This is a genomic window from Acinetobacter sp. Tr-809 (genome assembly GCF_011753255.1).
Classification (GTDB): Bacteria; Pseudomonadota; Gammaproteobacteria; order Pseudomonadales; family Moraxellaceae; genus Acinetobacter.
This window is the reverse complement of the sequence record NZ_VWVZ01000001.1, coordinates 691391-748836: the sequence shown is the minus strand read 5'-3', so window position 1 is coordinate 748836 and position 57446 is coordinate 691391. Positions and strand designations below refer to the sequence as shown.

Annotated in this window: 63 protein-coding genes, 1 tRNA gene and 1 pseudogene; 53 read left to right on the top strand and 12 right to left on the bottom strand. The window is 38.0% G+C overall.

Annotation, left to right across the window (positions count from 1 at the left end; all coding sequences use genetic code 11):
• The first annotated feature begins 116 nt into the window (after positions 1–116).
• The 44 genes and pseudogenes from F3J02_RS03815 to F3J02_RS03600 form a co-directional block, all read left to right on the top strand.
• Positions 117–563, top strand: a complete 447-nt coding sequence (locus F3J02_RS03815; RefSeq protein WP_167247772.1) for a hypothetical protein — start codon at positions 117–119, stop codon at positions 561–563.
• A gap of 161 nt (positions 564–724) precedes the next feature.
• A complete protein-coding gene (locus F3J02_RS03810) occupies positions 725–940 on the top strand; it encodes a hypothetical protein (protein WP_167247770.1) in 216 nt (71 codons plus the stop codon).
• Between the two features lie 125 nt (positions 941–1065).
• The gene (locus F3J02_RS03805; RefSeq protein WP_167247768.1) at positions 1066–1383 is read left to right on the top strand and encodes a hypothetical protein; all 318 of its coding nucleotides are present in this window, start codon (positions 1066–1068) and stop codon (positions 1381–1383) included.
• Between the two features lie 103 nt (positions 1384–1486).
• The gene (locus tag F3J02_RS03800) at positions 1487–1729 is read left to right on the top strand and encodes a hypothetical protein (protein ID WP_167247766.1); all 243 of its coding nucleotides are present in this window, start codon (positions 1487–1489) and stop codon (positions 1727–1729) included.
• 516 nt (positions 1730–2245) lie between these two features.
• On the top strand, positions 2246–3007 hold the full coding sequence (locus F3J02_RS03795; RefSeq protein WP_167247764.1) for a hypothetical protein: 762 nt from the start codon (positions 2246–2248) through the stop codon (positions 3005–3007).
• 34 nt (positions 3008–3041) lie between these two features.
• Positions 3042–3491 carry an NUDIX hydrolase gene (locus tag F3J02_RS03790; RefSeq protein ID WP_167247762.1) on the top strand — a complete coding sequence of 150 codons (450 nt, stop codon included), beginning with the start codon at positions 3042–3044 and terminating at the stop codon, positions 3489–3491.
• A 407-nt stretch (positions 3492–3898) separates the two neighbouring features.
• Entirely contained in the window at positions 3899–4120 is a 222-nt protein-coding gene (locus F3J02_RS03785) for a hypothetical protein (protein ID WP_167247760.1), read from the top strand.
• A 42-nt stretch (positions 4121–4162) separates the two neighbouring features.
• Positions 4163–4597, top strand: coding sequence for a hypothetical protein (locus tag F3J02_RS03780; RefSeq protein ID WP_167247758.1), 435 nt, complete (start codon positions 4163–4165; stop codon positions 4595–4597).
• Positions 4566–5210 (top strand): putative metallopeptidase, encoded by a 645-nt coding sequence (locus tag F3J02_RS03775; protein WP_167247756.1) that lies wholly within the window; start codon positions 4566–4568, stop codon positions 5208–5210. Before F3J02_RS03780 ends, F3J02_RS03775 begins: the two co-directional genes overlap by 32 nt.
• A gap of 59 nt (positions 5211–5269) precedes the next feature.
• A complete protein-coding gene (locus F3J02_RS03770) occupies positions 5270–5827 on the top strand; it encodes a DUF2280 domain-containing protein (RefSeq protein WP_167247754.1) in 558 nt (185 codons plus the stop codon).
• Positions 5811–7127, top strand: coding sequence for a terminase (locus tag F3J02_RS03765; RefSeq protein WP_167247752.1), 1317 nt, complete (start codon positions 5811–5813; stop codon positions 7125–7127). Before F3J02_RS03770 ends, F3J02_RS03765 begins: the two co-directional genes overlap by 17 nt.
• Before the next feature lie 39 nt (positions 7128–7166).
• Positions 7167–8507, top strand: coding sequence for a DUF4055 domain-containing protein (locus tag F3J02_RS03760; protein WP_167247750.1), 1341 nt, complete (start codon positions 7167–7169; stop codon positions 8505–8507).
• Between the two features lie 9 nt (positions 8508–8516).
• Positions 8517–9623 (top strand): minor capsid protein, encoded by a 1107-nt coding sequence (locus F3J02_RS03755; RefSeq protein ID WP_167247748.1) that lies wholly within the window; start codon positions 8517–8519, stop codon positions 9621–9623.
• Positions 9624–9643: 20 nt separating this feature from the next.
• Positions 9644–9859, top strand: a complete 216-nt coding sequence (locus F3J02_RS18725; RefSeq protein ID WP_167247746.1) for a hypothetical protein — start codon at positions 9644–9646, stop codon at positions 9857–9859.
• 357 nt (positions 9860–10216) lie between these two features.
• The gene (locus F3J02_RS03745; protein WP_167247744.1) at positions 10217–10384 is read left to right on the top strand and encodes a hypothetical protein; all 168 of its coding nucleotides are present in this window, start codon (positions 10217–10219) and stop codon (positions 10382–10384) included.
• Between the two features lie 256 nt (positions 10385–10640).
• On the top strand, positions 10641–10982 hold the full coding sequence (locus F3J02_RS03740; RefSeq protein WP_228284318.1) for a hypothetical protein: 342 nt from the start codon (positions 10641–10643) through the stop codon (positions 10980–10982).
• 436 nt (positions 10983–11418) lie between these two features.
• Positions 11419–11568 (top strand): hypothetical protein, encoded by a 150-nt coding sequence (locus F3J02_RS03735; RefSeq protein WP_167247743.1) that lies wholly within the window; start codon positions 11419–11421, stop codon positions 11566–11568.
• A gap of 83 nt (positions 11569–11651) precedes the next feature.
• Complete coding sequence (locus F3J02_RS03730) at positions 11652–12443, top strand: hypothetical protein (protein ID WP_167247742.1); 792 nt, start codon at positions 11652–11654, stop codon at positions 12441–12443.
• Between the two features lie 12 nt (positions 12444–12455).
• Positions 12456–13406: a major capsid protein gene (locus F3J02_RS03725; protein ID WP_167247740.1), complete on the top strand. Its 951-nt coding sequence runs from the start codon at positions 12456–12458 to the stop codon at positions 13404–13406.
• A 47-nt stretch (positions 13407–13453) separates the two neighbouring features.
• Positions 13454–13774, top strand: a complete 321-nt coding sequence (locus tag F3J02_RS03720) for a HeH/LEM domain-containing protein (protein ID WP_167247738.1) — start codon at positions 13454–13456, stop codon at positions 13772–13774.
• 3 nt (positions 13775–13777) lie between these two features.
• Positions 13778–14158: a hypothetical protein gene (locus F3J02_RS03715; protein ID WP_167247736.1), complete on the top strand. Its 381-nt coding sequence runs from the start codon at positions 13778–13780 to the stop codon at positions 14156–14158.
• Positions 14158–14526 carry a glutamate 5-kinase gene (locus tag F3J02_RS03710; protein ID WP_167247734.1) on the top strand — a complete coding sequence of 123 codons (369 nt, stop codon included), beginning with the start codon at positions 14158–14160 and terminating at the stop codon, positions 14524–14526. Before F3J02_RS03715 ends, F3J02_RS03710 begins: the two co-directional genes overlap by 1 nt.
• Positions 14527–14566: 40 nt before the next feature.
• Positions 14567–15274: a hypothetical protein gene (locus tag F3J02_RS03705; protein WP_167247732.1), complete on the top strand. Its 708-nt coding sequence runs from the start codon at positions 14567–14569 to the stop codon at positions 15272–15274.
• A 42-nt stretch (positions 15275–15316) separates the two neighbouring features.
• On the top strand, positions 15317–15700 hold the full coding sequence (locus F3J02_RS03700) for a hypothetical protein (protein ID WP_167247730.1): 384 nt from the start codon (positions 15317–15319) through the stop codon (positions 15698–15700).
• Between the two features lies 1 nt (position 15701).
• Positions 15702–16100, top strand: coding sequence for a phage tail terminator-like protein (locus F3J02_RS03695; RefSeq protein ID WP_167247729.1), 399 nt, complete (start codon positions 15702–15704; stop codon positions 16098–16100).
• Positions 16101–16168: 68 nt separating this feature from the next.
• Positions 16169–16522, top strand: coding sequence for a hypothetical protein (locus F3J02_RS03690; RefSeq protein WP_167247726.1), 354 nt, complete (start codon positions 16169–16171; stop codon positions 16520–16522).
• Positions 16522–17679, top strand: a complete 1158-nt coding sequence (locus tag F3J02_RS03685) for a phage tail protein (RefSeq protein ID WP_167247724.1) — start codon at positions 16522–16524, stop codon at positions 17677–17679. The genes F3J02_RS03690 and F3J02_RS03685 overlap by 1 nt, the downstream gene beginning before the upstream one ends.
• Positions 17680–17731: 52 nt before the next feature.
• Complete coding sequence (locus F3J02_RS03680; protein WP_167247722.1) at positions 17732–18649, top strand: phage tail tube protein; 918 nt, start codon at positions 17732–17734, stop codon at positions 18647–18649.
• 72 nt (positions 18650–18721) lie between these two features.
• Positions 18722–19237: a hypothetical protein gene (locus F3J02_RS03675; protein WP_167247720.1), complete on the top strand. Its 516-nt coding sequence runs from the start codon at positions 18722–18724 to the stop codon at positions 19235–19237.
• A 98-nt stretch (positions 19238–19335) separates the two neighbouring features.
• Positions 19336–19503, top strand: a complete 168-nt coding sequence (locus F3J02_RS03670; RefSeq protein ID WP_167247718.1) for a hypothetical protein — start codon at positions 19336–19338, stop codon at positions 19501–19503.
• A gap of 357 nt (positions 19504–19860) precedes the next feature.
• Positions 19861–20679, top strand: a complete 819-nt coding sequence (locus F3J02_RS03665; RefSeq protein WP_167247716.1) for a DUF4882 family protein — start codon at positions 19861–19863, stop codon at positions 20677–20679.
• A 174-nt stretch (positions 20680–20853) separates the two neighbouring features.
• Entirely contained in the window at positions 20854–25380 is a 4527-nt protein-coding gene (locus F3J02_RS03660; RefSeq protein WP_167247714.1) for a tape measure protein, read from the top strand.
• A 123-nt stretch (positions 25381–25503) separates the two neighbouring features.
• Entirely contained in the window at positions 25504–26523 is a 1020-nt protein-coding gene (locus F3J02_RS03655; protein ID WP_167247712.1) for a lipase family protein, read from the top strand.
• Between the two features lie 67 nt (positions 26524–26590).
• Positions 26591–26989 carry a hypothetical protein gene (locus F3J02_RS03650; RefSeq protein ID WP_167247710.1) on the top strand — a complete coding sequence of 133 codons (399 nt, stop codon included), beginning with the start codon at positions 26591–26593 and terminating at the stop codon, positions 26987–26989.
• Complete coding sequence (locus tag F3J02_RS03645) at positions 26989–27495, top strand: DUF1833 family protein (RefSeq protein WP_167247708.1); 507 nt, start codon at positions 26989–26991, stop codon at positions 27493–27495. Before F3J02_RS03650 ends, F3J02_RS03645 begins: the two co-directional genes overlap by 1 nt.
• Positions 27492–27854, top strand: coding sequence for a hypothetical protein (locus tag F3J02_RS03640; RefSeq protein WP_167247706.1), 363 nt, complete (start codon positions 27492–27494; stop codon positions 27852–27854). The genes F3J02_RS03645 and F3J02_RS03640 overlap by 4 nt, the downstream gene beginning before the upstream one ends.
• Entirely contained in the window at positions 27847–31278 is a 3432-nt protein-coding gene (locus F3J02_RS03635; RefSeq protein WP_167247704.1) for a host specificity factor TipJ family phage tail protein, read from the top strand. Before F3J02_RS03640 ends, F3J02_RS03635 begins: the two co-directional genes overlap by 8 nt.
• Before the next feature lie 63 nt (positions 31279–31341).
• Entirely contained in the window at positions 31342–31623 is a 282-nt protein-coding gene (locus F3J02_RS03630) for a holin (RefSeq protein WP_167247702.1), read from the top strand.
• The gene (locus tag F3J02_RS03625) at positions 31613–31819 is read left to right on the top strand and encodes a hypothetical protein (protein ID WP_167247700.1); all 207 of its coding nucleotides are present in this window, start codon (positions 31613–31615) and stop codon (positions 31817–31819) included. The genes F3J02_RS03630 and F3J02_RS03625 overlap by 11 nt, the downstream gene beginning before the upstream one ends.
• Positions 31820–32041: 222 nt before the next feature.
• On the top strand, positions 32042–32749 hold the full coding sequence (locus F3J02_RS03620) for a hypothetical protein (RefSeq protein ID WP_167247698.1): 708 nt from the start codon (positions 32042–32044) through the stop codon (positions 32747–32749).
• A 258-nt stretch (positions 32750–33007) separates the two neighbouring features.
• On the top strand, positions 33008–34099 hold the full coding sequence (locus tag F3J02_RS03615) for a DUF6670 family protein (RefSeq protein ID WP_167247696.1): 1092 nt from the start codon (positions 33008–33010) through the stop codon (positions 34097–34099).
• A gap of 85 nt (positions 34100–34184) precedes the next feature.
• Positions 34185–34742 carry a lysozyme gene (locus F3J02_RS03610; RefSeq protein WP_167247694.1) on the top strand — a complete coding sequence of 186 codons (558 nt, stop codon included), beginning with the start codon at positions 34185–34187 and terminating at the stop codon, positions 34740–34742.
• Positions 34743–35067: 325 nt separating this feature from the next.
• Positions 35068–37266, top strand: a complete 2199-nt coding sequence (locus F3J02_RS03605) for a TonB-dependent siderophore receptor (protein WP_171525995.1) — start codon at positions 35068–35070, stop codon at positions 37264–37266.
• Positions 37267–37576: 310 nt separating this feature from the next.
• Positions 37577–37738, top strand: a pseudogene (locus F3J02_RS03600) (glycoside hydrolase family protein); the annotation flags it as partial.
• Positions 37739–37903: 165 nt separating this feature from the next.
• Here F3J02_RS03600 and F3J02_RS03595 read toward each other — a convergent pair.
• The 3 genes from F3J02_RS03595 to F3J02_RS03585 all read right to left on the bottom strand — a co-directional run bounded on the left by F3J02_RS03595 (position 37904) and on the right by F3J02_RS03585 (position 39711).
• Positions 37904–38842 carry a hypothetical protein gene (locus F3J02_RS03595; RefSeq protein WP_167247692.1) on the bottom strand — a complete coding sequence of 313 codons (939 nt, stop codon included), beginning with the start codon at positions 38840–38842 and terminating at the stop codon, positions 37904–37906.
• A gap of 36 nt (positions 38843–38878) precedes the next feature.
• Positions 38879–39298 (bottom strand): hypothetical protein, encoded by a 420-nt coding sequence (locus F3J02_RS03590; RefSeq protein ID WP_167247690.1) that lies wholly within the window; start codon positions 39296–39298, stop codon positions 38879–38881.
• A 164-nt stretch (positions 39299–39462) separates the two neighbouring features.
• On the bottom strand, positions 39463–39711 hold the full coding sequence (locus F3J02_RS03585; protein ID WP_005230630.1) for a CPCC family cysteine-rich protein: 249 nt from the start codon (positions 39709–39711) through the stop codon (positions 39463–39465).
• Between the two features lie 210 nt (positions 39712–39921).
• On the opposite strand from F3J02_RS03585, the gene F3J02_RS03580 reads away from it, so the two are divergent.
• The 5 genes from F3J02_RS03580 to F3J02_RS03560 all read left to right on the top strand — a co-directional run bounded on the left by F3J02_RS03580 (position 39922) and on the right by F3J02_RS03560 (position 42364).
• The gene (locus F3J02_RS03580; protein WP_167247688.1) at positions 39922–40272 is read left to right on the top strand and encodes a helix-turn-helix domain-containing protein; all 351 of its coding nucleotides are present in this window, start codon (positions 39922–39924) and stop codon (positions 40270–40272) included.
• 48 nt (positions 40273–40320) lie between these two features.
• Positions 40321–40815 (top strand): ImmA/IrrE family metallo-endopeptidase, encoded by a 495-nt coding sequence (locus tag F3J02_RS03575; protein WP_159725854.1) that lies wholly within the window; start codon positions 40321–40323, stop codon positions 40813–40815.
• A gap of 375 nt (positions 40816–41190) precedes the next feature.
• The gene (locus tag F3J02_RS03570; RefSeq protein ID WP_159725853.1) at positions 41191–41697 is read left to right on the top strand and encodes a hypothetical protein; all 507 of its coding nucleotides are present in this window, start codon (positions 41191–41193) and stop codon (positions 41695–41697) included.
• A 245-nt stretch (positions 41698–41942) separates the two neighbouring features.
• Positions 41943–42164: a hypothetical protein gene (locus F3J02_RS03565; protein ID WP_167247686.1), complete on the top strand. Its 222-nt coding sequence runs from the start codon at positions 41943–41945 to the stop codon at positions 42162–42164.
• Between the two features lie 11 nt (positions 42165–42175).
• Entirely contained in the window at positions 42176–42364 is a 189-nt protein-coding gene (locus F3J02_RS03560; RefSeq protein ID WP_167247684.1) for a YodC family protein, read from the top strand.
• 76 nt (positions 42365–42440) lie between these two features.
• On the opposite strand, the gene F3J02_RS03555 is transcribed toward F3J02_RS03560, so the two are convergent.
• The 3 genes from F3J02_RS03555 to F3J02_RS03545 form a co-directional block, all read right to left on the bottom strand.
• Positions 42441–43553, bottom strand: a complete 1113-nt coding sequence (locus tag F3J02_RS03555; RefSeq protein ID WP_167247682.1) for a macro domain-containing protein — start codon at positions 43551–43553, stop codon at positions 42441–42443.
• A complete protein-coding gene (locus F3J02_RS03550) occupies positions 43540–44931 on the bottom strand; it encodes a DarT ssDNA thymidine ADP-ribosyltransferase family protein (protein ID WP_167247680.1) in 1392 nt (463 codons plus the stop codon). Before F3J02_RS03550 ends, F3J02_RS03555 begins: the two co-directional genes overlap by 14 nt.
• A 238-nt stretch (positions 44932–45169) precedes the next feature.
• Positions 45170–45562 carry a hypothetical protein gene (locus tag F3J02_RS03545; protein ID WP_167247678.1) on the bottom strand — a complete coding sequence of 131 codons (393 nt, stop codon included), beginning with the start codon at positions 45560–45562 and terminating at the stop codon, positions 45170–45172.
• A gap of 162 nt (positions 45563–45724) precedes the next feature.
• Here F3J02_RS03545 and F3J02_RS03540 point away from each other — a divergent pair, with 162 nt between their 5' ends.
• Entirely contained in the window at positions 45725–46531 is an 807-nt protein-coding gene (locus F3J02_RS03540; RefSeq protein ID WP_167247676.1) for a Bro-N domain-containing protein, read from the top strand.
• Between the two features lie 110 nt (positions 46532–46641).
• Here the strand turns inward: F3J02_RS03540 and F3J02_RS03535 are convergent, their stop codons facing one another.
• Complete coding sequence (locus tag F3J02_RS03535; RefSeq protein WP_167247674.1) at positions 46642–47883, bottom strand: site-specific integrase; 1242 nt, start codon at positions 47881–47883, stop codon at positions 46642–46644.
• 160 nt (positions 47884–48043) lie between these two features.
• Between F3J02_RS03535 and F3J02_RS03530 the strand changes: the two genes are divergently transcribed.
• From F3J02_RS03530 to F3J02_RS03520, 3 genes are all read left to right on the top strand, one after another.
• A tRNA-Ile gene (locus F3J02_RS03530) sits at positions 48044–48120 on the top strand.
• 99 nt (positions 48121–48219) lie between these two features.
• Entirely contained in the window at positions 48220–49107 is an 888-nt protein-coding gene (locus F3J02_RS03525) for a hypothetical protein (protein WP_167247672.1), read from the top strand.
• 469 nt (positions 49108–49576) lie between these two features.
• Complete coding sequence (locus tag F3J02_RS03520) at positions 49577–49975, top strand: hypothetical protein (protein ID WP_167247670.1); 399 nt, start codon at positions 49577–49579, stop codon at positions 49973–49975.
• Between the two features lie 26 nt (positions 49976–50001).
• Here the strand turns inward: F3J02_RS03520 and F3J02_RS03515 are convergent, their stop codons facing one another.
• The 5 genes from F3J02_RS03515 to F3J02_RS03495 form a co-directional block, all read right to left on the bottom strand.
• Positions 50002–51153, bottom strand: a complete 1152-nt coding sequence (locus F3J02_RS03515) for a catalase family protein (protein WP_167247668.1) — start codon at positions 51151–51153, stop codon at positions 50002–50004.
• 100 nt (positions 51154–51253) lie between these two features.
• On the bottom strand, positions 51254–52378 hold the full coding sequence (locus tag F3J02_RS03510) for an FAD-dependent monooxygenase (RefSeq protein ID WP_167247666.1): 1125 nt from the start codon (positions 52376–52378) through the stop codon (positions 51254–51256).
• Positions 52379–55405, bottom strand: a complete 3027-nt coding sequence (locus F3J02_RS03505) for a LodA/GoxA family CTQ-dependent oxidase (protein ID WP_167247664.1) — start codon at positions 55403–55405, stop codon at positions 52379–52381.
• A 294-nt stretch (positions 55406–55699) separates the two neighbouring features.
• Positions 55700–55993, bottom strand: a complete 294-nt coding sequence (locus tag F3J02_RS03500; protein WP_167247662.1) for a type 1 fimbrial protein — start codon at positions 55991–55993, stop codon at positions 55700–55702.
• Between the two features lie 358 nt (positions 55994–56351).
• Entirely contained in the window at positions 56352–57332 is a 981-nt protein-coding gene (locus F3J02_RS03495) for a DUF4882 family protein (protein WP_167247660.1), read from the bottom strand.
• Between the last annotated feature and the right edge of the window lie 114 nt (positions 57333–57446).

The window sequence follows — 57446 nt, the reverse complement described above, 5'->3', positions numbered from 1 at the left end:
TAATAAAATTTGACGTAATTAAAGATTAAAATGTTTACAAAGAGTTAAACAATTCTTACTTTAAGTTAATAATTTTATTAGAGATACTTTTTTCACTATAAAACGGAGCTTGAGTAATGCCACAATATTTATGTATTGCAGACAATATCTATAAGCGTTTTGATCGTGAGAATAAATTTAGCGCGCCACTTCAAGAATGCTTAAGTTCAATTGTCGAAGTACTGCGGGAAGAATTAAAAGATACTGATCTAAGGTTGATGTATAGCCGCATTAACTTTGTAAGAGGGTTGCAAGAAGAACCACCAAGCGATCATTTAAATGTTTTTTTGAGTCTTGTTCCCAACCCTGAAAAAAAAGATCAATTCGTAATGTGGTTGTCCAATCTCATTGAAAAAGTTACAGAAGGCGGGGTCAAGAGAGTGCCACCTAAACTTGAAGATATTCCACATGATGTAAATTTTGATTCAGAAATATTGAAATCATTACAACATCGCTCTAAGCCAAAATCTTCTATGGATATTGCAGCATATTTTAAAAGCCAGGAATTCCAGAGTTATAGTTGAGAAATTGAGAGTTAAGTTTTGCAATGGGTATAGGAACCTCCGAATCCTACCTATATCTAGCATTTGCTGAGATTAAGCAAACCGCCACTGCTGGCGGTTTTTTTTGAAGTTTGGTAAAAATCGGTCATAATCTAAATTAATAATAATTAGAGGATATAGATATGACTAAGGATAATCCGATCAATCAAACACATTTGATCATAGCTTCGATCACGGCCAGTTTCGCAAAAGCGTTAGACAAAACGAATCCAGGATTCAAAGAAGAATTTTTAAAAGAACTTGGTGAGCGTTACCATGAGATAAAAGATTACTCACATCCACATACCGAGGCTCTAGAGACCTTAACGTGGACAAGAGACTTCTTAAATAAGGAATGAATAGAAGTCAGGATTTGATTTTCTAAATAACAAAGCCTATCGAATGATGGGCTTTTTGTTGACGAATTTGATTTAACAATTTATAAAATCACGCATCATTACGATATTGAATTTTTAAAACAACTATGAAAAAACTTAAATTAATTTTACTCATCACAGCTACAACATTTTCGCTGTCTGGCTGCTTGCAAATGCTTTCACCCACTGTGGGTGATTTTGGATCTGGGGTCTTTCAGATCAATACTCAAAGCAATATATTTGGTTCAAATAACGCGATGAGAGCAAAGCTTGTTAAAAAAGCAGATGAACTTTGCAAGGGTAAAGGATTTAATGAGTTGGATGGCAATGACAATATTATCAGCGATTCAAAAGTTTACACTAATGGTATGATGCTTCCGGTGAGTACAAAAGCTTCATATATGAAAATTAAGTGTAAAGAATAAATTTTTTCTGTCATATTGAAGCGAATTTAACTAAAAAGCTCATCGAAAGGTGGGCTTTTTTGCACTCTGTGGTATAAGTTTGTCTCCAATATTGGGGGGAGTAATGACAATAATTACTTTAAAAAATATTAATGATGGCTCAGTGTTAGAGGTATCACTTGAAATACCTTACCCGGATCCTTTAATCAGCGTAAGAGAAGAGAATCCAAGAATATTCATCAATGATAAGTGGGTATTTCGTGATTCTAAGAAGCTTGTGCCAGATGAATTTAATGATTATTTAAACTTGGCTGAAATTGGAATGAAAATTGAGGATCAATTTGAAGTAATCAATATTGAAAAGTAAAGACCCACTTTGAGGTGGGTCTTTGGGGGTGGCGTCCTTCGTTCTTTCGGCTGCCCACTGGCTGGTTACAGGTTGTGGCAACAGGTTAGCTAAGCTATTAAACCCAACGGCAGGAACCCTGTGAAGTATAAATACAACCATCGGGAAGTCCTCGCTCCTGCACATTAATTTTAATTAAAGAAAAACTTAAAAGCAATTTTATTATTAATAGTAAATTAATATTTAGGAGTGTAAAATAAAATGTATAAATAATATTAACTATTAGTTGTTTTAATTATTATGATTAGAAAACTTAATTATATAATAAATGAAATATTAACTTTTAAATTTTATGAGACTAATATAATGGTGACAAAATGTTTAAATTGTGAGGTACTGCTCATTTAAGTCAGTAAAATGTGTTGTAGTTATGTGTTGAGATACAATTAATGATTTGAAATTTATCTTCTATTAAGTGATTTTATATAAGTCAAAAATGACAAATAAAACTACTAAAAATCATTGAGGATAATAAAAATGGCAGCAATAACTAAAGCAATTATTGGGGAAGATATCTCAGGACAATTAAAGGAAGAATGTAGTGCACATTTGGATTCTTTAATGGCTCTTGCAGATGCCAAAGCTGAGTATTTTGCAGAAAAAATAAAAACTGATTTATTAGGTGCGGGTGTAGGTACTGATAAAACATTCCCTATATCAACAATACAATCCTTCATTTACCAGACTAAAGCATATACTTCAGATGATGCTAAAAATATTAGTAATGTCATAAATGAATCAATTAATGGATTTATAGATGGGAACAATAAATCAGCAGTAAACACACTAGTGTCAGGTTTTGTAAATACTTTGTTCGGATCTTCAGTAGGGGCTGAGCAAAAAATTCTTAGATACTGCGCTATTTTAGAAGGTGTATCAATGATCCGCCTAGATTTCGCTGGTTGGTCTCGTTCAGTAAGTGCATCAGCAATAAAATCAAAATGCGATAAGGTTAGTGCTTTTGTACTTTATAGATCTATAGTGGATATGAGCAAAGTATCTTTGAACGACTTTATTTCAGTTTATCAAGACACAGTAAGGGCAGAAAATAAAGATATCGATGCAGCAGGTGTGATAAAGAAATGCCAAGAATTATATTATGTTTTTAACCCATCTAAAAAACCTGTATTGGGAGCTTTGGCTGAATTTGAAACGCTCGCTATTAAAGAAGTAGAATTTGTGCCTACAATTGGATATGAAAACTTTGACGTATTTACTAAAAACGTCACTTCTCTTTAACTCCTAATAATTTAATAAATAAAAGAGAAAATCTATGCCAAATAAAGCATATCTTATTGTTTATGATGGGAAGAATATCCTCATAGGACAAGGTGGAAAATCTGGTTTTAAGAAAGTTGAGCGTCAGGGCTATCATCTACCTGGTGGTTCATACGAATCTGATCCTATTAGTGCAGTCATTCGCGAACTGCAAGAAGAAACTGGTATTGATTTAGAAGAGTCTCAGATAGAGGAGGAGTCAATTCAAATTGTTGATTCTGGTTTTACAATCAATTTTTATATAGCTAATGTTGATAGTGTTGAAACTCTTGTAAAAGATTTTGAAAGACCAGATGTTACTAATCCATACGATGAACCTTTTGAAAGTTTATTGAGCTTGAGATCGAAAGACTCTTGGGAAAATGAAAATTTCAGTGAAGAGTTTAAAACTGACTGGTTTAGGTTAGGGTTAGCAGCAGCAAAAGATAGAATTGATCCTAAATAAGTAATGAACCTCCTTCGGGAGGTTTTCTTTGATGGCCTCCCTTGGGTGGGGATTTGATTATTGATTTGATTGCTAAATTGCAATATTCTTTAATGGAAACAACCTCATGTGAGGCTGCTATTTTCTTAGTACACTGATTGTGAAATCAATATTAAGAAAATGAAGATAGTGAGTTGTAAAACTTTCATATCGTTCTCCAGTTGTTTGAAGGTGACTAGATTTCGCCGCCAAATTAGTAAAGCAGCACAAAATTTGGATGCCTCAAAACTTTTCAGGATTGAGCGCATTAAAACCCGCGAGAGCGGGTTTTTCCCTTTATGGGGAAATGACTGAGCTGATGTTGAAACTTAAAGATCAAGTTATTGTTTTTTGATATATTTAAAACTCAAATAACTTGAGTATAAAAAATGCAAATTAGTGATTATGTAAAGGCTAGAGTTGGCGAAAATGGCTTTGGCTTTTCAACAATTAATGATAAAGATCAAATTGATTATTATCTAAGTAGTGTAGAGTTTGATAGAACATCGTATGAACACAAATATTCAAGAATTGTTCTAATCTATAAAGCAAACTTAAATCAAGAAGTTAAAGAAAAAATCAATAGAGTTTTTCAGAGCAATTTAGGTTAGAAAACATGCCACCTTCGGGTGGTTTTTTAATGGGTGATATTTATGGACACTTCAAAATATTTTGAACTCACAAGAAAACACGAACATAAAACAAAGCCAAGAAATTCGCCGTTGCCAAAAGCAAAGCAGAACTATTTAGAAGCCTATGAAACCTTAAAAGAAGAATTAACAGATCATGCAATTGGTTTTGAAAGTAAATTTCAGCCGATCCATACAAAGCACTGGCGTTTTGATTTCCATATCGTGAAATTAAGACTGCTGATTGAAATTGAAGGTGGGCCATGGTCTGGTGGACGTAGTGGCAAGCTAGCATTTAAGGCATGGAGTTTAGATCGATACGATCAAGTTGAAGAACTAGGTTTAAAGATTGAACGTTTTCATCCGGATTCTATTTTATCGGGTTGTGTCATTCATTGGATTAAGGATGAATTAAAGAGGCTAGAACATGAATCAGATTCGACCATTCCCACCGACTGAGCTTTTGGATCAAGCCGAGGAAGAAGAAGCAATCCGACTGGCACCAGCACCAGATTTAAAAGAATGGGTGATTGCTAATTATCTCACTGCTGAAGCTGAACTTTACAATCCTGATCATGATCATATTGCCGAGCTGCTTCATGACAATGGTGAGTTTTTGGCATTTGCATGGGCTTCACAGGCTTGTACGGTTAAAAAGCAAATGGTGCTTGGTCAGTGTGAAAAGGTGATGTTCAACGTTGGTGGATGGCGTAAGGCAAGACAAGAGCAGCAAATGCGGGATTGGTTCGGTTATGTTCCTATTTACCTGATCACCATAGATGCCAGTTTTTGCGAGCAAGCTTCAGATCGAGACTTTTGTGCATTGATCGAACATGAGCTGTATCACATCGGTGTGGAGCGTGATCCTGAAGATGGTGAGCCGATCTATAGCGATATGACAGGACTGCCGAAACACTATTTAGCGGGCCATGATGTTGAAGAATTTGTGGGTGTGGTCAAACGATGGGGAGCAAGCGAAAACGTTAAGCGACTTGTTGAAGTAGCGAAACAAGCGCCGTTTGTAAATGATGTAAATATTTCCAAGTGCTGTGGGACATGTTTAATAAGTTGAGCCGTTTGGCTCATTTTTTTTGCCATGTTTCCTTGATGAGCCTTGATGGATTTTGAATTATGGCAAAGCTCAAAAAAGCCGAGCAACTCTTTATAGTTCGGTCACTTGCGCAATTCATGACACCCACTGAAGTTGTTAAGGACATCAAGGAAACATTCAACATCGATGTGTCACCGCAGCAAGTTGAAGCCTATGACCCTAATAAGGTTGCAGGTAGAGATTTAAGGAAAGAATTTAGGGATGTATTTGAGGCAACTAGGAATGATTACCTAAAACAACCACTGAGTAAGATTAGTGGGGCAAATGACATTGTTCAGTTGAAGATTCTGAACGATCTGCTTTGGTCAAAAAAGAATAACGTCAGGATGACGCTTCAGATTGTTGAGCAGATGCAAAAGATCATGAAAGGGTTTTATGACAAGAAGGGTGGTCATCCAACTAAAAGTAACGGCGGTGAGGAAGGCCAGACAAAGGCTGATGTAGAACTTGAGATTAAAAAGTTAGAACTGCAAAAGCTCCAGCGAGAAGTGAATCCACCAGAGCATCGACCACCTGATGAGGATTACAAACTTGTTTTGAATCCTGATGAGGAGATACCAGATGAGCCAATTCTTTAATCCTCCTGAGGGTTCAGTTCAATTAACGCCTAAGCAAGCCAATATCTATTTATGGGGCTGGCAAAAAGAAGCACGGTTTCGTGATGCAGTTTGTGGCCGCCGTTTTGGTAAAACCTTCTTAGCCAAAGCTGAAATGCGTAGAGCTGCTAGACTTGCCGCTCAATGGAAAGTCTCAGTTGAAGATGAGATTTGGTATGCAGCACCTACATTCAAGCAAGCTAAGCGGGTTTTCTGGAAACGATTAAAACAGGCAATTCCTGCATCATGGCGAGTAGGCAAGCCCAATGAGACCGAGTGTTCAATTACGCTTAGAAGTGGCCATGTTATCCGTGTGGTTGGTTTGGACAACTATGACGACCTTCGTGGATCTGGCTTATTCTTCTTAATTATTGATGAATGGGCCGACTGTAAATGGGCAGCATGGGAAGAAGTACTTCGCCCAATGCTTTCGACCTGTAAATATGTGGTCAACGGCGATCAGCGGGTTGGTGGTAACGTTTTGAGGATTGGTACGCCTAAAGGCTTTAACCATTGTTATGACACATTCATGGATGGTCAGCCCGGACATGAGCCTGATTGTAGAAGCTTCTCATATACCTCACTTCAAGGCGGGAATATTCCTGAATCTGAAATCATTGTTGCTAAACGCAAGATGGATCCAAAGACCTTCAGTCAGGAATACGAGGCAAGTTTTGAGAGTTATCAAGGCGTTATTTTCTATTGCTTTAATCGAACGTTAAGCGCATCAAATGAAACGGTTAAGCCGAATGATGTACTACACATCGGAATGGACTTTAACGTTACTAAGATGGCAGCTGTTGTCTATGTTCGCCGTGGTGAGCAGATGCATGCGGTTGATGAGTTTGTGAATCTGTTTGATACACCCGCAATGATTGAGGCAATACAGGAACGCTATCCTGATCATGAGATTGCTATTTATCCCGATGCTTCAGGTGAAAACCGTAAGTCTAGCAATGCCAGTGAAACGGATCTGGCGTTACTCAGAAAGGCTGGCTTTAAGGTCCATGTCAACAGCAGAAACCCAGCTGTGAAGGATCGAATCAATTCAATGAATGGCATGCTCTGCAATACCTTGTCTGAGCGTCGCTTATTCGTAAACGTAACCAAGTGCCCACACTTCGCTAAATGTCTGGAACGTCAGATCTATGATGATTATGGCCAGCCAGATAAGAAGTCAGGCTTTGACCACATGAATGATGCAGGTACATATCCAATCGCATATTTATTCCCGATCGACAAAAAGTCAGCAGGAATGCGCAGGATCCGAGGAATGGCTTAACCAATGCACCTTTACAGGTGCTTTTTTTATGGTGTTTTTATGGCAGTTACTGATAAACATCCGCAGTATGTTGCTGCACAAAAAAGCTGGCAGATGATGCGTGATGCTGTTGCTGGTGAGGAAGAAATTAAGCAAGCCACGACAAAATACCTTTCTAAGTCTGCGGGCATGATCGAAGCAGAGAAGCAGGGAGATGCTGCAGGTGATATCTATAAAGCTTATGTGAACCGTGCTCAGTATCCGCTATGGGTTCAGGATTCGTTACGTACGATGATTGGATTGGTATCAAAACTTGAACCGAACATTGTGATAGAAAGTAATCTTCTCACTGGATTGATTAATAACGCCACCAATGATGGATTTGGACTTAAGCAACTTTTTATTCGAATTTCCTTTGAACTGCTTGAATATGGGCGTTGTGGCTTATTGGTAGATGTAGATGCTGACGGTGTCCCGTACTTTGCTTTGTATGATGCTTTATCGATTATCAACTGGAAAGAGAACAGTATTGGTGGCAGAAAGGATTTAAAGCTGTTGGTGCTAGAGGAGCAGTTTGATAATAGCGAGGATGAGTTCGGGCATGAAACTAAAACCGTGCACCGAGTATTGTCCATGCAAGACGGCGCTTTAACGGTTCGGTTATTTGATGGAGCAATACCTGAGGACAAAACACCTGATCTAGGCGGTAACCAACTTTCTTTTACGCCGTTTGTATTCTGCGGTACCACAGGTAATTCACCTGATGTGGGTTCGGTACCATTACTGACAATGGCTAAAGCTGCACTGAAGTATTACCAGTTGAGTGCAGATTATTTCCAGTCTTTGCATCATACAGCTCATCCGCAACCATGGATCAGTGGTTTGGATGATGATTCGGATATCAGTGTGACTGGCGTAATGGCTGTTTGGGATTTACCTAAGGAATCGACTTGCGGGTATTTAGAGATCTCAGGTGATGGGATTGATATGACCAAAAAGGAAATGGATGCCCAGAAAAATTCAGCACTGGAAGCTGGGGCTAAGGTCATTGATACCAATACTCAGGAATCTGGTGAAGCCCGCCGTGCACGTCAGGATGATCAACATGCAAGCTTACACAGCATCGTGATGTGTGCTGCTGAAGCCATCGAACAAGCTATTAAATATGCAGCACAGTGGTTAAAGCTAGATCCATCTAAATATGCTTTTACGGTTGAGCCTGAATTTGTTGTTCAGCAATATGATATCAATCTGGCCAAGCAACTTTATGAAGGTGCACTGCAGGGAAAAAATTCATTCAGAACATACTGGGAATATATCGCTACCGGTAAATTGCCATCGCATGATTATCAGGATGAGCTGCTACGTGTTGAAGAAGAGCGGGATAGCCTGCCGTTATAAGGGGGCTAAATGGCTTCAAATAATCAAAAAAATCTGATTGAGATACTTACCCAGCATCAGGCCTATTTGTATCGAGCATCATCTCAATCGGTAAATGAATTAACCAGATTATTTAATTCAGAATCAGACCAAATGCTTTCAAAGCTTCGGGACCTGCTAGATGAGTTAAATGATGCGGAGAAGGTAGCCTTAGCTGGTGGCCGATACACCACAAATAACCTGAAAGAAATCCGAGATCTTATTTCTCAGTGGTTCGCCAGTTTAAGTACATCCATTCCTGACGTATTCGCCGTATCAGCTGCAGCTTTGGCTGTATATGAGGCGAGTTACACTGCCAGACTTTACGGTGGCAAGATCAAAAAGCAGAACGGAAATAAGCTTTATTCTTCAGCCAAGAAAACGCCACTGGTAGGCGGTGCGCTGGTCGATGATCTGCTGTTGAAGATTGCTGAAAGTGCACGGCAGAAGGTTGAGTATGCAATTCGAGACGGCATAAGCAGCGGAAAGACCAATCAGGAAATCATTCAGCGGATCCGTGGTACCAAACGCCAGAATTATGAGGATGGGTTTCTAAGTACTTCCAAAGCTGATATTGAGCGTACGGTGAGAACAGTACGCAGCCATGTAGCAAATCAGGCTTACCAAGATAGTTTTAATCAGCTCGGTTTTGAATACGTAAAGCTGGTTGCTACCTTGGATGGGAGAACATCAAAGCTTTGTGCGGCTCTAGATGGTACTGTCTGGGAGATCCATGATCCTGCAAAGCGCGTACCGCCGTTGCATCCTAATTGTCGTAGTATTTTGGTGCCCGTCGATAAAGATGGTCTGTTGGTTGGCCAACGTCCATTCGTGATGGATGAGCGGAAAGTTAAGGACATTCCAAAAGATGAACGCGAGAAACTGATCGGCCAAATTGATGCAAACATAACATTCAAAGCGTTCTTTAAGAAAACAGATGATTTCTTTCAAAAGGAATGGCTAGGGCCAAAACGGTACAAGCTCTATAAGGAGGGGAAGTTTGATTTTGATAAGTTCTTTGACCCAGAAGGGCAGCTTTACACACTAGAACATCTTAGAAAGCTAGATGAGCTAAAATTTAAGGAGCTTGGAATTTAACAAACGTAGAGGTATTTACTATGTTAAAGGTATCAATTTGCGAATGCAGGACGCGTAAGGAAGAGTTAGAAAAGGTTTTGACTAATCAGATTGCAGAATTAGTTAATAAGTTTGAGATTGAGACAGGGGTAAATATTCGTGATATTTACCTGAACTTTACTGATGTGTCTGAGATCGATCGACCCGATAGATATGTGTTTACGAGCGTAATAGTCAAGACCCAAGAATCTGATTAATGTTTTAAATGAAAAATTTTGATCTTTATTTGCTATTGAGTTCGATCTGTAATTGATTACAGATCGAACTCAATTCACTCAGTCTTATCCTTCTGGGACAACAGATATTTGCGGTAATACAATTTAAAGGATAGAAATACTAATCTCCTTCGGGAGGTTTTTTATCCTCAATCGTATTAGCGCAATTCGAGTTAACTTGCCGAGCGTATTTCGGCACAAGAAGTCCCGCTGACATATATGTTATTAGTGGGTCTTTTTCTTTTTTTGGTTTTGAGTTGAATGCTTCCAAAAAAATAATAAATGTTTATTATAAACATGCCTTTAATGTCGAAAGGTGTTTTGGTATAAGGAACTAAAATGAATAATTTAAATGATGATTTGGACGATGATTTAGAAGAAGAGGAACCATATCCTGATTACAGCCCTAACGATTGTGAGTCTTGCAGTGGTACTGGTATCGATGCAATGGATGGTGGACAATGTGAAGATTGTTTGGGAACCGGAGAAAAAGGAGAGCTGGATTAATAGCTAATTTTTGATAAGTTCTTTAGATGCACTACCTATGTAGTGCATTTTTTATATCAAATAACTGGTGGCTATAATATACGGGTGAAAGGATGGATATAGACAAGTATTTCAAATAGCTCAGCTTTAGTATCTCCATTCATCTGTTTTTTCTAAACTTTAATTCTCTATCGCTATAATCCAAACAAAGTAAATCATAACGCTCATTTGATTTTACAAAGATTTGTTTTTGTTATCTGGGGAATGACAATAGCTAATGAATAAAACGTACATTATTCTGGGTATAAGTTTTATATTCATGTATGGGGTTATATGGAAATCTAATCATGATAGGTTGAAGAGAGAGCTAGAGAAGCAACAGCAATTTCAACAACATACGCAAAAAATGGCAGAGATGGAAGCAGAGCAACAAGTAAAATTGCAACAAGAAGCAGCTGAGAAAGCCAGAAAAGATCAGCAACGTGCAATCGACAACGAGAATGCTAGGCTTGAGACAGAAAGATTTGAACGTCAAATGAGAATGCAAGAGTCATCTAGATCTAGTGAATATCCTAGTTCATATGATGATGAAGACGTTTTAAAGCATATTTATGACTAGAAAGATTCAAAACCCAAATAGATCTAAGGGTTGGTTTATTAAGCGGGTGAAACTTTTGTTGAAAATAAAATTAAATCTAAAACAAATTTTTTTGTTTAAATAACAGATACTTGTGTTGTTTTAATTGCTGGTATTTTAAACACTCAAACTTATTTACCCCCTGTAGGTCTTTTCAACCCTATTGACATGATTTATTATTTTTTCAAGCGAAGCCGACTCCCAACAAGTCGGCTTTTTTAGTGCCTGAAAAAAGTTATGGAACAAAATTCTTGAGGACTTTTTAGATATGTAAATATTCAAATTGATAGGAACTAGTTCCGTCTAAACAATCGCTTAGCAAAGAAATATGCTAGCTCAATAAAGCAAAAACCCCAGTGCGCTAACACTGAGGTTTTCAAATCAACTCAACCGGTGAAAGTTAAGGAGAAATATCTCTATGCATAAGAATACATCAAAATCCGAGTTAAAGGTAGATGGAAAAATGAGTGAGAAAGGTGCCGATCGAGCAGGACTAATGCAGGCAATTACCAATTTTGGATTAGTCATAGGACTCATTATTATCGCGATTATTTTAGCGCTGAAATAATCGCATTTACTTACACACCGCCTTCGGGCGGTTTTTTATTGCCTTGAGAAAAGGCTCAACCTAATCAAACGAGAGGTTTGAACATGTCATTGCCATTTATTGTGGATTCACTGGACCAAATCAAAGAGGAACATCGTGGCTTATACGTCGAGGAGGACGGGAAGTTTCGCCTTGATCTGGATGGTTACGAAGATCCTAAAGGTCTGAAGACTGCATTACAAAGCGAGCGTGATGCCGCCAAGAATGCGAAGCAAGAACTCCAGAAGTTACAAAAACAGTTTGAAGGGATTGATCCTGAAATTGTCAAAAAGCTGTTTGCCCAACTGGAGCTCGATGAAGATGCGAAATTAATTGCTGAAGGCAAAGTCAGTGAAGTCATTCAAAAGCGTACCGAGAAGATGCGTGAACAACATGACAAGTTACTGAATGCTGAAAAAGAACGTGCGGATAAGGCTGAAGCTTATGCCAATAAGTTCAAACAATCTGTCGTCCAAGGCCAAATTGTTCAAGCAGCAGTAGAGCTTGAAGCCTTACCTGAAGCAACTGCAGATATCGCATTCCTTGCCCAATCTAAATTTGTACTCGATGAAGACGGCAAGGCTGTCGCAATTGATGCACATGGCGATGTCGTCATTGGGAAGGATGGCAAGACACCATTGTCTCCTAAGGAATGGGTTGAAACCTTACGCGAGCAAAAACCTTATTTCTGGCCAAAAGCAAATGGTTCGGGTTCACCAGGTAGCACAAATACAAAAACTCAGGTCGATATCACTAAACCTGATGGCTCGGTGAACCTCACCAAACTTGCTCAATTACGAAATGAAAATCCGCAGTTAGCTAAAGAGCTTGCTGCAAAACATGGTATTAAACTTTAAGGAGAAGACCACATGGCTGAAACAAAAATTGCTGATGTAATCGTACCTGAGTTATTCACTCAGTACGTTTTAAACAAAACTACCAAGAAATCTGCTTTATGGCAGTCGGGTATTGTTGGTGAACTGGATGTCGAGGTGGCATTCGGTACCCAAGGCGGCTCTACTGTGAATATTCCATTCTGGAACGACTTAGACGGTGAGTCTGAGGTCCTATCAGATAATCAGGCCTTAACTGTGAATAACATTGCAGCGGGACAGGATATTGCGATTTTACATGCTCGTGGTAAAGCCTGGGGTGCCAATGACCTAGCCAAAGCATTGTCTGGTGATGATCCCTTGGGTGCCGTTGGTGATCTTGTTGCAGATTACTGGGCACGCGAGTTCCAAGGTTTCACTGTGAATACGCTTAAAGGCGTGTTCGGTTCTGCAAGCATGGCCAGTAATACCCATGATATTTCCGCTGGTGCCGGTGCTGCTGCAGTAATTGATGGTGTTTCTTTTATCGATGCTTCTTATAAGTTGGGCGATGCGGTTGATAAATTAACAGCAATTGCCATGCATTCAGCAACGATGGCTGCATTGGCGAAACAGGGTCTGATCGAAACCGTTCGTGATGCAGATGGTGTGGTGCTTTATAAAACCTTTATGGATCGCCGTGTCATTGTCGATGACGGTATGCCTGTTGATGGTGATGTATTTACATCGTTCCTGTTTGGCCAAGGTGCAATTGGTTTTCAGGATATTGGAGCGCCAATTGGTGTTGAGACAGATCGTGACAGTTTAGCTGGTTCTGACATCCTGATTAACCGCCGTCATTTTGTTCTACATCCTCGTGGTATCAAGTGGTCGGGAGCAATGGGAGTTGCCCCAAATAACAGCGGCCTTTCAACAGAAAGTAACTGGGAACGCGTATACGATCCAAAGCAGATTCGTATTGTGGCGTTTAAACATAAGGTCAAATAACTAAAAGGCGGGTAATACCGCCTTTATCTTTTTTTGGAGATCCTCACATGGGACTTTCATCATTTAACCGAGCACGAGAACGACAAATGACACAACAAAAAGTTAATGAACTTGAAGAGCAATTGGCTGGCGTAAAAGGTGAGTTTATTGCATTCATGAATGATCCTAATGCAATGAAAGCACGTATTGCAGAACTGAATGAAGGTAAGGGAACACCTGATCCTTTAGATGGTCCTACATCTGTTGATTATTCATCCTTAAAGGTTGATGAAATCAAAGCTGTATTGACCGAAAAAGGCATTTCATTTGACGGCGTTACCCGTAAAGACGATTTACTCGCACTTATCCCACAAGAGCCTAAGGAATAATCCATGAGCTTTATCACTGAACAAGAAGCGATTGAACATGTACAAGGCTTTGATGCTTTATCTTCCAGTGATAAGGCCGATTATCTTCAAAAGGCAGAGACCTATCTTATCGCCCGTAACGTGAAACCTTATGAGGATGTGACACTGGTGCCCAAGGCATTAAAAACAGCCTCATACGAGATCATCAAGGGCATCATGAAAGGTGAGCTCTATCAAGGGCAGGAACAGGCCTTAAAACGTAAAAAGGTTAAGGCCGATACACTTGAATCAGAAAAGGAATACCAGGAAGGATCCCTAAAGCTGAATGCAACTGAGCAATATATTCTGGATCTGATTAAACCATTTACTAAACGCTCTGCAGTGTTCTTTGTTAGGAGGGTTTAATGGGCTTACGTGACGAACTGCAGGCAGACATTGCCGAGGCATTAGATGAGGATCTAGCAGATGCTGTTCAAACTTTTTCGTGTGAGCGGATCATTAAAAAGAACTTTGACCCGGTACATGAAACGTATGATGAGGAAAAGATTTCTTATTCTGGCCGAGGGGTTCTTTTTGGGCAGTATAAGTCCTATGACATTGCAAATTTAGGAATACCGGCGACAGATAACAAAGCGGTTGTTCTGCAGAATGAAGTATCAGCAGAACCAGCTATAAATGATGAGTGGATTATAAAAGGTTGCTTATATCGTGTGATCAATATTTCTAAGGATCCAGTAGGTGCTATTTGGATCTGTCAGTTGAGAAAGGTTTAATAACTTGGTCTAATATCCGCCTTTAAAAAAAGGGGGCGGTATGGTTAAAAAGACTTTGGAAAATAAGATTAAGGATACTATCTTTGGTGTCATTATCTTTTTTATTCTTTATGGAATTATTGGGTTTCTACTTGAAACAAGTTGGTTAAGTACATCGGTTGGATTACCTAAAATATATGAGATATTTAAAGACGGATTAACTATTACCGCTTCGTTTTTGGCTCCAGTTACTGCTTTTGTATTATTTAGTCATTGGAGTGAGCAGCATAGTGCCGTTCGGAATGAAAAGGAAGTTATTAAACTCCTTAAAGAAACAAAAGGAATCAATAGGGAAGTCGATGATATTGAAGATTTTATAACGGGGTATCATAGTATAGGCTTTAGTAAAGCAGAGCTTATTGAATATGACAAAAAAGTAGGCGATTTATTTGGCAGAACTTATCATCATTTTGATAACTTGGTTGAATCCGCCAAGAATTTTAAAAATAGGGAGTTTCATAAAGTCTGTATTGACTTGGTTCAGAAACAAATACAGTTTCTTGTAAGGGTAGTAGTTTTGGTCCAAACAACTCAGAATTTAGAGCAATGTAAACTTGATTCAAATGCTCACGGCGATTTGCCCGGGCTAATAAATGACGAAAATCGGGCTAGTTCTCACTACTATGCCGCAGCAGAAAGTTATAAATTATATAGTGAAGAAATCAAACCTGAGATAGAAAAACTCGCTGATGAACATCGAATTTTATAAGTATAAGCCCACATAAGTGGGTTTTTTTATGGGCAAAATATTATGGCTTGGAAAGGTAAAAGACCGTCTGATTTTGCAATCAAGGTAAAACATGACGGTGATAAGTTAATTCAAGATATTGGTATGGATCTGATCCAGGGAGTTGTTGTTGGCACTCCAGTTGATGAGGGTGCAGCACGTGGTAACTGGATTGCATCAGATGAACCTGACAAAACTTTCGATAAGAATCAAAAAGACCCAACTGGACAAGGCACGATTAATAAAGCTTTTGTGTTCTTCTCGCAAAAAGCAAGGCTTGGCTCAGTTATCTATCTACAGAACAATTCGCCATATATCGAACGCCTAGAAAATGGTTGGTCTGGTCAAGCACCAAACGGCATGGTCAGTACGACATTTAACTTTATCTCCCAAAAGTACGGTGGCTAAAATGGCTATGACACTTGAACAGGCAAGACAAGCCATCATTGCACGCATGCAAGGCTTCACTGGCATTGATCAAACGCGAATCCAGTATCCTAATACCCCTGATTTTAGAGTGCCTGAAAATGGCTTGTGGTGCCGATTAACGATTGCGGGTGGATCAAGCTTTATTTCGGGTATTGCCGATCAGCCATGCACACGACGTACAGGGAATATCATGATTCAATGCTTTGCTAGGCCGCATACAGGAGAGAAAGAGTTAACTGTTTTAAGTGATGCTTTGCTTGGTCACTTTGAGTATTTCAGTATTGAGCATTTGGAGTGTCTGCAGGGGCAGGCAATCAATGCTGGTAAGGATAGCGATTTCATCCAGTACAACGTATCGATTGGCTATAAAATCAATTAAACCAGTTTAAAAATTTTTAATCCCTTACCACCTCATCGGTGGTTTTTTTATGTCTATAGGAATCACTTATGAGCAATTTTGTTTTTAAGCGCGGTGACACCTTCAATTTAAATCTGCAGCTTGTTGACACAGATGATGCTTTGCAATTTCCACCTGATGATGTGCGCCGTGCAATTGATTTAACTGGATTTGTATTTTCATCTCAAATTAAATCATTGGCAGATGGTACGGCTGTAGCTGCACTAACATGTACGGCATTAAACCAAGCAAATCAAAAGGGCTGGCTTAATGTTAAATCTAGTGCCAGTACAGCACTTTGGTCACTCGGTTTGTGTCAAATGGATATTAAAGCCGTTGTTGGTGGAGTTACTCAGCATTCTGAGACTTTGATGTTTCAAGTTATTGAGGGGGTGACAACCTAATGGCCAATCTTGTTATTAAATTTAATTGGGATCATCGACCTTACCCCTTTAATTCTGCACAAGGTAATCGTCAATTTATGTTGCCGTTTGCCTCAGGTATTCCCAATTTGACTCCAAGTTTTGGGCAGGTTCAGGGTACTGCTGTTGTTGGACAAGGTGGAACAGGTGCAACTACTGCGGCGGATGCGCGGTCAAATTTAGGTGCAGCAGCGAGTGGCGTCAATTCAGACATTACGGAGTTGAAAGGCTTAACAACAGCACTTTCAACTTCTCAGGGTGGAACAGGAGGAAACACTACAGCCTCAGCAAGATTAAATCTAGGTCTTGGAGATATTTGTGTAGGAGGTTTCTCTTCGGGAACTGTTAGAGATTTATTTGATAAAACGACTACTTTAAATTGGATATCTGTTCTTGGTGATAATAGGTTCTCTTTTGTTTCAAATGGAGATTGGCAAAATGGGAATACTAGTAACCCACTGAATATGCCTTCCCGATATGGTTCAGTATTTGGATATCTTGGATCAAACTCATATGGAACTTATTCTTGGCAAATGTTCAAGGCGGTTACTGGCCCACAACTTTCATATCGTTATGGTGTTGGTTCCGACTTATGGTCCGCATGGGGGCATGTAAAAACAAGCTTTAATACATCGGTTGATGCAAATGGATTTTTAAAATCTGCATCTCCAGTAGTTCAACTTTTTAAAGATCATATTGAACTCAATGAAGATGCAAAAGCTCAGCCAATAGAGTTCCAGAAAGTTGACGTGGGAGATTATCTGCTTAAAGGCTCACTGGGGTTTGCACAAGAGGGCTGGTATATCGAAGTACCAAAAGACGCGAATGGAAATACAGTTATTGCTGTTGTCTTTGACACATTGGAAAACGGTGATATTTCTATTAAAACCTACAAGCGTAAGTTTGATTTTGAACTTGCGGCGGTTGTTGCTGATCTAGAAAATCCACTGGAAATTCCAGCAGGCCGTTGGATTGATATCCGCTTACACGAGGAACTAGATCCAGAGCCTGAGGATATCTCATTTGTTGAAACACCAATTGACTTTCAGCCTACCAACTTAGCTCAGGCAGTAGCTGCTGCAATGGCAGGTATTGAACCGCCCGAAATCACAGATGAATCATCAAACAAATCACTTTAAAAGCCCGCCTAAACAGCGGGTTTTTTAATGCCTAAATATTGGAGAACAATAAATGAGTTCAGGCGCAAAAATCCGATTATATGCTTGTGAAGAAGCAGTGTTCGGTACAACTCCAGCAAATCCAGTTTGGTACACCGTTCGCCGTGTAACGGATGGATTATCTGAAAACGTTTCAACAGAACAAAGTAATGAGGTTGTAGATTCTCGCTTCCGTCAGGGTGCTTCGGTAACAGAAGCTGAAGTGACTGGCCAACTGGAATTTGAACTATCACTTGGTACCTTTGATTTATTTCTGAGTGTGCTGGCCTTTAATAACTGGGCAGCAAATTCCTTAAGTTTTGGTGGTGGTGTACGTAAATCACTGACCTTGGTTAAGGTCTATGAAGATGTTGGGCAAGTCTTTATCTATCGCGGTGTACAGGTCAATACGGGTGAAATCACCATTCAGACCACAGGCAAGATCACTGGTAACTTTGGTCTGGTCGGTAGTTCATTTACCCGTCAGCAAATTAATCCTGTTGTGAATCCTGTAGCTGCTTCAAGCCGCCCAGTGGTCAGCATGCCGAATGTTGAAAAGTTATTGATTAACGGTCAATCGACGCAAGGTAAAGCTTGTCTGCAGTCACTCACCATTACCTTTAATAATAACCTTGAGGCAATCCGTTGTATTGGATCTGGCAAATACACTCCTGAGTTTTATTTAGAGAAAATGATGGATATTGATGTAAGTGCGAGTTTTATGTTCTCAGCCACATCTGCGGCTTGGATTGATGCAATCAAAACACGTGATGTATTCACCTTGGGCTTTGATATTACTGACAGCAAAGGCAGTAAATATTCGTTGAATTTCCCACAGCTCGAAGTAATGGAAGCCAATCACCCTGACGGCGGTGGTGATGACATCATCACTGTTGATATCAACTTTGCTCAGGTGCGTACTAGCCCAACTATTGTACGAGCACTGGTGTAATTAAAAACATTCAAATATAGAGCCTGTGGTATGCCATGGGCTTTTTTTATTGCTTAAATTTTAGAGGTCACTATGGCGTTAAAAGTCGGTATTGTAAAAAGTTCAGAGGTGTCTAAATGGTGCCAGTTCAAAAATGCTGAAGGTGAGGTTCAGGCTGAATTCAAGATCCGTGGAATTGCGTATAAACCTTTTCAGGTTGCGATGGAGCGAGCAGGCAATCAAATCACATCCAAAGGCTATGACGTAATGACTACTGATCCTGCTGACAAGCTTTATCATGAGTTGTTAATGGATGCTTGTGCAGCACATCTGATTGAAGACTGGAAAGGTGTAGTATTTGCCGAAGTGGTGGATAGTAAGACTATAGAGACTGATATGCCCTATACAGCCGAGAATGCATCTAAGCTATTTAATCTTGGTGACATCGGAGTTGCGATCTGGTTATTCATTAAAACTGAAGCTCAGAAGATCCAAGAGGATGCAGATAAAGATAAGGCCATTATCCTGGGAAAGTCATTGAACTCTACAAGTACCAAAAAACGTACGCATCGAAATCGCCGCACGAAATCGAACAAATCAAATTTTTAGGTGGTCATATTCCTGAGCCGCCAGAATCATCCTATGCCGCTGAATCAATCTTACTGGCATTTAGTACGATTTGCAGATCTAGACGATATGAGCAGGGTATGCCGTTATCGATCGATCAACAGAGTATTAACGTTTATGCCGAGCACAATGATTTACCAATTGGTCCACATATCTTTAACGATTGTATCTTTGCTTTGGATGATTTATTCCTCGAAGAAGCCTATAAAAAGTTAAAGACTAAAAATGCTGTTGGTCGGGCAAAATAATACTTTTATCGTGAGGTGGTTCACATATTTTTCAGAGTAACTGACAATTCTTGTAAATTCCAAAAGGTTGAAAAATATGGAAGTAGTTAAATTTGTTAAGAGCTTTAATACAGTAGGATTTTATCTAGCACTTGCGAGCCTTTTGCTAGCCACGCTTATTTTGTATTTCTATTTTATTAATCCTTAACTTTAATGATCAGTTCTTACTTGCCACCTTCGGGTGGTTTTTTGATTTCTTTAATTCACACAAGAAATATTTAAATAACTAAGGCTTTTTAACCCTTACTTATCTGATTTCACACAATTTTATTTAAAAAAGTTTATAATGGATGCTCAATTACAAAAAAGGAAAATAACGTGAAAAAGCTAATTTTAGGGGCATTATTTAGTATTCCTACATTAACAAGTGCATTTCCACTTTGTGCTTATAATTTAGATGCTACTCCTTCAGAAATTTCTAACTATATTCTTGGGGGCAGAGTTCCTGAAAAATTTCCAATATTAGATGGCCAGAGCTATGGCTATAAAGTTTTAGCTAGAAACAATACTTCAAATGATTCTAAATTATATGTTGCTGGAAGTTCAAAATTTATAAATGATATCGTTGCTTGGAATAATGCAGACAATTCAAAAGAAGCTGACCTTCAAGGGGATGTTGTATTGCAAGATAGCGGCGTGTATGCATTTGAATATAAAATTAACAGTTTTCCTTATTCAACCTTGAGTTCAAACTCTAAATTAAGTTTAGGATCTATGATTGTTGGAACTTCTAACAATCGCAAAAGTGTTCACATTATTACAACTTTATCAAATGCATCACCATCAACAGGATTTCAATTTAAGATTGAGATTATTGATAAGGAAGCTTCAACTTACTATCCCTTTGTTTATAACTTCCCTTATGAACTAACGAATTTTAGATATGGCTTGTACTTCAATCAGGATACTAAACAAATAGGTTTAATTTTTAATGGTGTAAATAAGGGGTATCTAAGAACTTTAACCAGTAAGATTGACTCTTTAGGTATCATCTTACAAGGTGAAAGTAATGGTGGAAACAATATTGATGGCACCATTGGTAAAACTATTTCTGGTGGCTTAGTAACTGATAAAACACAGTTTAAGTATTTCTACCCTATAACTACAAAGGATATTTGTGGGAATAGACTTAGGTAATTGATCCTCATATTGTGTTTTTAAAATTTCTAATTATTTAATAGAAGAGCGTCTAAGGACGCTTTTTTATTCCTCTTACTTTCTAGTTTTCACTAAAAAGTAAAATGAACTAATTTCACACCAAGAATTTACCGCGCCTTTAGGCGCTTTTTTATTGCCTAAAGGAAAGTGAATATGACCCAAGAATCCCGCCTAGTCATCGTGATTGACTCAAAAAATGCTGAACGCAATGCCAAGGCTTTGGCTGATGAAATGTCTAAAATTACTGAGCGTGGCGATTCAGCATCACAATCTACAAAAGACATGGGTAAACAGTTTTCTGTTACCAATAACATAGTTCAAAACTTTAATACCAATGTGAATAATGCCAATTCAACAGTGCAAAAAACAGTAGAAGTAACCAAGCAGGCGACTCAACAAAATCAAAAGTTTTCACAGGAAATCAAAAATACATCCCAAGAATTAGATAAGCAGGAAAAATCGATTCATTCCTATGGGACTTCGATCAAAGCATTGGCAGCTTTTATGGTGGGTTTAGTCACTGTAAATGAAGCAATTGCCAGAGCTGATGGTGCGACTCAGATGGCTGCTCGTATTCGTAACGCAACAGATAGTGCTGCTGAGTTTGATCTTGTTCAGGAACGTTTATATACATCTACAAAAAGTACTTACCGTGCTTTAGGTGAAGCGCAGGAGGTTTATTTAGGCTTGGCTGGGGGGATGAAAGCTTTAGGTTATGCAACTAACGATACTCTAGATGTTTCAGACTCACTCTCCTTTTCATTTACTGCAAATGCTGCACGTGCCGATCAGGCTCAATCAGCAATCGATGCGTTTTCTAAATCTATGGCCAAAGGCAAGATTGATGCTGACGCATGGATCTCTATTGTTACTGCAGCAGACAATATCATTGCAGATATGGCTAAGACGACAGGAAAGACTGAGGTTCAAATTCGTGAGCTAGGTGCAACCGGTAAAATCTCGTTAGAGGATCTTATTAAAACGCTTAAAGCCACGAGAGACTCAAATCAAGAATTAGCAGATGCTATGGAGAACAGCCTTGCGGATGGTTTGACTACATTATCTAACGCCGTGACCAAGTTACTTGGTGAAATCAATATGAGTACGGGTGCAACCAATACTGCAGCAGCAGGATTAGGTCTGTTAGCCGATAATATTGATATTGTGATGAATGCTGCAATGGCTGGTGGTATTGCTTATTTAACCAAGACAATTATTGCTAAAACCGTTGCCACTGATACTGGGATTGTCTCAACGATCCGTAGTCGTCAGGCATCCATTGCAAATGCGCAAGCTGAAGTTACTGAAGCAACAGCAACGCTTAACGCTGCAAAAGCACATCTTGCAAATGTTCAAGCCACCAATGCTGAAGCACAAGCTAAATACGGCGCTACTGCAGCTGCAGCACGTTATGCTCAAGCACAAGCTGCCGTCACGGCTGCTACGAATGCCCAAACAGCAGCACAAGGGCGCCTCACTGCTGTATCGATCAATGCTGGGAGATTGGCAAGTGGAGCGTTTGCCTTAATTGGTGGTCCGATCGGTGCAATTACCTTAGGCATCGCAGGTTTGACTGCAGCTTACTCATATTTCAATGGTAAGGCAGAGGAGGCAACGGCAAAGTTAAAAGAGCAAGCTGAGGCTGCAAAGTTAACCAAAGATGAAATTAAGGCCCTCAGTGAGGAGCAACGTAAGGATAAACTGGTTGATTTGTCTGCAACACTAGAAGACCAAAACAAAAAGCTGAAGCAACAAGAACAAGCAGTTGCATCAGCATTAATTGCCATTCAAAACTATGCAATTGGTAATGTAAAAGTTACTGATATCTCAAATAGGGCTCGACTTGGTACCATTTCTTATACTGAAGCGATAGAGCAACTGAAGGATCAGAAAATTCCTTCTGATCTAAGGGATGCATTGTTCAAACAAGTAAGCGCCTATGACGTGGCAGCTGAAACTGCAAACAAGACCAAAAAAACATATAGTTTATTTGGGATTGAAGTAACACTTGCAGGCAATAAAGCTGAGAATGCAATAGTCGGTCTGGATAAAAATACCAAGTCATTAACCGAAAATGAAAAGGCTGCTTTGGCTGCAAAAGATGCTCAAAAGAAATATGCCGATTCTTTATTCGATCGTGATTTTGATGCTCAACTTTCACAGAGATTGCTTGCCAAGAACTACTCACCAGCGCAAGTAAAGCAATTGCTAGAGTTAGCAAACTGGGCAAGAAAAAATGGAGTACAAATCACAACTGAGATGTATCAGACTGCGTTGAGAGTTCAAGCCATTGAGGAGAAAAACAACGAAGTTATTGAGGCCAAAAATAAAGCATTAAAGGAAACAACTGATGAGTTATCTAAGCAACAAAAGATTCTATCCGTAAATGCCAAGGTTCAGGCCAATGCAGCAAAGTTTGGATTTTCCAATGTTGAATCTAAATATAGACTGCCTGCAGGAACGCTCTCAGCGATTCATATGATTGAATCCAGAGGCAATGCCAAAGCCTATAACAAGGAAACGGGTGCAACAGGTGGTTTCCAGTTCTTATCTGGTACAGCGAAGCAATACGGCGTTAAAGATCGAACTGACCTTGCTCAGTCTGCTGAAGGTGCGGGTAAGTACATGTCTTACCTTCTCAAACTCTTTAAAGGCGATTTAGAGAAGGCTGTACGTGCTTATCATGCAGGTGAGGGCAATGTTCAGAAAGGTAAAGGTATTGGTAAATATAACAATCAATACTGGAAAGACTTTCAGGGCTATATGGCGGGTGTCAATGGGTATTCAGCTGGTGACATTTCATCAAAAGATTTTTCAAAGATGCTTCAAGATGACGCCAAAATGGTTGAAGAACAGGCACGCTTACGCATTCAACTGGAGAATGAGGTTGCTGATCAGCAAACTAAGATCAGAAATGATCTATCCCAAAAATTAGAGGAAGTTGATAAAGCTAATTTTAGTCCTGAACGTAAAGCTGAAATTATTGCTGAACTGAAATCTCGTGCAGACAATGATATTGCGATCGCTCAACAGGCTTTACGAACTAAACTGGATGATTACAAGGAGTTCCAAAAAACAGAATCTGAGTTGCTAGAAGAAAGCTTTGCACGTAAAAAATTCAATGCAGCTCATGATATTGAGCTTAGCAAGACTGAACAGAAGCAGGCTGTTGAATTACTAGATCAGCAATATCAACAAGAGTTGGGATTGATGCAACTTGCTCAAGAGCAACGACTGTTTCAGGCAAGGCTTGTTTTATTGTCAGAAACAGAAGCTATGCAGGAACGGTATCGATTAGAACGTGAGGAGATTTTAAGAAATACCAAGCTCAGTAATGAAGAACGCCAAAAAATGATTACGTTCTCTAAAGCCGCTCAGGAAAATGAGATGCGTAATAAAATTGTTGGTGCTGTTCAGAACTGGGGTGGGATTCAGGCTGATATGAATGGTACTAGCGATTTCTATAGACAGGATCAGGATCGTTTTAGCCGACTTGGGGCTGCTCAGGATCTATTTGATAGCAAATCAGCTGCAGTTGATTACAACGAGCAAGGCGGTTTAGATGCGATTAAAGCTCAGATGGATCAGCAGCTAATTAGTCAGCAGGAGTTTGAGGACCAGAAAACCGCAATCATGCAGGCCGCACAAGAACAGCGGAATGTTATTGCCGATGAATATGCTCAAAACGCAAAAAATATTGAGGACCAATATCAGCAAGATCGTTTGAACACTCAGATCATGCTTGGCCAACAGATGATGGGATCTGTGACATCGATGTTCGGCTCAATGTTTGGTGAGCAATCCAAGGCATATAAAGTGATGTTTGCTGCAGATAAAGCTTATGCGATTGCAGCCTCAGGCATCGCCATTCAACAAGGCATTTCAAAGGCTATGGCTTTAGGCTGGCCCGCAAACATTGGGGTTATGGCTCAAGTCATTGCGCAAGGTGCCAACATTATCAGCAATATCCGTGCAATCAAAGATCAAGGCTTTGCTGAAGGTGGTTATACAGGTAAAGGTGGTAAATACGAGGTAGCTGGATCTGTTCATAAAGGCGAGATTGTATGGTCACAGAATGATATTAAGCGTTGGGGCGGTGTCAATTTAGTTGAGAGTATGCGTAAGAGTGGGAACCCTGAAGCATTCCTCAATAGCAACGTCTCAGCTGACAATATCATGCGCCGTGCATTGATGAGCTCTAATGCCTTTATGGAAAGCCAGAAGAAATCTGACATCTTCAATCCATCAGGGGATGGTCAGATTATCTATAAGGCTAATCAGATTGCAGAGACTCCAAAGCTCTCTACTGATTCGGATCTATACCACGATGGAAAAGTATATTTCTCCCCGAATGGTTTGGTTCAGGATCGGTCTAATCTTGAGGATGTCTATGATTTCACTCTTGGAAGATCTGCACGGCCACAGGCTGAGGCTATGGCTTCAGTTCAGCCAACAGCACCTACCATCAACTTTAAAATTGAAGTGGTGAATCAGGTGAAAGGGGTAGCGGTCGAAGCAGAGCAACTGGATGAAAATACTGTCCGTCTTATTGTGAAAGATGAGTTAGAAAGGACGCTTCCACGTGAGGTTCCGAAGATTGTCAGTGATCAAGTTAAAGATCCAAACTCTTCCATCAGTCGGGCCATTTCAAGTAATACGACTGCACGGCGTAACCGTTAATTTATAAAGACTACTCTTAGGAGTGGTCTTTTAATGTATCTGAAAACCACTTATCTTTTTTTGATTGACTGGTAATCTAAATATCTGTTTATTAAAGAGACAATAAGAATTAATGAGAAAAACATGATGTATAAGATAATTTGTTTGACTGTGATTATTGCCTTAACAGGTTGTGCTACTCCTTCAATTGAAAAAAGATTGAATCCCTCATTTGAAGGAGGAAGACATCAGCTTAGATTTACCTTTAGCAATCTTGAAAAAGATAATATTCCTCCAATCAATCAACAAAAAGGGCCAAATAAGCTAGGACTCGCGTATATGTCGTGCACCAATATGATCTATGTTAAAGATCATCCCGAAGGAAAAGACATTTATGCCGAGTTCAAAGTGACAAGTGATGATACGAGAATTGATTTAAGTAAAAAGTATTTTGATTTGGCTTTAATGTCGAACAATGTGTATGAAGATCTCAATGACTTATATGTATTACCTGATTGGAATTTACTTTTGGCCATAAATAGTCGTAGTGGGTTAGACATGCATGTTTATGGTGATCGTAATAATATTAAAGATAGTTCAAAAATAGTTTTTGCTTTTGGTGGGACAAAACAATTATCTGACTGGAAGGCAAATTTCTCTTTTGTAGGTTATCAACCGTTGCAATATAAACAAGCTTTTGATGAAGTTGAAAGTATTATCAAAGAAAACCCCAATGCGAAGTTTTTTGCAACAGGCCATTCTCTTGGCGGGGGAATAGCCTTAAATCTTGCTTATCAAAATCCAAAAGTTCAATCTGTGGTATTCAATCCTTCTCCCAGAGCTTTTTTTAAAAGAAAATACAAAATTGAGAGAGAAAGGCAACCAGTAGTTTTTTTGGAAAAGGGAGAGATTTTGACAGGAGCTACCTTTAAGTGGACAAAATTTAGATTAGGTAATGCAGAGATAGTGAATTTCAATGCTTTGGATTATTTAGGACTGGGACAAAATTTCAGCGAACATAATATGTATGATCTATCCAGAACAGTGCTTCACATTGCTTTAGTCCATGGAGATAAAAGAGCGAAAGAATATTTTACTTCGAACATCTCTAAAAACAGCTCTGCAATTAAAGGTGAAAACTGCTCTAAATATTTTGAAAATTAATTTTAAAACTCCATGTATAAAAACCGACCTTGAATTGAGTCGGTTTTTTATTGCCTGAAGGAAAGTTATGTACAAGTTAAAACTTAATCCTCAAACGAGCGGCTATGGCGTAACACCAGGTGATGATGTGAAGCGTCAGCAGTTTGATGGTGGGCGAGGTCGCTATTACATCGATGTAAAGCGTAACTGCCACATAGTCGATGTGAACTGGAGTTTAAGCAAAGCCGACTTCAATAAAATGATGGCTTTCTGGCGGGTTTATCAAAGCCAGCCTGCTTCATTTTATGCAGATCTGGTGATCGATAAGGGCACACGTCAGCAGTACCTGTGCAACTTTATCCCCAACTCATTCAAGACCAATGAGGTCAATGGTAACTTGTATCGGGTTAATGCTCAGCTTGAGGTTGTTCAAAATCAAAATGAAATTGCAGTTGATCAGGCGCTCATCAGTGATTGGGTGGTGTAATGGATCAGGAATATGCAAAGTTCTTTTTGAATCGTACAGTTGATATCTATCAACTGGAGTGTATTGAGCTAACACATCCATCTTTCATCAATACCTATCGAGTCGTACGTAATGATGATCAAGGTGTTTATGTACGGCATAAAGAAAATGATAGCCAACTGTTCTATGAATATCTGCCTGCCAAGATTCAACGTTCAGGCATGCTGGGTGATTTGGATCAGTCCTTAACAATTTCCATATCAGGGCTTGGTGATGTGCTACCAGATGAGTTTGAGCGGGTGATGGAGGGGCAGTATCCCGATATTAAGCCAACGGTTAATTACCGACTCTACAGCTCAGACAATCTCAATTCACCCATGTATTACTTGCTTGGCTTACAACTCTCAGGCGTAGCCATGGACCATAAAGCTGTGACATTTAAAGCAGAATCACCAAGATTAAATACCGCCAAGACTGGCGACATTTTCTCATTGGATAGGTTCACTGGTCTCAAGGGAGCATTATGAAAAGTCATGATCATTTACTTGATCGACAATACGATCAAGAACGTTACAACTGTGTTCACTTTGCCCATGAGGCGGCAATGAATCTATACGGCATAGACCGTGGTGAAGCACTGGAGTTGTTTATGCAACCTAAGGGCGAAATCACTTTTCTTCCATCACGATTGAAATTACTTAATCCGCTGCCCATGCCCAAGGAGGGCTGCATTGTCGCCTTCCATCCAAGACTTAGAAACAAGCCCCCGCATGTGGGGCTTTTTCGTGGGGGAAAGGTTTTGCATCTGATGGACAGCGGTGTGTCTTATTTATCGGAACAAGTCGTAATGGCTATGGGGTTTAATCGGGTCAGCTACTATGATTAAGATTATTTATAAACAAGATCCTTTATCCGAAAAGAAGGTGGTAGAACGCGCTGCAACCTTAGGGCAATGGCTTACTGCAAAATATGAGCACATGCCTGAGCACCTACGTATCTTTCACAGTCCAAGTGATATGGAACATGCTGAAATTTCAGTTGCCAATGAGGTCACACCGAAAAATGCACATGACCTGAAGCAATTGGATTTTCTTCCTGGCACCTTCATTGTGATTGAAAATCCGAAAGGGATTCCCGCATTGGTTGCTGCAGTGGTTTCTTTGGTTGTCGGTCTTGCTGTAGCGTTGCTCATGCCAACGCCGTCTATTGCTCAGACCAACCAGAATAACAATCAGTCTTCATCCGCCAATAACGAGCTTTCTAGCCGTGAGAACAAGATGCGTGTGAACGGTCGTATCGTGGATCTATATGGAGCTGCAAACGATACGCCAGATCTGATAGCTGTGCCTTACAAGGTCTACGAGAACAATGTAGAAGTTGAGCATATTGTGGGATGTATTGGCCGTGGCCACTATCACATCAAGGGTGCATATGATGGTGAAACCAATATTATTGATATTGCAGGTGCATCGATTGAGGTATATAGCCCTGATGTAGACATTGTTTATGGAAATCCATACTTTGCACTTGGAAGCGAGATTACTACGCCGCCTTTATCTGTCCAGCAGCAAAATTCGGTTAATGGCCAGATCCTGCGTTCAGCAGATACACAAGTACTCGAAGGTACTAATCATCTGAGATTTGGTTATCCAAATGAGATTTTAAGATCTGCATCAAATTTTACAGATCTAACTACTAAGTTTGTCAGTAATGATCGGGTGGAAATCACTAATAGCGGTTTTTGGTTCAATAACCAGTTTTATCACTTGGATGGTGTCTACAGTGTTTTGTCGGTCGGATATGACCGTATGACCTTATCCAATCCTGCTGCAGTGAATCCGGGCTGGTGGATCCTGAAAGAACTTGCCACCCAGAAAACTGCTGAATTATCGCCAAGGATTGCATCAATAGGCGAGAAATGGATTGGACCATTTGTTCTGGACAATGTAGATCGTAATAGAGTGCTCTGTAACTTCGTGGCGAGTAATGGTCTTTATGCAGTTTATGAGGGTAATAATCAGGGATATGTAGATGTTACGATTGAAGTTGAAGTTACACCTGTAAATATCGCAGGCGAGCCATTAGGTAATCCAATGGTTCAGCGGATCAAAATGAATGGATCCTCTAAATCTCGTCAGACTGTGGGTGTCACGCTGGATATGACTACCTTTCAGGGGCGTTGTAGTGTTCGTGCACGCCGTGTGACTGGAGTTATCAATGCACCCAGTGTTGTGGATGAGGTGAAGTGGCAAGCTCTCTATGGTGCATTCCCGCTGCAAAGTACACGTTATGAGTCTGAAACGGTTTTTCGCGCTAGAACCTATGCCACCACAGGTGCTTTATCGGTTAAGACGCGGAAGATTAATTTTGATCTGCAGCGGATGCTTCCTTTTTATCAAAATGGAGAAATGACAAAAGAGGTATTTCCGACCTCAAGCTTTGCCGATGCTCTGGTCTCAATGGCACTGGATGACAAGATTGGTCGCCGTACAATTGATGAGTTAGATCTAGAGAATATCTACCGGACTTACTTTGAAGTGGTGGATTACTTCGGTACACCACTTGCTGCTGAGTTTTGTGCAACCATTGATGATACCAATCTATCCTTTGAAGAACTGGTGACTAATCTATGTGATGCAGTGGGTTGCACGGCTTACCGTCAGAACAACAAGCTCAAGTTGTATTTTGAAAGACCAACGGATAACTCGGTACTGCTGTTCAACTTCAGAAATATTTATCCTGATACTTATCAGAAAGACTTAAGTTTTGGTCTGATGGAAGACTATGACGGGTTGATCTATGAATATACAGATCCTACTGACGATAGCCGTATCAATATCTACCTACCTGATAAAAGTGCTAAGAATCCTAAAGAGGTTAAATCGGTCGGTGTGCGCAATAAGTGGCAAGCTCATTTCAATGCATATCGCCTTTGGAACAAGATGCGCTTTCAGCGTAAATCCATCACCTTTGATGCAGCATCAGAATCTGAGTTGTTGGTTTTACGTGATCGTATCGCTGTTGCTGATTATCGCAATGGTATTCACCAGAGTGGAGATGTGCTTCAGCAAGAGGGTTTAATCCTGACACTCAGCCATGATGTGGAATTTATTGCAGGAAAAAGCTACGTGATTTATCTGCAGCTGAGTGATGGCAGTGTGGATCTGATTCCAGTGACTACGGGTGCAGCATCTAACAAAGTTGTGTTAGGTCGTTTACCGAATGGGTTGCTTAAGCTAAATCCTGAGGATTACATCAACACGACTTATATCGTGGTGAATGATGATACCAAAGGCTCGTTACCTTATCTGGTGGCCAAGAGAGAGCCAGTTGATCAGATGACCAATAAAATCACCGCGATTAACTACGATGATCGTTATTACCTCAATGATAAGGACTATACCGATACCCCTGTAGATGATACTCCAATCTATATTCGTTACGACCAGCTAGATCTCAATCTGGCACGGTTATATCAAATGCAGAGAGGTGAGTTGCCTACGGCTGGAGAGATCAATTTTGTTGTAGAGCCAGGAGTTCTGATTTTAAGTTCAAGTTCGTTCCGACCACTAACTGAACTGATCTATAAACATTGGAATGATCGACCTTCAATTAAATATATCGTGCCTGAAATGAGGGAGGTTCCTGCAATCGATACGGGCGAGTTTCCTCCTGATCTGGTGGTAAATCTGATTGTTAAGGGAGCTGTTGTTGGCCGTGGTGGTGATGGTGGTATTGCGCATGCTGCTTATGGTGGCTGGGAAAATGAATATGAAACCAACTTTACTAAAACACGTCGTGATGGTAGTCCCGGTGCACCAGGCTTATTAGTTCGTCATAGCAAGATGAACTTGATCATTGATGGTGGAATTGTTGCACGTGGCGGCTCAGGTGGTGGCGCAACTCCAAGTGGGATAAGTACTAAATACAACTATGCCATTCAAGGTGCTCCAGGTGGTGGAGGTGCGCCATTTGGTAGAGTTTTAACAGATGTTCCAATTTCTCAAGAAGTGCCTCAATTTAGAAGTTATTTTAATAATAACTATCAGACAGATAAGGTTTCTGATGCTCAAAGAGATATTCCCGGTAGTGGGTATCAAAGGAATAATGGTGATTCTGTAACACCATTTTCTGGTAATGGTGGTGGTTGGGGGCAGCGTGGTACCAAGTCAATCAATGCTGCGGAATGGAACTGGCGGTATCACGGTACTTTAGAGGGTGAACCAGGACCAGGTGGACCAGCAATTATTGGTGCATTCCTACTGACATTGCAAATTATCAATGGAGGTCAAATTCTACAAACCTTTTAATAGTCTTAAAACTTTTATAAGCACCCAAACGGGTGCTTTTTTATTGTCTATCGGAGACATGAAATGCAAGAACAAGCAGCAAGTGCGGTTGAAGCTGCTACCAACACAATCGCAGCAACAGCATCAAAGGTTTCATATGTATCAGCGGGGGCATCAGTGGCAGCGTATGCAGTAAGCATTGATTGGGCAGTTTGGGTCTCAGTCTTTATCGGTGTAATTACTTTTTTCACGACATTGTATTTCAAACGACGTGAAGATAAGCGGGCTCAAGAGATCCACGAATTGCGTAAGAAGCAATATCAGCAAGCGAAAGAGCGTTTAAAAGGGGATATTGATGACAAGTGAACAGACACGGGCTTATTTAGCCTTTGCATTGGTGGGGCTAATGTTTGTCCTGGTAATTGCATTATTTTTTGTAGATATGCCGCGAGAGAACAGCAACTTGATCAATACAGCCTTGGGTTTTATTGCTGGAGCAATGACAACAGCCTGCGGTTTTTACTTCGGCAGTTCTGAGCAAGAAAAGAAAAAAGATACTTAGATATCGCAATTTATAAATAGCCGCTTTCGGGCGGTTTTGTTCAGATCTAATTTTCTATCATTTCTAAACATATTATTTGATTACAACTCTCTGTATTTCACAAAAATCCAGTGTTAAAAATAAAGGAGTTGTTCAAGTACTACAGAATAGCTCTTAAGGGCAATTATTTGAATAACCTAAACTTTTAAAGCAACTAAAACATAATTTTAAAGGAGTTTGCTCATGGTAAACAACGCAGTAGAAATGCTATTTGAACAATTAACAGATACCAGTATTCCAGAAGGCCATGTCGCACTAGTACGTATTCAAAATGACGTATCTTATGATCAGGTTATGACTAATCTTGAACAGGTTAATGTTTTACCTGGATTTAATGTAGTTGGGGTTACTAGTATTCCTAATCCTGATACATCAGACTGGGAACTGACCAACTGTACCTTTGAGAATGGGGGCCTTAATTGGACTGAAGGGCAAATTGATTTGGGTACAGAAACTTCTCCAGATCTGGCGTATGGCTATCATGCTGGCATTAAGGCAAATATTGGTGACAAACTTGAAATGATTGTTCCCGATGTGATGTCTTTAACATCTAGAGTTTTGAGTGGTGCACGACTAGCAGACGTAAATGGTGTGGCGGCAGGTCAAGCAAATATTGGAATTAACTGTATCAACAATAGTTTAGGAAGTCCGAATATTGGATTAGCTCTGCTTGGTACTTCATATCAAACAACCGACTTGCCTGTAAAGTACACAATGACTTATGTATCAGCAACTGCTGTGGAGCATGTTATTACTTCAACTGATGGAACGATTGAGCTTTTCCGTGAAACACAAAGTATCCCAGCATTTGTGGGAACCGCGTATTTTAACGTGATTGCTACTGTTAACGACGAAAATGAAATGTTTACGACAACTGTTTCGGTAAGCTAGGACTAAGAAGGCATTTGGATTTTTTAGGTCAAAAATGACTACAGTTTGCAGATTCCTCTTTGGTAGTTTTTAGCAAAAAAAGAAGAAAGATAGTCAAATTTCACAACCAAAAAATAGCCGCCTTTGGGGCGGCCTCGTCATATTCTTATATGGATTAAACAAAAATGGATTTATTTTGTCCTAATTTAACCTTAATTAAATTAAAGCTAAGTTCTAATATAGAACTAACGTTAATTTTGAAATGATGTGAAATTACTTATGTTAGCTTCAAGCCATCCTGAGTCAAAAAGCATTAAAGATATATTTAATAGCAAATTAGCTAAGTTCTCTGGATCTTTATTGGGTGCAGTAACACCAGAGAGACAGAGCACACTTCCTAAAGCTTTTGAATTAAGCCCACATACTGATTACAAACGTTATGGAAGCACGCACTATGGAATTATGATTCCTGATTTGCCAGAACCCTATCGATATCTGTCTTGGGCTTCTGTGATTGGTTATGTTGGATTCCCTATCACTGACTCAGATTATCAAATGTCTTTTAGAGGAAAAGGTGATACTGCTTCTTTGGTTCATGGGACAGCTTTATCTTCTACTGAAGAAGCATTTAAAACATACTCAATAGTTGATGATATTAAATTCAGTGAAAAGCCATTTTCTGTCATTTTTAACAATGAAACTTCTCTTACAGAAATTGAAGGTGGGTTTCTTCTAGCCACAAATAGAGAAGATCTACAAATTGCAATAAAACTGGTGCCTACCGAAGCTATCACATGGTTTGCTTATGGCTCTTTATACAAGCATTTCAGTGTATTGATGAAGTATGAAGGACGAATTATTCAAAAGGGTGAAAGTATTGAAGTAAATGGGCTTTGCACCCTTGAATCATGGAAAGCTGTTGCGACATCAATGCTTAAAAATCAAAGATTAGTAAATAGCATCCAAATTCCTGTAAAAATATTTAGTTATCAAGTTATTAACTTAAATAATAAAGAGCAACTGGTACTTGCATTCATTTGTTATGAAGATCAACCAATTCTAACTTCAGTCTATTATCGTCATATCGATAGTACTTCGATTCAATTTAATGGTGATATCAAATTTGAAGTTACTAAGAATAAGGTTGAACCACAAATAACGCCTGATGGCTATAGCATGTATGTGCCTGAAACATTCGAATGGACTGCACATCACGATAATGAAAAGGTTTTAGAAATCAAAGCAGAAGTAGATACAGCATATTGCTATGGTTTAGCAGCTGGTTATGTTTCTTCATATAAGTGGCAAGGGATGTTTCAAGGTAAAGATCTTAATGGTAGAGGATATTTAGAGTATATCGATAGACGCTAAAAAAGTTCATTTATGAACGCACTGATTAATTTTTAAAGTTGAGCCGACCCTTAGGTCGGTTTTTTATTATCTAAAGGAAAGTGAAATGGATAGAAAACCCTTTTTTGATGCTGCACGTGTGCTCGCAGGCGGTAAACTTACACAGGCCCAAGTTGACGATCTCAACAAGGTAGTCGATGGCTTATCAACAGCACAAGGCATGACAACAAGTCAAACAGGCATCAACCTAATCACCAGTTTCGAAGATCTTGTGCTTACAGCTTATGATGATGGTGTAGGCGTTTGGACTATCGGCTTTGGAACCACGGTTTATCCTAAAGGAATAAGAGTGAAAAGAGGTGATAGTTGTACTAAAGCGCAAGCAGTGTCCTTTTTTCAACATGATTTGAGGCGCTTTGAGGCTGCTGTAAATCAAGCAGTAAAAGTTGTAGTTAATCAAAATCAGTTTGATGCGCTGGTTAGTCTGACCTACAACATTGGTGAAGGTGCATTTAAAGGATCTACATTGGTTAGGGAGTTGAATGCAGGCAATTATAAAGCTGCAGCTGACCAGTTTCCCAAATGGAATAGAGGCGGTGGGAAAGTAATGAAAGGTCTAGTTCGTCGCCGTGCAGCAGAACGCGAGCTTTTCTTAAAAAAGTAATTCACCGATGCAGTCGATCTATCAGCTCATTACTGTTTAGTATCTGCATCATTTTTCTTTTACCCAGTTGCACAGCTCACACTATAAACAACAATATCCATGTTGGAATATGTGTAAAAGCCCTCTGATGAGGGCTTTATTCTTGAAAGTATTTAATTAATTTATTCATTAACCAATCTAAATAAATAGTAATGATTCTTAATTGTTTATTGATAACGCTTATCATTCATGTTAACTTTTGTTCCGAAATTTTGCTGCCGTGTAACAAGGATTTAAAGCAGCAGAAGAATCTCGTACAGCACATTAGTTATTATGGAATTTTCTTATGTACAACTCTCCCTTTAGAAAAGCATTCAAAGTTCATCCTTTAGCCCTTTCTATTGCTTTAGCAGTCCCATCTATAGTTCATGCAGAACAGGCAACTGAAACAGCAACATTAGCGACGATAAAAGTACAAGCAGAAGAGAAGAATCCAGCTGTAACAGAAGGTTCTGAAAGTTACACAGCAAAGAGCACCAGTACATCAACAAAACTAAATTTGTCTCTTCGTGATACTCCACAATCGGTTAAGGTTTTTACCCGTGAATATCTGGATGATCGCAATATTGATTCTTTTCAAGATCTAATGAATAACATTACAGGGGTTTCAACATCGCGTACTGATGAGCGCCAATCTGTATTCGCACGTGGTTTTCAGGTCGATTACTATTTAATAGATGGTATGCCCAGTACGACCAATTTGGGTACGGGAGATCTTGATTTAGATATTTTCGACCGTGTTGAAGTCGTTAAAGGATCAAGTGGCTTAATGACAGGGGCTGGTAACCCTGCAATGGCATTAAATATGGTCCGGAAACATGCAAATGCCAAAGAACTTATGGGTAACCTCAGTACGTCGTTGGGCTCGTGGAATGAGTGGAGTAGCTCGGCTGATGTTTCTGCTCCACTTAACGCAGATGGTTCATTACGTGGACGCGTGTTTGTCAAACATTCTGATGAAAAATCTTTTATGGATTTTTATGAGAAAGAACGAAATGTGTTTTACGGTGCTGTTGATTATGATCTTAGTGACAAAACAAGCATGTCATTAGGCGCAACGTATCAAGAGTTAAATCGTGATGGTATTCGTTGGGGTGGTACACCAGCATTTTATACCGATGGAACACGCACCAATTTTTCCAGAAGTCTTACTGTAACGGCACCTTGGACCTACTGGAATGTTAATACGTCAGCTGTATTTGCTAATTTAAAGCAAAATTTATTCAATGATGTTAATTTCAATATCGCTTATACCTTCCGTAAAGAAGATACCGATACCATGCTGTTATATACAGGTGGACAAGTTGATAAGGCAACCAATACCAGTCCTCTGAAAAATAAACCAGATCCAAAGACCGGTAAAATCACTGACAATGTCTCAGTGTATGGCTCTGAAGCACGAAATGAAGAGAACAATATCGATGTTTTCATCAATGCACCATTCAAAGTCTTTAACCGTCCGCAAGAGATCATCATTGGTGGCTCTTGGAATAAAAATGAAAAGACTAAGGACATTTTTGGTGGATCGAATACGAAAAGTGAGGTTGAAAAATATTTAGGCGGGCCGCTGAATTATAACAACATGGCACAAGAGCTTCTTCGACCTGTTATCTTAGATGGCAAAAATGCATTGAATGAAACGACGCAAACAGCAGCTTATGTCGCGGGTAAATTCCAAATTCTTGATCCATTAAAAATCATTGCTGGTGCTCGTTTATCTAACTGGGAATATAAATCAGAGAATGGTGTTGGGGATCGCGAGTTTAATAACGAGTTTACACCGTATATTGGCGCAATTTACGATTTCGCGCGTGATCACTCTGTATATGCGAGCTATACAGAGATTTTTAAACCTCAAAGCCGTAAAGACGTAAATGATCAATATTTAGATCCAAGCTACGGTAAGAACTATGAAACTGGTATTAAAAGTGAATGGTTTGGTGGTCGCTTAAATACGGCATTATCAATATTCCAAATTGAGCAAGCTAACTTTGCAGAAGCAATACCAGGTCAATTTGTTACTCGCAATGGGGTACGTACAACCGAACAGGCATATCGTGGTGTAGATGGTGTAGAAAGTAAAGGCTTTGAGTTTGAAGCTGATGGCGAAATCAACGAAAACTGGGGTATCAACTTCGGGATTGCTAACTTTGAAGCAAAAGATGCGAAAGATGTAAAAGTTAATACTACAAACTCTCGAACTACATCTAACTTATTTGTGAAGTATAAGTTAGATCAGTGGAGTGCAGGCGTAGGTTTAAACTATAAGAGTAAATACTATACTGGCACTGGTAGTACTCGTATCGATCAGGACGCCTATGTTTTAGCAAGCGCAATGGTTGGCTATCAGGTTGATAAAAATATTAAGCTTCAATTGAACGTCGATAATATATTTGATGAAAAGTATTACGAAGGGATCGGTGCAAACTCAATGAACTGGGGCACACCACGTAGCGCAACAATGAGTGTACGTTATAACTTCTAAGTCTTGAGCCTGGTTGAATTGAGTCCTTTCTCAAGGGCTCAATTCAACAATGAAGAATAAATATCAACAGTTTTTATCTCAAATAAAAACCAAGCATCACAGCAAACATACCAGGGAGCATACATAAAAAGCTCATCGCTTTACCTTCTTGGGTGTTTTTGATGTGTTTATGAAATATATGTGGACCAAAGATCAATCCAAAGATAGCTAAGATGAATCCAATAATTATAAAAAAGGCCGACATATCCTGTTATCCGTTTAGATACTTTCTTATCAAAATTAGTTATTTATAGCTGATAATTCTTCCTAATTGCTAAAAAAATTAAATGCGAAAGACTATCAAGAGGCTGCTGACCAATTCCCACAATGGATTCGGGGAGGTAGTAAGGTTATGAAAAGTCTAATGCGTCGCCGTGCAGCAGAACGTGAGCTGTTCTTAAAAAAGCAATCTATCACTGCAGGCGCTCAGTGATTTCAATGCTACTAAGCGCCTGCATCCTTTTACTTTTACCTGGGTGTACAGCACATACCATTAACAACAATATCCATGTTGGAATATGTGTAAAAGCCCTCATCAGAGGGCTTTATTTTTTGAAATTAGATATTAAAATTTCATTTATTTATTCGTTATACATTCTTAAAACTTAAATTTTAGTGCAATAGTTGCTTTTTCCTGTTTCAAAAAGCTTGACTTGGGATTTTCACCTGCACTGTAACTTGCGCCAATTGAGAAATTTTCATTTTCATCAAAATAATAATTTATACCACTATCGAACCAAGTAGGATTTTTAATGCCATCCCCCGCAATTCTTTGTCGATAATCATAACTTACAACGAATTGTAAACGAGGATTCGAATCTGCTTTACTATGAGCCTGTGGCCAGAATTCGAGATAATATCTTGCTAAAAGATATGTAGAGTCTATTTTCTCTGTATCAGAAACTTTTTCATTAATGATTTTTGGCATATTGTTATTATATTCAAGCGCGAAATATGGATAGAGAGCGTAATTTAGAGATTGAATACCCGTTCCATCTTTGGAGTCTTCATTAAACCATTTTGTTCCACCTAAGGCCCATGAGCGATAAGGCATATATAAGCTACTACCAGCAGATATGGTCATATATGTTAAATCATTTTCAAGATCACGCTTTCCGCTCGCACTAAGGTCTGTAAAAAGTGCTAAGTTTTCGCGTTTATCTGGATCGACTCCTAAATATCTAAGTGTTGCACTATTTTCTAGGATTATATCTTTATAATATTTAAAACCAACTGAGAGTAATTGCGATTTTTTATCACCTGACTGTGAGTGATATTCAAGAGTAGGGTAAAGAAAATTATTGCAGGATAGATCAATAGGTTTTAGTCTGATCCCAATATCTGCATTTATAATATCTTGCTCACCGGCATTATGAGAAAATAAAAGTTGAGCTGGTTTTTTTTCATTTTTATCTCCATCTAAAGATTGTCTAACTACCATTACTTTATCAGCGGATGGGTTTTTATCACAAATTGTATCAGTGGATGCTATGGTATATGTTGAAATAAATAATAGTGAAACTAAGTATTTTTTCATGATTTTATCTCTCTTGTTTAATTAGGTTCGAGATATTTAAGATTTTTGTTTTTCTAATAGTTGCTCTTGAATAAGTAGGTCTAAAAAAATCTCAAAATCAGGTAATTTTTTAATTTGAGCTTTTTTAAAACAAAGATAAATAAATTGAGGTATAGTAGTTTTTAGGCCTAATTCACTATCATTTATGTAAGTGTTGATATTATACCTTTGTAAAATTTCTTTTAATATTTTTGCATGAATAAATTGTTTTTTCTGAGCATTTCCGTATCCAAAGTTCTCTAGCGTCGACAGTTTGCTAATATTATACCAATATTGTGTTGGACTAAGAATTGCATCAAAACAAGCTATAACAAAAGGAAGATTCTGTTTAACAATGTTAGTATTAGAGCTAGTAAACTTGGCAATATAATTTTTACTTTTTGGTTTATTTTTACCAATTTTATATTCTTTTGACATGATTTTTCCTTTTTATTATTTGTATAATAAAATTAATATCATTAAAAAGAATTATGATCAATAACCGATGGTCGGAATTAAGAGAATAAGAGAGCTTGTTTGAAAAGTATGCTCTTGGTGAAAAATTAACGTTTTTTCATTTAGAGTTTGCCAATTCCTGCACTCTAACCCTTCGGAATTTCCTCATCTCTGGGCTTTCGCACATTCTTAACAAATCGTTCCTCCATTGCCCCATACTTTTTAAAGTTTTCACGAGCTTGGTTTAGCGAAGGTACGTTTGCACCACCACACCAATCATGGTCTTCTGCTTGCACAGGATCATCCTCCCAAAAACATACAGGGCAAATGTCATAGTAGCCGTTAGATGGTTCGTCTCTAGTTAAGTAGCCACAGCATAAGCAAGGGTAGAGCATTCTATTTCTCCAGTATTTCCTATCAGCTCTTTTTCTTAGGCTTTTCAGCAAAATTATAACGCAAATATATGGTTTGGAGACAAAGTTGAATTTTATATAAAAAATTAACCTTTGGGTTGATTTATTTTTTAAATCGTGTATTGTGTAAAAGTACCGTAAAAGGTATTAACTCATTTAATAATGAATGAGTAACGCAATAGGGTTATGAAAATGTCTAAACTAACAGATTTTGGAAAAGCGATTAGGAAACTTAGGATTGATTATGATACCAATCTTAATGAACTAGCGTCTTCTATTGGTGTTAGTTCAGCTTTCTTATCAGCTGTTGAAACAGGAAAAAAGCCAATAAGTGCTGAATTAATTACAAAAATTACAAATGCTTTAGGACTGACGAATGATGAGGAAAAGCTGTTAACTCATGCTGCAAGCCAAAGTGTAGAAAACGTAACAATCAAAACGCATGATGCTGAAGAGGCAGAAATTGCATTAATGTTTGCTCGACGTATTCAATCACAATCGGTTGACTTAGCTGAATTAAGAAAAATCTTAGAGGAGAATTAATATATGTCATCTGGTTGTTCAGTGCCTCGGGGGTATAAGGTTCAACCCTTGAGCGCGCAAAGCATTAAGGATAAAGCTCGTATGGTAAGGGATAAGTTTTTTAATTTATTACCTGCTGATGCCATTGATTTGGTAAGAATTCTTGAGCATACATTGCACACATATAAAGTGACATTTGAAGTAAGAGAAATTCACGAGATGCCTGATGTTGAGGGATGGACAAATCCAGATGCAGCGTTAATTATTCTTCGGGAGGATGTCTACGAGGCTTTGTGTGATCGTTCAAATCCGATGCATAATCGGGCACGTTTTACTGCTGCTCATGAATTAGGACATTTATTTCTTCATGAAGGCGTTACATTCGCACGAGGATCATTACCTACTCATAAGCATTTTGAAGACTCAGAATGGCAAGCAGATATGTTTGCCGCTGAACTTTTAATGCCATCAGAGGTATGTATTGGGTTATCAATTGATCAGATTCAAGCTCAGTTTCAAGTAGGTTACTTAGCAGCTAAAAACAAATTTAATTCTTTAAAATGAAAAACTGATATGAAAGTTATCTCTCATATCAGTTTCGGATAGTACACCCAAGGGCTATTCGGCTTACTTAGATGTCCTACATAAAGCGTCAAGAACTTCATTGTAGATCATTTAAGTTAGCTTTTCAAATCTCCTTGGGAGAGGAGGTGAGCTATGTGCTTAAGAAGTTAGGTGCTCAAGAACCGCCGAAAGGCATGAAATGGGTCTTTTGTAGATTCCGCAGAGTACGAGGCAAGTCTGGCAAGGTACTAGATGCGCATGAGTACGGTTATGAGGCATGGGCTTTTCTAGTTCCATGTGCAGCTTAAATGATCAGGTGTGCATAGGCATCCGTGCCTATGCATTTTTACAATAAACAATGGAGATTTTTGTTTTATGAATGAAGAAAATAATGATAACAAGAAGAGTAATCGTGAGCTTTTTTTGTTTACATCGGACGGAAGTAAAGCAGTATTAGAATATATGCGAAACCTTACTCCCCAAGTATTGGTAGGGAGTGTCTGGGTTCTATTTAGCGTACGTTCGATTGAATTATCACTCTCGTATCAAACTATAGTTTTTTGGGTGGTTACAGTATCAATGGGTTTGTTATTCTTATATATAGTTATAAGTAATATGACGGACTTTATTGATAAAAGTAGCAAGCATATGGATAAGAAAATTAAGGGAATAGAGGGTTTTAAGCCTTGTGAAAATCCATATAACTTTAGAGTTTGGGTTCGACACTTATGGGAAACTTTAAAACTAGTTTTTAAGAATGAAAAAGTACTATTCATTGAATTTATTTTTACAATAATTTTCTTACTAATACCGACAGTTGTTGTGCTTTTTATAGCAGCGAAACAAGCAGATGATCTTTATAAAGCACTGCTGGGAGGATAATAAAATGAGCAAAAATCTAATTAACCATAAACAATGCCAAGACTGTGGAGCTCGTATAAAGCACTACTATTCTTATTGTGGCCGATGTGGAAATAATGATGTTGTTAACTGGAAACTTACTGGATACTTTTGGCTTATAGCTGGAGCAATTTTTCTAATTGCAATGTACTTTGCAACTAAGAATTTTTGTAGTCATGCCTTCTTTACTCAAGTTGAATTTTGCAAATATTTATAAGGAATAATAAATGAGTTTGTTACCAAGTCAAATTGAATCATTATTACGCATTGGTGCTAATGTAGATCTATCAAAATCCGAGATGAAATATTTAAGCACACAACTTGAGCAATTCGCTAGAATTGCTAGCAGCAGAGAAGCTCAGTTAATAATTTCAGCTAAAGGACTACTTAGTACACAGTTAGAACAATTGGCTAGAATTGGCAGAAATCATATAACTATTGTGGTTTAAGGAGCAAAAAAATGAGTGAATTTAAAGAAGGTGATGTGGTTTATTTAAAGTCAGGTGGACCAGCTATGACAATTACAGAAATTACAACAAGTGATTATGTGTGGTGCACTTGGTTTGATAAAGATCAAAAGGTACAAGGCCAAGCATTTATAAGGTCTTCTGTCACAAAGAGCAATCCTGATAAACCTATTGTTATATAAGAATTTTAAAACAGTAAATATTTATAACTATAAAAAACACCTTAAGGTGTTTTTTATAGTTAGGATGATGAAAATATTAAATATTAATAATATTTGAAATAGGTCTTGCCTTAATTGATTCTATTATCATTCTATTTTCAGTTACATCAATCAAATTGTCACTGTAATAAATATCTATATCCAAATCGTTTATTAAGTCAATGTTTTTCTTACTACCAAGCCACCCAATGTTGTTACAAGTGAGTAAAACTTTCTTCGAAAACAACATTCTTCCTAATGCTGATGGAATGTATTGTGCCTTATCAAAAACTTTATTTGGATCACCAAACGATAATATTTCAATATCATCTAGGTGGAAATCTAAGCTATTCTTTTCAATAAAGCTAGAAATACCACTAGGTAAAAAAATGGAAATTTTTTGACCCTGCATTGATCTTTTTTTTGCAATCTTTAAGTCAAATGATGTTCCACCAAATATGAAACTACCATTTACATTATTAATGATTTTTTGTATTAAGTTAATTTCAATCTCATCTGGTTTTGATGATGATATTAATGAAAAATCATACTTTTCATACAAGTTATATTTATGAAAAATAAAGATATTTTTCTCTGTATAATACTTTAGAAAATCAGGATAATTGGGATCTTTAGGTTGAATGAGATGTATATTAGTGTTTTTCAGAGAATCCAGCCATTTTGATTGATAATTATTTTTGATTTTCTTCGAAGAAGATGGTTCAAAAACTAATATTTCATTTGGATTTTTTCCTAAATATTTTTCTATCATTTCTTTAACAATATTCCAGTCTAACCCACCGTGCCCGCAGCCAAGAGCTGGAAGAGTAACAGTTTTCCCAGATACAGTACTCAAGAAATTTTCTAACCAAACAAGTCCTTCTTCAATATATTCATACTTTGATTTGTTCTTCCAATGATCCTTTGTTGGAAAATTAACAATATATGTTTGTTTAGAAAACATATCACCTTCAGACCATAAGGAGGGTTTTCCTAGTTTCAAAGTACCATCCTTACAGTCTTTAACATATTGCTTATACATTTCTGGGTATTTTTCTTTAAATAACAAAGCAACTCCAGCACCCATCACTCCTACACAATTAACTGTATTTATGCGGATGTCAGCCTCATAATCAAAAAAATCACCTTCAACAAATTTAAGCATTTTCATCAATTTCCGCTATTGCTTCATTATATAAATCATTTAGAGCATCTTCGTGTTCTTCCAACCACGGTTCATATACATCTTTCATATCTGCCTTACCTACTGCAAAAAGCAAATTAACCTCATCAGATGATTCTGTTATATCAAATAGTTGTTGCTTATTTCTACCATTTCCAACTATTTCACCAATAAGATCATCATATGTTACACACAGAAAAATTTTTGAAATTTCATCCTCTGAAATATCTTCTATTTCTTCGCTTAAAATTCGTTCTAACATTGGAAGGGATCTTGCACTATGATTGTAGTCTCGTTTCATCATTGTATTATCAGGCCATCTAGATGCTGGTCCCTTACCAATATCATGAAGCAGACAAGATACTTGTGCAATTAGTTGATTGTCTTCATCTAAGTATTGAAATTCTATTAAATCAAACAAATTATTATGTACATTATTGGAATGTTCTTTAATTGTCGATGCATGATTTCCATAATACATTACCGTTTTGTAGGCCTCTGATACTTCAATCACATTGTCTGGATTCTTTAATAAATCTTCATAAAAATGATGTAAATTTTTATACTTAAAAGTATGCAATTTTTTTATCTTATTTATTTTTTGATTTTTGATAGTTTGTTGATAATATTGTATTTTATACATAAGAAGATATTTTGGCCCTAAAATAGCAGGTAAACCCCATTTTTCACCACCAAATATTGGATCATGTTCACAATAGTAATGATGGCCACGTTTAGAAAAATCTATTTTTGGAGTTGGTATTGATTGTTTATTATAAATGTTAGTTAGTCTTTTCTTTATCCTTTCATTCCACACAATAATGTGATCTATATAGTTTAATGGTAAGCGATCATAAATTAATAACTCAGCCATCCTCTGTTGCTTAAGGGTATCAGATCCAACACCTTTTAAGTTTGTTATTTCATCCCAATTTAAATTATCAAGGTCTGCATCTCTATTATAAAGTTTAGGAAGATTTTCAATTCTATTTATTGATGCACTGCTAAAGTAAGTGCTTTTTAGCTCGCTTAGGCATTTCTTTACATCAATAACAAAGAAAATTATTTCATCTTCATCAATATTCTTTGAAGTTAAAACCTGAAATAACATTGGGCATTTATAAGCGAAATAAAATGGTACGAAATCATGTAATCTATATTTTATTTCATCTTCATCCCATATGTAGTCCAAACTTCTTAAGTTTAAATCATTATCTATAATAATTCTTGATCTTGTATATTGAATGTTATTGTTCGCTATATTTTCATGTGTTACACCTAACCCCAATTTTGCATTAGTTGATAATAAGCCATTTTTTAAGATACTTTCTAAATTTTCAATGTGTGTAAAGTGAAAAGCGTACATAAACAACCCCATATTAGAATATTTAAATGTAAAATTTTTAGTTAGGTATTAATATATAGTAATTTTAATATAAAAATAAACATGAAATTAATTAACAAGTAATAATTTTTATTATTTTTAAGAAAAACTTAAATATAAACTGAACTTTGTTAATAAAACATTTAAAATTATTGGTTTTTCCATAAGTGTTCTGTTATTTTTAAGGTAATGAGTTAGAAAGCACCATAAGGTGCTTTTTTTAATCCCTAAAACTTTCACTTCTAGGAATAGAATACCAATAGCGAATTTTCTTCCCATCATTCAGTGTTTCAATATTGATGAGCTGATATTGAGGATTTTGATAAAATAAATCAGATATCATTTGCTCAGCACGTGCAGTTTGTTCATGAAGAGGTTCTTTAGGATAGTCTTCTATGCAATTTAGATCATTAAAATAAATAGAACGCCCTGATTTTCCTTCAAATTTTGATTTTAAACCAAGCTCCATTAATTCGATCATTGCTGTATTTAGAGATAAATTATTTTGCTCAGCATAATGCATTAATGATTCATATTGATTTTGTGGCATACGAATTTGGGTGCGTTTCCAATCATCTTGGGTGACGGCTCGTCCTGTCTTATTATCAACCATTTTAGGTGCTCATTAATTGCGTTTGACAAGATAATAACACTATGGAATACTAAACTCAATGACAAGATAATGATGTCATAACTGATCAATATTTATAAAAAAGCCTCGATGACTTTGGACGGCTATCGAGGCTTCTATCTAATCCCTGCGAGGAGAAAAGACATGACTAGTTTAACATTTAATGCCTTACAATTTCATCCAATACCACAGAATGACGACCAAATTTGGATCACATCATCCGAATTAGCCCGTGCTTTAGGTTATGCACGTGAAGATTCAGTGTCTCGTATATATGACCGTAAGTCAGATGAGTTTACTTCCGATATGACAACGACCGTCAAATTGACGGTCGTTAGAGCTACGGGTTCAGTTGAAATGGACAATCGTATTTTTTCATTACGTGGTTGCCACCTCATAACTTTTTTTGCCCGTACATCAGTAGCCAAAGAATTTCGGAAATGGGTTTTAGACATTTTAGATAGGGAAGTACAACAACCTAAGACCAAGAATCATAAAACAGAACGTGTGGTTTTAAACGATGCTGTAAATATGCTTGTAGCAAAGACCAAGCACCTTAACTTTTCCGATGCCTACAAACTCATACATCAACGCTTCAATGTGAACGGCATAGATGAGATCTCATTTGATCAGATCCCCGTAGCTGTTGAATACGTTCACCACTTGATTGCACTATTCAGTGTAGATAACCAATCCAATGCGATGAACGTCAGAGCAATGGCAATGCATCTGGTATGGCTAAGTGGGTGGTGGAGGCAGTTTGGTGCTGCTGTAAGGGGAATCAATCCACACATGGGCTCTGCAATCCATGATCATTTCAATGATGGTGGATTTGTTGCATGGATGTTTATTGATAAAGAAAAACATGCAGAACTAAGAAATAGGATTGATACACACCCTTGGCACTTAGCACCAATGGACCGTTATCATTTATTAAATAATCATTCTTAGTCTCTGATGATCGCGGGAGTCGAACCCGCGTCCGCAAAAGCCGCTTGTTTAAGCGGTTTTTTTACTTTTTAGATTTAAGCATTTGCCTTTCAAATCAAACTGCCTTTCCATCATGTATCGGGATGGTTTTGTCTATGTTCACCTAAAACTATTACCTCGATCTCATTCATAGCTGCTCGGAGCTTCTTATCACTAATTTGCACATAACCAGCAGTGACATCATTTTGGTCTTCGTTCTTGTGGTTCAGAAGCTTTTTAATCGTATATTTCCCGTAGTCCAAGCTTTCGGCAATAGAGCCATAGGTACGGCGTAGGTCATGGAAAGTAAACTGAATGCCGCAGGTTTTATTAACTTTGGCCCTAACTTTTGAAATGTTAGTAATGTGGCCAGATTCAGATTTTGCAGAAGGGAAAACCCAGCCGACTGTAATTTTCTTTCTGCGCTTCTTCATCATTTCCCATAGGTAATCACCCATAGGGAGGGTGTGCGGTTCATTATTCTTTGGATCTATTGAAGTGATGTAGCCATATTTCAAATCTACAGCCGACCAAGCCAGTGATTCACATTCTTCGCGCCTAAAGCCAGTTAGGATCAACGTGATGAGAAAGTCTTTGTTGGTCTCAAGTTGCTGTCCACGATCTTCAAAGTTTAAAACGGCATTAATCCAATCTGGCAACTTGTCTTCATTAATATACGAGCTACGTCTACGGATCTTATTCCATGACTTTTTAGCTGTTAATGTTTTAACGGGGTTGAGCGGGGGAATGATTGGCTGCTCATCGTCATCCAAGTAGTGTTCGATCGAAAAATTATAAATGGCTCGAAAGACTCGCATACACATATTGGCCTGAGCTTTACTATTAACGGATAGGTCCTTATGTTTTTCTTGGACCATAGTCCTTGTAATGTCTTTGAGCTTCGTGTTTTTCCAGTCTTTTAAATAGCCATTAACGACATCACTGTAATCATCCAGCGTACGTGGTTTGAGTGTGCGTTCTTCGATATATACCAGGTATGCATCATTTAAAGTCGGCTGAGACTTTTCAATATCAAAAATTGATTTAGCGTCTGCAATTTTCTTCTTTTTCTTGTCTATTGGGTTTATACCCATTGTCATGTCTAAAAGGGCTTCTTGAGCCAATACTCTTGCTTGAGTAAGGGTTATTTGACCATGAATGCCCAGAGTAGACCGAGTAGACCTGCCATTAACCTTTTTCTCAACGATATAAGTTTTGTATGAGGTGTTAACACGCACAGCAAAGCCAATTAGTTCACTATCACGATAAATCGCAGGAATTAATTCGAGTTGGTCAATAAATGACTTAGTAAGCTTTACTCTGTTTGCAGACATGAGCTAGAATCCGCTAGGTTTCACGACATTTAGCATCATATTACAATATTCTTTACGGTCTACTATAGGTCTACTCAAGAAAAAACTTGTAATTAAAAATGAATTTCGCTAATATTGGAATCAAGCTGAATTGTAGAGAATACAAGCAGTTATAAGTTTAGGGCCTATAGCTCAGTTGGTTAGAGCAGCGGACTCATAATCCGTTGGTCCCGTGTTCAAGTCACGGTGGGCCCACCATATATATCAAGCACTTACATGCATTAATTGTAAGTGCTTTTTTATTGCTTAAATTTATGCAATCATTATGTAATCATTAAAATAAGAAAAGGTTAAAGTATGTTTAGCATTGAAAAATTAACTAAATTAGAAGAACAAGGTGATAAGAATAAAGAAAAAGAGAGTAGAGAAAAGACTTTTTGGAAATCTATTGATTTTTACAAAAATAATTGGACTTTTTTAGTATTTATTCCTACAGCTGTTGGAGGTTTTGTACAGTTATTTCAGCTTCTATGGATGGATCCATCATATGGTAGATTTTTTGCTGTTGAACAAGTCATACCAGATGGCTTACTAATAGTTTTCTTTTTCTCATTTGGTTTACTAACATTTTATGGTTTAAAAAAGGCATATATGCCACCAGAGAAGTTAAAGATTGAATGGAAAATTAAAAATGTTTGGAATAGTGTTAAAAGGCCTTTAGTCGTCTGTGCATGCGTCAATTTTATCATTTTTTATATAAACTATCTCAATATAGATCCCAATCCCCCTTTAATATTTATTATTTTAGAGTTAGTACTTAAAGCTATTGCATTAATGTTGTTTCTTGAGTTTTTAGTCATAATTAGATTACAATTCTATTTTAGAAATTATAAAAATCCTCTAGATGAAGTAAAAGAAAATATTGATAAAAATTATAAGAGTATATTTTATGTGGATAATTTTTTTGCAATAATTATTTATAGTTTAATTCTAATTTCACTGTTTATATATTTGATGATAACCTTTTTAAATATTTTTCAAAAAGTCAATAATTTTTCTAAATTAATAAATGAACCTAAATTGTTGAGTGAAGTATCAAAAAAACTAAAGTTAGAGGGGGAAGTAAGTGTACAATATTATAATGGTAAATACATTTTCATACGAACTATAAAAGACCAAAAAGAAGAATATTTAGTTCTCAAAGGCGAAATTCTTACTGATCTTTTTAACGACAAGGATAAATAGGGGCCTAAGCCTCTATAAGATTGCGGATATCTGTTAAGCGCCATCTAGCATCATTCTTAGTTAATACTAGTTTTAGATTACCTTTGCCATTACTAGCCCGAACTAGAAGTGTATTAGGTTTATATCCAAGAGTTGTTGCAGCTTCTATCGAATTCACTAAAATTTCGCCTGACTTAATTAATTACTGTAATTTTTATTCTATTTTTTTACTTTTGCATAATACTTTTACATCTTTAACTTCAAATCAATCATCTCATGCAGTTTTACTACTGTTAATCAATTTGCGGGTTTTTCTGAGGAGGGTAAGCTAATTTTTTAAACATATGGAGAAGCATAAAAATTAGCCTATAGAATAACTTGTAGAACTATGAGTGCTTTTCAATTTTGTCATATTTCATTATTTTTGCTATATTATACTTTTTTGATTTTATCGATTATTTAAGTGAAAAATATCTTAGCTTTCATCATCATGTTTAGTTTATTAGGATGTGAAAGTTTTGAAGATTATAAGAGTAAAGACTCTAATATTGTTGCAGAATTTGATTCCTATATGATTGAGAATGATAATCGAAAAAATATAAGAGATTTGAGTAAAAGCTCTGCTTATATCCGAAAGTCTGAAATGAACTTAAATAAGGGAGAAATGATTGAAAAGTGCAAAAAACTTGTGCTTTCTAATATAACAAAGAAAAAGACGGTCAGTTTTAATGATAATTTACGCGGTAATTACTACATAAATCAAAAAAGTGGAGATGTGTATATTTACTTAGAGTTCTGCGCCGAAAATGAATTGGGGAATGCACAAGAATTCAAAGGTAAATGTATATTCTCAATAGATGGGCAGACGCAAGTAAATATTTTTGAGTAGGTGAAACCGTATCTGAATAGAATAGTTCATTGAGGTTCTTGTTTTGGTACAGCGTTCATTTCATGTCGGATTGTACTAATATTCTCGTAAATAACTTTACGTAATCTATTGATAGCGCCTAAGGGTCTATGCTCAGGCAGTGAATGCCATGGGGTAAACGAAAGATTCTCGCAAAACTCATTTTGCTCGGGTGTATCAAAAATCTGTTGTGGTATATGAATCGTTGCAACTGGATAAAATGGGGCTTGAGCTTCTTTCCATTCTGTCATTGAATCTTCTACCAGCATTTTATTTGATGTTCTCGGTTGGACCAGAAACTCCATACATGCATCACCTTGTTGTAAGCTATTTCGAAGTGCTTCTCTTAAGAAGTCATGACTTGGCTGGTCTGGTATTACCGTTAAGTTTTGGGAACATGGTCTTGCTGAATATTTCACAACTTGACGGTCAGCGCCTAATCCCAATTGATAGGGCACCATTGACCAGTATCTGGTTTGAATTGGATTGGAAATATTTGAATTACTCGCTTTAACAGCATTCATCGTTCCCTGAAAACCGAGCACAAAAGGGATCCGCAATTTTTTGATCGTACTTCCGCTATTTATATTTTGTATAAAGGATAAATAGCGATCAGGCTTATCTACAAAAAACACAGGATGGTTAATCATAATAAAATCTTGAGTCATTGCTTGATCATCACTTTCCATGATCTTTTTCCCAGTAACACCTAGGATTTTAATTGCCATTCCGCGAGCATCTTTTTTATTGTCAGCTTGGGTGGCATCCCCTGAAGCATTAGAGAACCGAATCCAGGCTGAATATTTTTTATCAGGAATAAAAATTCCCTTCGCTAAGTTTGATGGTAATGATTTTGAGACATGGAATTCTGCTTGGACACAACCATGCGCTTTGGGGTGTGCGTCTCGTAGCACATGACCTGCAGTGTATTGTTTACGGATACTTTGTCCAATCTGCTCTGATATTTGTTCAGCCAGAATGCTTTCATTTGGCTGTAACTTTTCACCTAATGCTGTATCAATGCTTGGATAAGGGATCCTATGTGTATTCCCTAGAGTGTTTGTTTTTTGAGGATGAGTAGAGCATCCACTAATACTGATCAGTATAGGGCTGATTGCGAAAAATAAACCAAAACGGACTACAGGCATCAGACCTAACATATATTTGCTCCTTAATATCAATCAGTTTAGCAACATTGCTATGAATTATAAGATCTTGAGTAGGATAAATATGTGGATCTCATCAGTTTTTATGCTTATGTTAATTGTTTGGTCTATTTGAGTCAGTGTTCATCTGATGCGCTTTCCAGAAAGGGCTATTTAGCCATCTTTGTTCTTGCTTATATAATGAATATCTTCGATTTTCATAGATTTTAATAATTTGATGAGTTTCAGTTAAATAGTGTTGATGGACATCCTGATTTTGATCATATTGCACAATCGTTTCTGCGGCTTTCATTGCTGTATAAATCGCATTAAACAAACCTTGCCCCGCAATAGGATCAAATGCCAATAATGCATCACCGCAAGCAATCCAGCCATCACCTAAACTCTGTTTTAACCAAATACTTCGAACATCATGACAAAAGACATTTTTTTCAAACTCTAACTCTCCAAAAAGCGTTGGTATTACTGTATTGGTTTTAATGATTTCGTCCCAGTGAATAGGGCTGTTGTGAAGTACTGCTGCGGTTTTAGGAATCGTGTGATAACCAAGAACCCATTTATGTTCTGAAATTTTCCCTGCATATAACCATCCATTTTTATGTGATGAAATGATGGTTTTACTGAGAGAAATACTTTTTGCAGGTTTAAATGTTCGATATAGCGCAACTAATGGGACACCACGATGGCGCTGTATGCCGAGTAGATGTATGATTTTGGCGCTGCGGCCTGTTGCATCAACAATCCATTTAGCAGCAATGGATTTGCCACATTCCAACTGGATGTTCCATATATTACGATCTTTTTTTAAATCCAAAATATTTGTACTGAATTGTACTGTTCCTTCAACATGAGCATATTGTGCTAAAAGCATATCGAATCTTTGCCGATCAATACGAAGCCCAAAACCATAGGGATCATGTAGGGCATCAGAAATTATAGGAGACTCGCTGCCCCAAAAAGACATGTTTCCACCGACACGAGGTGAATAGTTGCCATGAGTATGTTGTTCTGTTTGTAAGCGCTCAATGATTAATTGAAGACCGAGTTTGGTTAATAAACGAATTGCTGATCCAGGCAGTGTTTCACCAAATTTATGTATTTTATGGTTTGGGCTATCAATGATGATCACAGATAACCCAGCAAGCGCAAGTTGTCTTGCAGCTATGATGCCAGCAGGTCCACGACCTGCTATACATACATCTACAGTTAAGTTGTCCATTTAGCGTTTTTGTACACGAACAGAGCGGAACGCTAATAACTGCTCATGGCTTGCCCAACCTGCTTTTTCTAAGTCAGTTAGTGGCTCAACTTTACTTTCTAACAGAGTAGTTGCATGTTCGGCAGCCGTTTTTAATTGACCCGCAATCAGTGTTTCAACATAAATATATTCAGGAATATCAGGATCATCTTTTACCCCTGCACGGACTTCAATAATGCCAAGCTCATTGAATTGGGCAATCATTCGTTTCATCACTTCGGCAGTATCAGCATTTTGGATAGCACGTAGCCAACTTCGACGTTGATTGAAGGCGGCAATACGTTCTTCTCTAGACAGATCAGGATCTATAACTTTTTGATAGTCTTGCTCTGTGAGAACGTGGTTTGGAACACGGGCTGCCCAAAATGTTGGTAAATATGGGTCGAAATCTGGATCGTATCCAGAGCGACAAAATGCGGTATCGCCTTGCCATGGAACTGCCATCCAACGGGTAATGCTGCCTGCGACTTGGGCATATAAGGGCCCATCAACTTGCTGAACTTTAATCGGTGTCATTGTTGAGCCATAATCTGGTTCAGGATTTGTGCTTGAACGTAGTCGGATTCTAAATGGCGAACTATACATGCTGGCATGACGCATCGGCCATGTCATTTCACAACCGGGGTGGAAGGTGTCTGCCAGACAGTAATGCAGAGCAGCTTGATCTAATGTATGGGGCTGGTCTTGTAGTGGAACTTGATTTAAAGATGAAGCAAGTTTAATTTCTTCATTCGTCCAATCATCGATAAAATTTCCATCTACCCAGTTTCGGAGTAAACCTTCTTGTAAACCCGTCATAGTCAGCATATTGCCGGGTCCATTTTCTGAAAAGTTTCCGAATGCATCGCCATAAATCCAAGGCCAGACATGTGGCCATTGTACTGGCTCAGCTACACTGGGTTTGGACGGTCTGAAACTATGGAATATGGCACGGCGTAATTCGCTATATGGATCAGGTAAATTTGTATTTTTGGATTGGAATGAAAGTTTAGCCAGCAGTGCAGGGTTATTAAAATCCATTGGGCAGCCTTTACCAAAGTAGGCTGCGAAACCTTTATTTACCCATTGTAAACCGCCTAGACGTTTCAGCAGTGGCCAAATGTCCTTAGTAAAGGATGGTTTTTCAGGCATTACCATCCAACCTGCATTGACGTAGACATCGCACATAAGGTCATACATGGTCCGCCAGCTCACAACATCTGGTGCGTAGTTGGGGGGAGCAACAACAACCCACGCAGATTCAACGGGTATCTCTATTCCATTTATGGATACTGTTGCAGTCACTGGACCATCGGATGTGTCATCATACCAATCATCAGCATTATTAAAGCTTGGTGGATTCTCTGGATCATAAACAGGTGCGTGGGTTGGAGATGCTGATTTACCATGCCCACCTAAAAATAATAAATGTCCATTTTCATCTGTTTGAATTTCACCTAAAGGCACCGTCACAGCTTGATCCGCTGCTGCTTGGAATGTTCCAGTATCAAAACGATGCTCAGCACCACCCGAAACATTACGACCAAAAATACTGCGTGGACCTGGATCAATGGCTAATTTATGTCGATTCGCTGGTTTGACTTTGGGATTGCGTAGTGTGAACGCATTGTCAGGAGCATTGACAGCTTCTGGAATATCCAAAGCATATTGGAACTGAAACCATTCGGCTTTGCGGTTGGCAACATGAACGGTCCAGACAATATCTGCATTGTCTGGATTCAGCTCACGAACTACGTCACCAGCAGCATTGTAACCATAGAGACGGAACCGCACCGCTTGCCTCTTGATTGCACCAGTCTTGTCACGATAACTATTAGGTTGCTGGGTGAGATCAGCAGGGGCATCGACAAGCTCTGGTCCAATAAAAAACTCATTTTCACTATCACCTACACGAGCGACCCCAATTGCTGGATGGATTGCTGCACGGACAATTCGGGTATCAATACATGCTGCGGGTGAAATAACAGGGCGAGGCGTGTCAGGTTCACCTAGAGGCACACCATTTACATTACGGCGTAACTCTGCTGAAGCCGCGTAAACAACACGTCTAGCATCTGCGATAGAACCGACGGGGGCATGTTCAGCGGTGACGCGCCAAATATTCATTGCTAAGTTTTCACCGTATTCGGCTTGTCCTCGAGCAGTAATATCTTGAATCGGTATTACAATGTCTGCGACATGAATTGGAGGGCTTAAATTTTCTGGCCAGACGACCGTTGCTGCATCTAGTGGCATACGCTCAGGATCTGTTCTGAATTGGATCATGAAACGGAAGCGGGCTTCTGTGGTTTTTAATCTCGAAATGAGATCATTCGCCAGATAAGAGGGGTCATTAGGCGAATGAGTCGGAGGGTCAAGATAAAGAGCAGGTTCTAATTTATATTTTACATATTCATTCTGACCAAATTGAAAGGGTAAGCCACTCCAGTATGCTGAAGCTAAAACACTGGCAACGGGTTTTGCCATTGCATCCAGCAATTCTGAGGTTTTCGGATGAGCTTTTAGATAAGGATCATAATCGCCATCGACTACACCAGCTTTGGTAAATTCACACATATCTTGTGCCGTGTCGACAAAAAATGCATCAAAATTTTGCATCAGAAAATCAAAGGTACTTGCATCAGGGTTGCCGAGTATTTTTGCCCCCTCAACATCAAATAGCTTGATTCCGATACCAAGGGTAGATTTGAAATCCGTATTTGTTGGTGTGGTGTCGGATGAAAAGCGAACCCAAGTCGGGTAGCTTTTACCGATATTTGAAAATAAGCCGACACGGAGCTTTTCTGGTAAATCATCACGGATAATGAATTCAGCTGCTGCTATTCCGTGTGGTTTAAGAAATACGGGGCGCATAGCGGGGCATTGGCCTTTGCGAATTCTTCCAGCTTGTACCATGTCCACAAACATAGCTTTAAGAGATTCAATAGGGTCTTTTGTACAATCAACACATGGCGTATTGTTTGGTGAGTCGGATTTTAAATGATCCATTTTTTTGTCCTTATTATTTTAAAGTGTTTTTATTTTCATCGATTATGAAATTATAGAAAATATCGAGGGTGGTCAATATGTGTGCAAAGTAATAAATAAAATAATTTCATTATCTATTTTTAATGAAGTTCTTCTTATAAAAAATATATTATAAAAACTAAATGGCAGGGGTAAAGAAGTTTTTTAATAAAAACTAAACAAAATTGAGAATTTATTAGGTTTTTTTATAATTGGAGCAATGTGAACCAATAAATAAATGCTAATTAGTTCACATATTAATATGTAATTTATTAACTAGTAGTAACTTGCAATAATGACGGCATTCTTTTTATCTGGTAGTTGTTCGAAGCTAATGTCAGCGGTTGTATTCTTTTGTGTATGAGGGCTTAAGTCACTGAAAGAAATTGATTGAGAATCAATCTTATCTCTGATTTGATTCAATTGCTGACAGTCACTATTGTTATGCTGCTGTGAGCAAGTATCCTCTACAATACTTCCATTCAATTGGATTGTGCTTGCAGCATAACTGACCGAAGCAAATGCCATTAATGATAAAAGTAGGGCAGATTTATAGATATTTTTATACATGTTTATTGCCTTTTATATGATGTATTAAGTATTAATTAACATAAATATTATTATTAAGGCAATATTAAAATTAAAGATTGATTAAATAGTTATTCAAAGTGTGATGTATTTAAAATTTTGATTTTAAATTGATAATTAATGTGTTTATTTTAATTTGTTAATTGTGTCACATATTTTTATTTTAATGCGAATTTAAAAACCTAACCTGTCTGGTATACATTATGTGATCACTGCAGCATATTTTAAAATTCAAATATGGAACTTAGATCTAGTGCCACTGTGGGAAAATTATGTTATTGCTATTTTTGTCAAACAAAAAAGCCTAATCGACGATTAGGCTTTTTGGGTTTTGAATGGACTAAATGGCATTACCACAGATGTCTGTTGTACCTTGTGGATAGTTGAACTGTAGAGAGTTTCGGTCAGTGATCAGTTCTGAAGAGAATTCTAGTCCTTCGAGTTTGTCTGAGAAATTACCATCTTGATCTGAACCAACCCAACTGCGTATATCAAAACCTATATTTTTTAATGGGGCAGGTAGCGTTCCTTGATATCCCTTATCAACCCCATTGACAATAAAACCGACCTGTTTAGTATTTTGATTGATATAAATACCTAATCGATGATATTTGCTTTGATACTCTGTCAATTTATTGTAGTAATAAGCTGCTGAACTATACTCTGTATAGTCGCTTTTTTGGTAACTGAGGTTAAATAATACAAATGGAGGATTCTCACCAAAATCTGGATCAGCACTTCCTGCTGCAAAAGAATAGAGAGATTTTACGATATAGCCATTTTCTGTTATTCCATTAAAATTAATATCTGAGATATAAGATGAACCAGGTTCTCCATAATAGCCGCCGTTAAGTGGAGCAGCAGGAATATCGAGCTGCATTTCCAGTGCAAGAATTCCTGTTTTTGGTAAGTTAAAATCTCCTAAACCATCTTGCAAGTGTGGAAAATATGGAGAATCTTTTGCTGAATATAGTTTTGCTTTACTGGTAGCTAAATACTGTAAGTAATTAAAAGTACCGTATTCAGGATCGCTATTTGAAGAATATGGAGGGGCAACAGTTAAGCTAAACTTTTGTCCATTGATTGTAGGAAATAAATTGACTTGATAGTCTGAATTTTGATTGTTCCATAAAGCATCATAATCTTGCTGTGTTGCATCGAAGTTATATTGGCACGTTTGTGGTTGGCTAAAACTACGTAAGCTAAAGCTGGTGGCCGCTGCTGCTGAGGGTTGAGTACTGGTATTGTTTTGTGGATTATCCTGATTTTCACCACAGCCGAGCAAGGCTAGGCTAAGTGCAAATATGCTGAGTTTTTTCATTGATTGTTCCTCTGGTTTATTGTTCACGGCTTATTATCAAAAACAAAAATGAGAATTTAAAATAAATTTAAAAATTAACAGCTTAGAGTTATTCTGTTTTGCATTATTAAAAAA

Excerpts from the sequence above, each read along its gene's own strand:
- F3J02_RS03815 (WP_167247772.1), top strand. The coding sequence starts at position 117 with ATGCCACAATATTTATGTATTGCAGACAATATCTATAAGCGTTTTGAT.
- F3J02_RS03810 (WP_167247770.1), top strand. The coding sequence starts at position 725 with ATGACTAAGGATAATCCGATCAATCAAACACATTTGATCATAGCTTCG.
- F3J02_RS03805 (WP_167247768.1), top strand. The coding sequence starts at position 1,066 with ATGAAAAAACTTAAATTAATTTTACTCATCACAGCTACAACATTTTCG.
- F3J02_RS03800 (WP_167247766.1), top strand. The coding sequence starts at position 1,487 with ATGACAATAATTACTTTAAAAAATATTAATGATGGCTCAGTGTTAGAG.
- F3J02_RS03795 (WP_167247764.1), top strand. The coding sequence starts at position 2,246 with ATGGCAGCAATAACTAAAGCAATTATTGGGGAAGATATCTCAGGACAA.
- F3J02_RS03790 (WP_167247762.1), top strand. The coding sequence starts at position 3,042 with ATGCCAAATAAAGCATATCTTATTGTTTATGATGGGAAGAATATCCTC.
- F3J02_RS03785 (WP_167247760.1), top strand. The coding sequence starts at position 3,899 with ATGCAAATTAGTGATTATGTAAAGGCTAGAGTTGGCGAAAATGGCTTT.
- F3J02_RS03780 (WP_167247758.1), top strand. The coding sequence starts at position 4,163 with ATGGACACTTCAAAATATTTTGAACTCACAAGAAAACACGAACATAAA.
- F3J02_RS03775 (WP_167247756.1), top strand. The coding sequence starts at position 4,566 with ATGAATCAGATTCGACCATTCCCACCGACTGAGCTTTTGGATCAAGCC.
- F3J02_RS03770 (WP_167247754.1), top strand. The coding sequence starts at position 5,270 with ATGGCAAAGCTCAAAAAAGCCGAGCAACTCTTTATAGTTCGGTCACTT.
- F3J02_RS03765 (WP_167247752.1), top strand. The coding sequence starts at position 5,811 with ATGAGCCAATTCTTTAATCCTCCTGAGGGTTCAGTTCAATTAACGCCT.
- F3J02_RS03760 (WP_167247750.1), top strand. The coding sequence starts at position 7,167 with ATGGCAGTTACTGATAAACATCCGCAGTATGTTGCTGCACAAAAAAGC.
- F3J02_RS03755 (WP_167247748.1), top strand. The coding sequence starts at position 8,517 with ATGGCTTCAAATAATCAAAAAAATCTGATTGAGATACTTACCCAGCAT.
- F3J02_RS18725 (WP_167247746.1), top strand. The coding sequence starts at position 9,644 with ATGTTAAAGGTATCAATTTGCGAATGCAGGACGCGTAAGGAAGAGTTA.
- F3J02_RS03745 (WP_167247744.1), top strand. The coding sequence starts at position 10,217 with ATGAATAATTTAAATGATGATTTGGACGATGATTTAGAAGAAGAGGAA.
- F3J02_RS03740 (WP_228284318.1), top strand. The coding sequence starts at position 10,641 with ATGAATAAAACGTACATTATTCTGGGTATAAGTTTTATATTCATGTAT.
- F3J02_RS03735 (WP_167247743.1), top strand. The coding sequence starts at position 11,419 with ATGCATAAGAATACATCAAAATCCGAGTTAAAGGTAGATGGAAAAATG.
- F3J02_RS03730 (WP_167247742.1), top strand. The coding sequence starts at position 11,652 with ATGTCATTGCCATTTATTGTGGATTCACTGGACCAAATCAAAGAGGAA.
- F3J02_RS03725 (WP_167247740.1), top strand. The coding sequence starts at position 12,456 with ATGGCTGAAACAAAAATTGCTGATGTAATCGTACCTGAGTTATTCACT.
- F3J02_RS03720 (WP_167247738.1), top strand. The coding sequence starts at position 13,454 with ATGGGACTTTCATCATTTAACCGAGCACGAGAACGACAAATGACACAA.
- F3J02_RS03715 (WP_167247736.1), top strand. The coding sequence starts at position 13,778 with ATGAGCTTTATCACTGAACAAGAAGCGATTGAACATGTACAAGGCTTT.
- F3J02_RS03710 (WP_167247734.1), top strand. The coding sequence starts at position 14,158 with ATGGGCTTACGTGACGAACTGCAGGCAGACATTGCCGAGGCATTAGAT.
- F3J02_RS03705 (WP_167247732.1), top strand. The coding sequence starts at position 14,567 with ATGGTTAAAAAGACTTTGGAAAATAAGATTAAGGATACTATCTTTGGT.
- F3J02_RS03700 (WP_167247730.1), top strand. The coding sequence starts at position 15,317 with ATGGCTTGGAAAGGTAAAAGACCGTCTGATTTTGCAATCAAGGTAAAA.
- F3J02_RS03695 (WP_167247729.1), top strand. The coding sequence starts at position 15,702 with ATGGCTATGACACTTGAACAGGCAAGACAAGCCATCATTGCACGCATG.
- F3J02_RS03690 (WP_167247726.1), top strand. The coding sequence starts at position 16,169 with ATGAGCAATTTTGTTTTTAAGCGCGGTGACACCTTCAATTTAAATCTG.
- F3J02_RS03685 (WP_167247724.1), top strand. The coding sequence starts at position 16,522 with ATGGCCAATCTTGTTATTAAATTTAATTGGGATCATCGACCTTACCCC.
- F3J02_RS03680 (WP_167247722.1), top strand. The coding sequence starts at position 17,732 with ATGAGTTCAGGCGCAAAAATCCGATTATATGCTTGTGAAGAAGCAGTG.
- F3J02_RS03675 (WP_167247720.1), top strand. The coding sequence starts at position 18,722 with ATGGCGTTAAAAGTCGGTATTGTAAAAAGTTCAGAGGTGTCTAAATGG.
- F3J02_RS03670 (WP_167247718.1), top strand. The coding sequence starts at position 19,336 with ATGCCGTTATCGATCGATCAACAGAGTATTAACGTTTATGCCGAGCAC.
- F3J02_RS03660 (WP_167247714.1), top strand. The coding sequence starts at position 20,854 with ATGACCCAAGAATCCCGCCTAGTCATCGTGATTGACTCAAAAAATGCT.
- F3J02_RS03655 (WP_167247712.1), top strand. The coding sequence starts at position 25,504 with ATGATGTATAAGATAATTTGTTTGACTGTGATTATTGCCTTAACAGGT.
- F3J02_RS03650 (WP_167247710.1), top strand. The coding sequence starts at position 26,591 with ATGTACAAGTTAAAACTTAATCCTCAAACGAGCGGCTATGGCGTAACA.
- F3J02_RS03645 (WP_167247708.1), top strand. The coding sequence starts at position 26,989 with ATGGATCAGGAATATGCAAAGTTCTTTTTGAATCGTACAGTTGATATC.
- F3J02_RS03640 (WP_167247706.1), top strand. The coding sequence starts at position 27,492 with ATGAAAAGTCATGATCATTTACTTGATCGACAATACGATCAAGAACGT.
- F3J02_RS03635 (WP_167247704.1), top strand. The coding sequence starts at position 27,847 with ATGATTAAGATTATTTATAAACAAGATCCTTTATCCGAAAAGAAGGTG.
- F3J02_RS03630 (WP_167247702.1), top strand. The coding sequence starts at position 31,342 with ATGCAAGAACAAGCAGCAAGTGCGGTTGAAGCTGCTACCAACACAATC.
- F3J02_RS03625 (WP_167247700.1), top strand. The coding sequence starts at position 31,613 with ATGACAAGTGAACAGACACGGGCTTATTTAGCCTTTGCATTGGTGGGG.
- F3J02_RS03620 (WP_167247698.1), top strand. The coding sequence starts at position 32,042 with ATGGTAAACAACGCAGTAGAAATGCTATTTGAACAATTAACAGATACC.
- F3J02_RS03615 (WP_167247696.1), top strand. The coding sequence starts at position 33,008 with ATGTTAGCTTCAAGCCATCCTGAGTCAAAAAGCATTAAAGATATATTT.
- F3J02_RS03610 (WP_167247694.1), top strand. The coding sequence starts at position 34,185 with ATGGATAGAAAACCCTTTTTTGATGCTGCACGTGTGCTCGCAGGCGGT.
- F3J02_RS03605 (WP_171525995.1), top strand. The coding sequence starts at position 35,068 with ATGTACAACTCTCCCTTTAGAAAAGCATTCAAAGTTCATCCTTTAGCC.
- F3J02_RS03595 (WP_167247692.1), bottom strand. The coding sequence starts at position 38,842 with ATGAAAAAATACTTAGTTTCACTATTATTTATTTCAACATATACCATA.
- F3J02_RS03590 (WP_167247690.1), bottom strand. The coding sequence starts at position 39,298 with ATGTCAAAAGAATATAAAATTGGTAAAAATAAACCAAAAAGTAAAAAT.
- F3J02_RS03585 (WP_005230630.1), bottom strand. The coding sequence starts at position 39,711 with ATGCTCTACCCTTGCTTATGCTGTGGCTACTTAACTAGAGACGAACCA.
- F3J02_RS03580 (WP_167247688.1), top strand. The coding sequence starts at position 39,922 with ATGTCTAAACTAACAGATTTTGGAAAAGCGATTAGGAAACTTAGGATT.
- F3J02_RS03570 (WP_159725853.1), top strand. The coding sequence starts at position 41,191 with ATGAATGAAGAAAATAATGATAACAAGAAGAGTAATCGTGAGCTTTTT.
- F3J02_RS03565 (WP_167247686.1), top strand. The coding sequence starts at position 41,943 with ATGAGTTTGTTACCAAGTCAAATTGAATCATTATTACGCATTGGTGCT.
- F3J02_RS03560 (WP_167247684.1), top strand. The coding sequence starts at position 42,176 with ATGAGTGAATTTAAAGAAGGTGATGTGGTTTATTTAAAGTCAGGTGGA.
- F3J02_RS03555 (WP_167247682.1), bottom strand. The coding sequence starts at position 43,553 with ATGAAAATGCTTAAATTTGTTGAAGGTGATTTTTTTGATTATGAGGCT.
- F3J02_RS03550 (WP_167247680.1), bottom strand. The coding sequence starts at position 44,931 with ATGTACGCTTTTCACTTTACACACATTGAAAATTTAGAAAGTATCTTA.
- F3J02_RS03545 (WP_167247678.1), bottom strand. The coding sequence starts at position 45,562 with ATGGTTGATAATAAGACAGGACGAGCCGTCACCCAAGATGATTGGAAA.
- F3J02_RS03540 (WP_167247676.1), top strand. The coding sequence starts at position 45,725 with ATGACTAGTTTAACATTTAATGCCTTACAATTTCATCCAATACCACAG.
- F3J02_RS03535 (WP_167247674.1), bottom strand. The coding sequence starts at position 47,883 with ATGTCTGCAAACAGAGTAAAGCTTACTAAGTCATTTATTGACCAACTC.
- F3J02_RS03525 (WP_167247672.1), top strand. The coding sequence starts at position 48,220 with ATGTTTAGCATTGAAAAATTAACTAAATTAGAAGAACAAGGTGATAAG.
- F3J02_RS03520 (WP_167247670.1), top strand. The coding sequence starts at position 49,577 with ATGTTTAGTTTATTAGGATGTGAAAGTTTTGAAGATTATAAGAGTAAA.
- F3J02_RS03515 (WP_167247668.1), bottom strand. The coding sequence starts at position 51,153 with ATGTTAGGTCTGATGCCTGTAGTCCGTTTTGGTTTATTTTTCGCAATC.
- F3J02_RS03510 (WP_167247666.1), bottom strand. The coding sequence starts at position 52,378 with ATGGACAACTTAACTGTAGATGTATGTATAGCAGGTCGTGGACCTGCT.
- F3J02_RS03505 (WP_167247664.1), bottom strand. The coding sequence starts at position 55,405 with ATGGATCATTTAAAATCCGACTCACCAAACAATACGCCATGTGTTGAT.
- F3J02_RS03500 (WP_167247662.1), bottom strand. The coding sequence starts at position 55,993 with ATGTATAAAAATATCTATAAATCTGCCCTACTTTTATCATTAATGGCA.
- F3J02_RS03495 (WP_167247660.1), bottom strand. The coding sequence starts at position 57,332 with ATGAAAAAACTCAGCATATTTGCACTTAGCCTAGCCTTGCTCGGCTGT.